General features: G+C 41.3%; 55 protein-coding genes and 2 tRNA genes (2 of these 57 running past the window's edge). 16 read left to right on the top strand and 41 right to left on the bottom strand.

The window, feature by feature from the left end:
• The 15 genes from fadD to ccmA all read right to left on the bottom strand — a co-directional run.
• On the bottom strand, positions 1-48 hold the beginning of the coding sequence (fadD, locus tag BKK52_RS03750; protein ID WP_077419866.1) for a long-chain-fatty-acid--CoA ligase FadD. It extends 1,641 nt beyond the left edge of the window; the window shows 48 of its 1,689 coding nt (coding positions 1-48); its start codon is at positions 46-48; the stop codon falls past the left edge of the window.
• Between the two features lie 47 nt (positions 49-95).
• A complete protein-coding gene (locus BKK52_RS03745) occupies positions 96-635 on the bottom strand; it encodes a Slp family lipoprotein (protein WP_077477952.1) in 540 nt (179 codons plus the stop codon).
• Entirely contained in the window at positions 635-1,345 is a 711-nt protein-coding gene (tsaB, locus tag BKK52_RS03740; protein ID WP_077419864.1) for a tRNA (adenosine(37)-N6)-threonylcarbamoyltransferase complex dimerization subunit type 1 TsaB, read from the bottom strand. The genes BKK52_RS03745 and tsaB overlap by 1 nt, the downstream gene beginning before the upstream one ends.
• Positions 1,346-1,355: 10 nt before the next feature.
• Positions 1,356-3,266, bottom strand: a complete 1,911-nt coding sequence (yoaA, locus tag BKK52_RS03735; protein WP_077477950.1) for a DNA repair helicase YoaA — start codon at positions 3,264-3,266, stop codon at positions 1,356-1,358.
• A 158-nt stretch (positions 3,267-3,424) separates the two neighbouring features.
• The gene (locus tag BKK52_RS03730; RefSeq protein WP_077473618.1) at positions 3,425-3,730 is read right to left on the bottom strand and encodes a hypothetical protein; all 306 of its coding nucleotides are present in this window, start codon (positions 3,728-3,730) and stop codon (positions 3,425-3,427) included.
• Positions 3,727-4,299 carry a DUF8095 domain-containing protein gene (locus BKK52_RS03725; RefSeq protein WP_077419861.1) on the bottom strand — a complete coding sequence of 191 codons (573 nt, stop codon included), beginning with the start codon at positions 4,297-4,299 and terminating at the stop codon, positions 3,727-3,729. Before BKK52_RS03725 ends, BKK52_RS03730 begins: the two co-directional genes overlap by 4 nt.
• Positions 4,300-4,486: 187 nt before the next feature.
• Positions 4,487-5,404 carry a c-type cytochrome biogenesis protein CcmI gene (gene ccmI, locus BKK52_RS03720; protein WP_077419860.1) on the bottom strand — a complete coding sequence of 306 codons (918 nt, stop codon included), beginning with the start codon at positions 5,402-5,404 and terminating at the stop codon, positions 4,487-4,489.
• On the bottom strand, positions 5,405-5,905 hold the full coding sequence (locus tag BKK52_RS03715; protein ID WP_122983409.1) for a cytochrome c-type biogenesis protein: 501 nt from the start codon (positions 5,903-5,905) through the stop codon (positions 5,405-5,407). It lies immediately after the preceding gene.
• Between the two features lie 41 nt (positions 5,906-5,946).
• Positions 5,947-6,492, bottom strand: coding sequence for a DsbE family thiol:disulfide interchange protein (locus BKK52_RS03710; RefSeq protein WP_077477948.1), 546 nt, complete (start codon positions 6,490-6,492; stop codon positions 5,947-5,949).
• Positions 6,493-6,538: 46 nt separating this feature from the next.
• The gene (locus BKK52_RS03705; RefSeq protein WP_077477946.1) at positions 6,539-8,485 is read right to left on the bottom strand and encodes a heme lyase CcmF/NrfE family subunit; all 1,947 of its coding nucleotides are present in this window, start codon (positions 8,483-8,485) and stop codon (positions 6,539-6,541) included.
• Complete coding sequence (gene ccmE / locus BKK52_RS03700; RefSeq protein ID WP_077419856.1) at positions 8,482-9,006, bottom strand: cytochrome c maturation protein CcmE; 525 nt, start codon at positions 9,004-9,006, stop codon at positions 8,482-8,484. Before ccmE ends, BKK52_RS03705 begins: the two co-directional genes overlap by 4 nt.
• A complete protein-coding gene (gene ccmD / locus BKK52_RS03695) occupies positions 9,003-9,206 on the bottom strand; it encodes a heme exporter protein CcmD (RefSeq protein WP_077419855.1) in 204 nt (67 codons plus the stop codon). The genes ccmE and ccmD overlap by 4 nt, the downstream gene beginning before the upstream one ends.
• 66 nt (positions 9,207-9,272) lie before the next feature.
• A complete protein-coding gene (locus tag BKK52_RS03690) occupies positions 9,273-10,010 on the bottom strand; it encodes a heme ABC transporter permease (RefSeq protein WP_077477944.1) in 738 nt (245 codons plus the stop codon).
• A 46-nt stretch (positions 10,011-10,056) separates the two neighbouring features.
• Positions 10,057-10,722 carry a heme exporter protein CcmB gene (gene ccmB / locus BKK52_RS03685; protein WP_077419853.1) on the bottom strand — a complete coding sequence of 222 codons (666 nt, stop codon included), beginning with the start codon at positions 10,720-10,722 and terminating at the stop codon, positions 10,057-10,059.
• Positions 10,723-10,726: 4 nt separating this feature from the next.
• Positions 10,727-11,365 (bottom strand): cytochrome c biogenesis heme-transporting ATPase CcmA, encoded by a 639-nt coding sequence (gene ccmA, locus BKK52_RS03680; protein ID WP_077419852.1) that lies wholly within the window; start codon positions 11,363-11,365, stop codon positions 10,727-10,729.
• A 275-nt stretch (positions 11,366-11,640) separates the two neighbouring features.
• Here ccmA and sodA point away from each other — a divergent pair, with 275 nt between their 5' ends.
• Positions 11,641-12,285: a superoxide dismutase [Mn] gene (sodA, locus tag BKK52_RS03675; RefSeq protein WP_077419851.1), complete on the top strand. Its 645-nt coding sequence runs from the start codon at positions 11,641-11,643 to the stop codon at positions 12,283-12,285.
• A 42-nt stretch (positions 12,286-12,327) separates the two neighbouring features.
• Here sodA and BKK52_RS03670 read toward each other — a convergent pair whose 3' ends face one another.
• The 7 genes from BKK52_RS03670 to rlmN all read right to left on the bottom strand — a co-directional run bounded on the left by BKK52_RS03670 (position 12,328) and on the right by rlmN (position 18,613).
• The gene (locus BKK52_RS03670) at positions 12,328-12,714 is read right to left on the bottom strand and encodes a methyltransferase family protein (RefSeq protein WP_077414831.1); all 387 of its coding nucleotides are present in this window, start codon (positions 12,712-12,714) and stop codon (positions 12,328-12,330) included.
• Positions 12,715-12,803: 89 nt separating this feature from the next.
• The gene (locus BKK52_RS03665) at positions 12,804-13,418 is read right to left on the bottom strand and encodes a YfgM family protein (RefSeq protein WP_077477943.1); all 615 of its coding nucleotides are present in this window, start codon (positions 13,416-13,418) and stop codon (positions 12,804-12,806) included.
• An 18-nt stretch (positions 13,419-13,436) separates the two neighbouring features.
• Complete coding sequence (gene hisS, locus BKK52_RS03660) at positions 13,437-14,708, bottom strand: histidine--tRNA ligase (RefSeq protein WP_077477941.1); 1,272 nt, start codon at positions 14,706-14,708, stop codon at positions 13,437-13,439.
• Positions 14,709-14,717: 9 nt separating this feature from the next.
• Entirely contained in the window at positions 14,718-15,824 is a 1,107-nt protein-coding gene (ispG, locus tag BKK52_RS03655; protein ID WP_077414837.1) for a flavodoxin-dependent (E)-4-hydroxy-3-methylbut-2-enyl-diphosphate synthase, read from the bottom strand.
• A gap of 2 nt (positions 15,825-15,826) precedes the next feature.
• On the bottom strand, positions 15,827-16,828 hold the full coding sequence (locus BKK52_RS03650) for a RodZ domain-containing protein (protein ID WP_077477939.1): 1,002 nt from the start codon (positions 16,826-16,828) through the stop codon (positions 15,827-15,829).
• Between the two features lie 69 nt (positions 16,829-16,897).
• On the bottom strand, positions 16,898-17,443 hold the full coding sequence (gene pilW, locus BKK52_RS03645) for a type IV pilus biogenesis/stability protein PilW (RefSeq protein WP_077477937.1): 546 nt from the start codon (positions 17,441-17,443) through the stop codon (positions 16,898-16,900).
• Positions 17,444-17,464: 21 nt separating this feature from the next.
• Positions 17,465-18,613, bottom strand: coding sequence for a dual-specificity RNA methyltransferase RlmN (gene rlmN, locus BKK52_RS03640; RefSeq protein ID WP_077477935.1), 1,149 nt, complete (start codon positions 18,611-18,613; stop codon positions 17,465-17,467).
• A gap of 212 nt (positions 18,614-18,825) precedes the next feature.
• Here rlmN and BKK52_RS03635 point away from each other — a divergent pair, with 212 nt between their 5' ends.
• Positions 18,826-19,701, top strand: a complete 876-nt coding sequence (locus tag BKK52_RS03635) for a D-alanyl-D-alanine carboxypeptidase family protein (protein ID WP_077477933.1) — start codon at positions 18,826-18,828, stop codon at positions 19,699-19,701.
• A gap of 150 nt (positions 19,702-19,851) precedes the next feature.
• Here the strand turns inward: BKK52_RS03635 and BKK52_RS03630 are convergent, their stop codons facing one another.
• The 8 genes from BKK52_RS03630 to BKK52_RS03605 all read right to left on the bottom strand — a co-directional run bounded on the left by BKK52_RS03630 (position 19,852) and on the right by BKK52_RS03605 (position 26,086).
• On the bottom strand, positions 19,852-20,253 hold the full coding sequence (locus BKK52_RS03630; protein ID WP_244160213.1) for an SRA domain-containing endonuclease: 402 nt from the start codon (positions 20,251-20,253) through the stop codon (positions 19,852-19,854).
• 459 nt (positions 20,254-20,712) lie between these two features.
• Positions 20,713-23,577 (bottom strand): valine--tRNA ligase, encoded by a 2,865-nt coding sequence (locus BKK52_RS03625; RefSeq protein ID WP_077477931.1) that lies wholly within the window; start codon positions 23,575-23,577, stop codon positions 20,713-20,715.
• A gap of 21 nt (positions 23,578-23,598) precedes the next feature.
• Positions 23,599-23,892, bottom strand: coding sequence for a hypothetical protein (locus BKK52_RS03620; protein WP_077419842.1), 294 nt, complete (start codon positions 23,890-23,892; stop codon positions 23,599-23,601).
• A gap of 220 nt (positions 23,893-24,112) precedes the next feature.
• Entirely contained in the window at positions 24,113-24,262 is a 150-nt protein-coding gene (locus BKK52_RS13500) for a hypothetical protein (RefSeq protein WP_158076036.1), read from the bottom strand.
• Positions 24,263-24,326: 64 nt separating this feature from the next.
• Entirely contained in the window at positions 24,327-24,926 is a 600-nt protein-coding gene (locus BKK52_RS03615; protein WP_077419841.1) for an ATPase, read from the bottom strand.
• Positions 24,913-25,083 (bottom strand): hypothetical protein, encoded by a 171-nt coding sequence (locus tag BKK52_RS13635; RefSeq protein ID WP_165688446.1) that lies wholly within the window; start codon positions 25,081-25,083, stop codon positions 24,913-24,915. The genes BKK52_RS03615 and BKK52_RS13635 overlap by 14 nt, the downstream gene beginning before the upstream one ends.
• Before the next feature lie 12 nt (positions 25,084-25,095).
• Positions 25,096-25,626, bottom strand: a complete 531-nt coding sequence (locus tag BKK52_RS03610; protein ID WP_077419840.1) for a hypothetical protein — start codon at positions 25,624-25,626, stop codon at positions 25,096-25,098.
• A gap of 28 nt (positions 25,627-25,654) precedes the next feature.
• A complete protein-coding gene (locus BKK52_RS03605) occupies positions 25,655-26,086 on the bottom strand; it encodes a DNA polymerase III subunit chi (protein WP_077419876.1) in 432 nt (143 codons plus the stop codon).
• 239 nt (positions 26,087-26,325) lie between these two features.
• On the opposite strand from BKK52_RS03605, the gene fumC reads away from it, so the two are divergent.
• Together fumC and BKK52_RS03595 are read left to right on the top strand one after the other, a co-directional pair.
• Entirely contained in the window at positions 26,326-27,720 is a 1,395-nt protein-coding gene (gene fumC / locus BKK52_RS03600; RefSeq protein ID WP_077477929.1) for a class II fumarate hydratase, read from the top strand.
• A 108-nt stretch (positions 27,721-27,828) separates the two neighbouring features.
• Positions 27,829-28,431: a chalcone isomerase family protein gene (locus BKK52_RS03595; protein ID WP_077473606.1), complete on the top strand. Its 603-nt coding sequence runs from the start codon at positions 27,829-27,831 to the stop codon at positions 28,429-28,431.
• A 19-nt stretch (positions 28,432-28,450) separates the two neighbouring features.
• Here BKK52_RS03595 and BKK52_RS03590 read toward each other — a convergent pair whose 3' ends face one another.
• Complete coding sequence (locus BKK52_RS03590) at positions 28,451-29,353, bottom strand: RimK family alpha-L-glutamate ligase (protein WP_077419837.1); 903 nt, start codon at positions 29,351-29,353, stop codon at positions 28,451-28,453.
• Between the two features lie 123 nt (positions 29,354-29,476).
• On the opposite strand from BKK52_RS03590, the gene BKK52_RS03585 reads away from it, so the two are divergent.
• The 4 genes from BKK52_RS03585 to BKK52_RS03570 all read left to right on the top strand — a co-directional run bounded on the left by BKK52_RS03585 (position 29,477) and on the right by BKK52_RS03570 (position 35,361).
• A complete protein-coding gene (locus tag BKK52_RS03585) occupies positions 29,477-29,740 on the top strand; it encodes a GrxA family glutaredoxin (protein ID WP_077419836.1) in 264 nt (87 codons plus the stop codon).
• Between the two features lie 374 nt (positions 29,741-30,114).
• Complete coding sequence (icd, locus tag BKK52_RS03580) at positions 30,115-31,362, top strand: NADP-dependent isocitrate dehydrogenase (RefSeq protein ID WP_077419835.1); 1,248 nt, start codon at positions 30,115-30,117, stop codon at positions 31,360-31,362.
• 93 nt (positions 31,363-31,455) lie between these two features.
• Positions 31,456-34,059, top strand: coding sequence for a bifunctional aconitate hydratase 2/2-methylisocitrate dehydratase (gene acnB / locus BKK52_RS03575; RefSeq protein WP_077477927.1), 2,604 nt, complete (start codon positions 31,456-31,458; stop codon positions 34,057-34,059).
• Positions 34,060-34,086: 27 nt separating this feature from the next.
• Positions 34,087-35,361, top strand: coding sequence for a citrate synthase (locus BKK52_RS03570; RefSeq protein ID WP_077477925.1), 1,275 nt, complete (start codon positions 34,087-34,089; stop codon positions 35,359-35,361).
• Positions 35,362-35,424: 63 nt separating this feature from the next.
• Here BKK52_RS03570 and BKK52_RS03565 read toward each other — a convergent pair whose 3' ends face one another.
• From BKK52_RS03565 to rsgA, 9 genes are all read right to left on the bottom strand, one after another.
• Entirely contained in the window at positions 35,425-38,472 is a 3,048-nt protein-coding gene (locus tag BKK52_RS03565) for a glycoside hydrolase family 2 TIM barrel-domain containing protein (RefSeq protein ID WP_077477923.1), read from the bottom strand.
• A gap of 121 nt (positions 38,473-38,593) precedes the next feature.
• On the bottom strand, positions 38,594-39,793 hold the full coding sequence (manA, locus tag BKK52_RS03560) for a mannose-6-phosphate isomerase, class I (RefSeq protein ID WP_077419775.1): 1,200 nt from the start codon (positions 39,791-39,793) through the stop codon (positions 38,594-38,596).
• Positions 39,794-39,850: 57 nt separating this feature from the next.
• Positions 39,851-40,351, bottom strand: a complete 501-nt coding sequence (gene crr, locus BKK52_RS03555; RefSeq protein ID WP_077414176.1) for a PTS glucose transporter subunit IIA — start codon at positions 40,349-40,351, stop codon at positions 39,851-39,853.
• Between the two features lie 59 nt (positions 40,352-40,410).
• Complete coding sequence (ptsI, locus tag BKK52_RS03550) at positions 40,411-42,138, bottom strand: phosphoenolpyruvate-protein phosphotransferase PtsI (protein ID WP_077477921.1); 1,728 nt, start codon at positions 42,136-42,138, stop codon at positions 40,411-40,413.
• A 102-nt stretch (positions 42,139-42,240) separates the two neighbouring features.
• Positions 42,241-42,498 carry a phosphocarrier protein Hpr gene (gene ptsH, locus BKK52_RS03545; RefSeq protein ID WP_077414172.1) on the bottom strand — a complete coding sequence of 86 codons (258 nt, stop codon included), beginning with the start codon at positions 42,496-42,498 and terminating at the stop codon, positions 42,241-42,243.
• 212 nt (positions 42,499-42,710) lie between these two features.
• Entirely contained in the window at positions 42,711-43,133 is a 423-nt protein-coding gene (locus tag BKK52_RS03540; RefSeq protein ID WP_077419778.1) for a universal stress protein, read from the bottom strand.
• A gap of 42 nt (positions 43,134-43,175) precedes the next feature.
• Positions 43,176-45,809: a TRAP transporter permease gene (locus BKK52_RS03535; RefSeq protein ID WP_077419779.1), complete on the bottom strand. Its 2,634-nt coding sequence runs from the start codon at positions 45,807-45,809 to the stop codon at positions 43,176-43,178.
• A gap of 100 nt (positions 45,810-45,909) precedes the next feature.
• Positions 45,910-46,872: a TAXI family TRAP transporter solute-binding subunit gene (locus tag BKK52_RS03530; protein WP_077419780.1), complete on the bottom strand. Its 963-nt coding sequence runs from the start codon at positions 46,870-46,872 to the stop codon at positions 45,910-45,912.
• A 279-nt stretch (positions 46,873-47,151) separates the two neighbouring features.
• Complete coding sequence (gene rsgA, locus BKK52_RS03525; RefSeq protein ID WP_077477919.1) at positions 47,152-48,192, bottom strand: small ribosomal subunit biogenesis GTPase RsgA; 1,041 nt, start codon at positions 48,190-48,192, stop codon at positions 47,152-47,154.
• A gap of 70 nt (positions 48,193-48,262) precedes the next feature.
• Here rsgA and orn point away from each other — a divergent pair, with 70 nt between their 5' ends.
• The 8 genes from orn to glnE all read left to right on the top strand — a co-directional run bounded on the left by orn (position 48,263) and on the right by glnE (position 57,038).
• Positions 48,263-48,811 carry an oligoribonuclease gene (gene orn, locus BKK52_RS03520; RefSeq protein ID WP_077414162.1) on the top strand — a complete coding sequence of 183 codons (549 nt, stop codon included), beginning with the start codon at positions 48,263-48,265 and terminating at the stop codon, positions 48,809-48,811.
• A 93-nt stretch (positions 48,812-48,904) separates the two neighbouring features.
• Positions 48,905-48,980 (top strand) — tRNA-Gly (locus tag BKK52_RS03515).
• Positions 48,981-48,994: 14 nt separating this feature from the next.
• A tRNA-Gly gene (locus BKK52_RS03510) sits at positions 48,995-49,070 on the top strand.
• 158 nt (positions 49,071-49,228) lie between these two features.
• Positions 49,229-49,699: a tRNA (adenosine(37)-N6)-threonylcarbamoyltransferase complex ATPase subunit type 1 TsaE gene (gene tsaE, locus BKK52_RS03505; protein ID WP_077477917.1), complete on the top strand. Its 471-nt coding sequence runs from the start codon at positions 49,229-49,231 to the stop codon at positions 49,697-49,699.
• An 18-nt stretch (positions 49,700-49,717) separates the two neighbouring features.
• The gene (locus BKK52_RS03500; RefSeq protein ID WP_077477915.1) at positions 49,718-51,250 is read left to right on the top strand and encodes an N-acetylmuramoyl-L-alanine amidase; all 1,533 of its coding nucleotides are present in this window, start codon (positions 49,718-49,720) and stop codon (positions 51,248-51,250) included.
• Positions 51,250-53,154, top strand: coding sequence for a DNA mismatch repair endonuclease MutL (mutL, locus tag BKK52_RS03495; protein WP_077477913.1), 1,905 nt, complete (start codon positions 51,250-51,252; stop codon positions 53,152-53,154). The genes BKK52_RS03500 and mutL overlap by 1 nt, the downstream gene beginning before the upstream one ends.
• Positions 53,155-54,090 carry a tRNA (adenosine(37)-N6)-dimethylallyltransferase MiaA gene (gene miaA / locus BKK52_RS03490; RefSeq protein ID WP_077477911.1) on the top strand — a complete coding sequence of 312 codons (936 nt, stop codon included), beginning with the start codon at positions 53,155-53,157 and terminating at the stop codon, positions 54,088-54,090.
• A 5-nt stretch (positions 54,091-54,095) separates the two neighbouring features.
• Positions 54,096-57,038, top strand: a complete 2,943-nt coding sequence (gene glnE / locus BKK52_RS03485) for a bifunctional [glutamate--ammonia ligase]-adenylyl-L-tyrosine phosphorylase/[glutamate--ammonia-ligase] adenylyltransferase (RefSeq protein WP_077477910.1) — start codon at positions 54,096-54,098, stop codon at positions 57,036-57,038.
• Between the two features lie 9 nt (positions 57,039-57,047).
• Here the strand turns inward: glnE and BKK52_RS03480 are convergent, their stop codons facing one another.
• On the bottom strand, positions 57,048-57,671 hold the 3' portion of the coding sequence (locus BKK52_RS03480) for a sigma 54-interacting transcriptional regulator (protein ID WP_077477908.1). The gene runs 330 nt beyond the window's last position; only the last 624 of its 954 coding nucleotides appear in the window; its start codon lies off the right edge, out of view; it ends in the stop codon at positions 57,048-57,050.

Here is a 57,671-nt window from a genome sequence, read left to right as displayed (position 1 = left end):
TTCCGTAGGTACACCCTCCGGATAATTTTGAAACCAAATTTTTTCCATTTTTTATCCTTTATTTATCATAGGAAAAGCGGGGGAAATTTTATCATCTAATATAAATAATAGCGAATTTGCGGGGGATAGCGCCCATCGTCATAATACCAATAGCGCCCTCGATAAAAGCGCCAATCATCATAATCAGGGTAATAGTCCGCCCCAATTTTCCATAAGCGATAATGTTTAACGGCGATCACCGGATAAACATAATCTGCCTGATCAATCTTGCCTGTCTGTTGTTTTTTTAATATCCCGCCCACCGTAATATATTGGTTTTTTAAGATTTCAGGGTCGATAAATCCTTCAAGATAGGCGATAAATCGCCCATTGCTTTGGGCTTCCATAAGAGGCTTTGCATTCCATGAGACAACCGGAAAACTTAAAACTTCAAGTTCCATTCGGTTCTCTAACGCTTTGGCGTGAATGATTTTGCCCCCTAAACGAACAGGATGACAAGCACAGGCATAATCCTTAGGTTGAATTTGGGTGAGATCCGTTCGGGTAAAATTTTCCGCCTCAAGCCCTTTTGGGGCGCTAACACAAGCCGTTAATCCGAAAACGACAGCGAAAAACAATATCATTTGCTTAACCATTATTCTCTCCCGGGTAATTTTTTCCACGCCACGGTATTTCGTAAATAAACAGGTTCAATCTCCAATGCAGAGATAGCTTTGCCTTGTTGCCAATCATTAAGTGCAAGGGCTAACATTGACAAGGCGTCGGGTAATTCAATGTCTGACCCTTTTTTCCCTTGTTGTTGAAATACCTCATAGGCCTGCCAACCGGTGCCTACTAAAAAATCTTGCTCACTGCCCATTTGTTCTAAGGCTTTTAATGGTGAGCAAACTTGCTCCGGGACAATCATCTGCCAGTCAAAAAACTCACCGAAATTTGACCGCACTTTTTGCCGTTGAAGGCGACAAAAATACACTTCATTCATTCTCGCATCAATGGCTGCTGCAACCTGTTCTACTTGATATTGCTCAAATGCCGCCTGTGCCATTGCCGTTAAATTAGAAATGGGTAACACAGGCAAATCTGCCCCTAAGGCTAAACCCTGTGCCACACTGCAACCCACACGAACACCGGTGAAACTCCCCGGTCCCCGCCCAAATGCCAACGCATCAAGTTGAGTAAGACGAATGCCCGATTGCGCCAAAATTTCATCAACCATAGGTAAAATACGTTGGGTATGGGTACGTTGTGCCAATTCATTAATGGCGGTTTTTTCCCCTTTATAATAGAGGGCAACAGAACAGGCTTCTGTTGAGGTATCCAATGCAAGTAACGTTAACTGATTCATTCTCTTTCCACTAAATTGTTTTTAAAAATTCGATAACTTTTGCCAAATCCCTTGTCCGCTTTGCGCGGGGCAGACTTTGTAAAAAAATTTGTCCATAAGGGCGCATGACTAAGCGATTATCACAAATCATCACCACACCCCGATCGCTGACATCCCGAATCAATCGCCCTACCCCTTGTTTTAAGGTTATCACGGCTTCCGGAATTTGAATATCATTGAAAGGCTCTCCACCTTGCAAGCGGCAATCTTCAATGCGGGCTTTTAATAAGGGTTCATCCGGTGAGGTAAAAGGCAATTTATCAATAATCACAAGGGATAAGGCATCACCTCGCACATCAATTCCTTCCCAAAAGCTGGAGGTTGCCACCAACACGCTATGTGGTTCATTAATAAATTGTGATAGAAGCGCACTTTTCGAGGTTTCCCCCTGCAATAAAACAGATAATTGGCTATGCTCACGGAAATACTCTGCAAGATGGCGCATCATCGCATAAGAGGTGCAAAGGACAAAGCAGCGCCCTTTATTGGCTTCAATCACCGGCAATAACATCTTACCCAGTTCTGCTTGGGTGTTTGCACGATTGGTATGAGGTAAATAACGAGGCACGCAAAGTAACGCTTGCTCGGTGTAATTAAAGGGGCTTTGTAAAATGAGTTGCCGGGCGTTTTCGATCCCCAAGCGCTGACAAAAATAATCGAATTTGCCGCCCACTTCTAAGGTGGCGGAGGTAAAAATCCATGCAGCTTGCTTGGTTTTCAATTGCTCACCGAATTTATCTGCTACAGTCAAAGGTGTAATATGTAAAGCAAACTGACGGGCAAAGGTTTCATACCAATAACAATAGCCCGTGCGCGCGGTTTCAAGTAAGCGTTGTAAATGGATTTTCAGGTTTTCCGCCCGTTCAAAAAGGTGATCTAAATTTTGTGAGCGACCTAATGCGAGTTTCATCACCTCTGCTAAAAAAAACAATTTTTCAACGAGGATTTTATAGGCTTTTTCAACCGCCGCTTGCCTGAAGCATTCACGCCAATTCCCCCGTTGGTTTCCCTCCCCCAATAACAGGCGAAAATCCTGCACGGTTTTTTGTAAAGTATCGGCAGCACTACCAAGCTGTTTTAGATCTTTTAATTCCGTGCGGTAAACAATTTGTACATCTTTACAAAGATCAAAAAATTGGCGGGAGGTCACTGATTGTCCGAAATATTGGCTTGCGATATCAGGCAGCTGATGGGCTTCGTCAAAAATAATATTTTCCGCCTGTGGAATAAGCTCACCAAAACCCGTTTCTTTTACCGCCATATCCGCAAAAAATAAATGATGGTTCACCACAACCACATCCGCTTGCAATGCCTTTTTACGGGCAAGCGCCACATAGCAATCCCCATAATTCGGGCAATCTGTTCTCAAACAACTTTCTGCTGTACTGGTTAATTGAGATAAAATTGGGCTATCTTCTGCAAGATCAGGACATTCCGACAAATCGCCGGTTTGTGTTGAGGTGTTCCACTGGCGCACTTTAAATAAATCAGCCAGTACCGTTTTATCCCCCAATACCCCTTGAGCGATAAGTTGTTCTAAGCGTTCTAAACATAAATAATTTGCCCGACCTTTCAGTAATGCGGTTTTACCGGTGTAATTCAACGCTTTTTTAATGGTGGGAAGATCACGTTTGAAAAGTTGATCCTGTAAATTTTTAGAACCGGTCGAAATAATGGTTTTCTTAGCGGAAAGCAGAGCGGGTGCAAGATAAGCAAAGGTTTTTCCTGTACCGGTGCCGGCCTCCACCACCAATGAGGTTTTATTGGCTAACGCCTCTTCTACCGCCTGTGCCATTTCCAACTGTGCTGCGCGAGGTCGAAAGCCTTTAATTTGCTGCGTTAATGCACCGTTCTCAGCAAAAACATCAATTACCTTAACCATAATATGAAATATTCCCTCTAATATTGCCGTAGTGTAACAAAATTAGGGGGGATTGAATCAAAGCCCAATAAAATGAAATAAAAATTGACCGCACTTAAATATGCGCTCTCTACCAATATAAAAAACGCTCATCAAAAGATGAGCATTTTTTCATCACATTACCAATAATAATGATGATGGCGGTATCCCCGATAATAACCGATGCCGATACTTGGTACGATAGCAACCGGAGCCCGTTGATATTTCACTTTCGATCCGCTATCGCTGGCATTCATTTTTATCGGATCATCAATTTCATTTGCCGCTTTTGCTTTTTGTGCCGCAGTAACGGTTCTTCCTGAGGCAACCTGTGCCTGATATTCCTGAACGGTTTTCATATCATAAATTCCTGTATCTCGCTGTGGCGGTTGTGAGCTACAAGCTATAAGAAATAGCCCAGGAAGTGCGATGAATAATTTTTTCATTTTTTACTCGGTTTACAAATTATTTTATCTAAAAGTTGTTCACTTGAGAAAATCTTATCTTTCACAATATCTTTTGTTTTCTTCATTTCTCTTTCGCGAATTTCTTTTTCTAAATAGGGATTTTTAATCGCATAAATGGGGACATATTGCATATTATTAGGATCACGTTCCCGATAAAGCGAGGCACCTGTAATACCACCGTAATATTGGCTGTCATCACCATTCTTTATGTAGTGGTTTGTAAAGTTTGTAAACTCAACGCCATAAGAACTGTTAAACCCTTTACATATTCCCGCAGGAGATAAAAAAACGCTTCGGGAGGCGGAGTTCTCATCTACCTTATAAACTTCAAACTCAATACTATTTCCTAAATCCTTGGCATCTTGTGTTGAGATATCCGGTGTTAAAGTACGCTGATCTTTCGTTCCCACATAACGTACGAGACTTGTTTTGATACGCCCATCAGTTTCATCAACCGCCCCTTCTGTATTCGCATAAGTGGATTGAGAAAAAAATAATAATGCGGAAAAGCACAGAAAGTAAATGTTGAATCTTTTACGATGATGCATAGTTAATTCCTTTTATCATCCGTAGATAAAGTTATACAGGTAAATTATCTAGATAATTGCCAAAGTTTACTTCATTTTCTTTACGCCATCAACTCCCTAAAATTTACGGGAAATTAATGGGTTATCTCACGTTTTTTACCTTTTATGACAAAATTTCGGATGTCACGATATGGTAAAGACAATATCGTTAATTTTTATCAGGCGTAATACGTTTTGATTTCTCTTGCTGCTGAGTTTCTAAAGCATCCCGTGCGGCTCGAATACTTTTTTCAATTAATGGGATACGTTCATCATCTTTGGGCATTAAACGCAGCATCATCGCCCAAGTGACCGCCGCCATTTTGTAATCCTCCGTTTCAAAATAACGAAATGCGAGCAAACTTAGGGCTTCAATATTGCTGTGATCCTGACGAATGACCTCACGCAATAAATCCCCTCCTTTAAGCTTATCCGTGGCATCCTCGGAAAACATTAACACCCGAGCATAACCTAATTTATATTGTACATTTTCCGGATCAAGCTGATTGGCTTTCTGATAGCTATCAAAGGCTAAACGGGCATTGCCCAAATTCATTCCGATTTGTCCCAACAACCACCATTTTTTCGCATCAGTTGGATTTTTTTGTAAATCAATACGAAGCGCGGTAGAAAATTGTTGCATTTCTTCATCAGAAAGGGGATGGGTATTTTCTTCTTTTATACGATCATAAAAATAAGGTAATTTTTCATAGGTTTGCGTGAGCATAGATTCCGCTTGCCAAGCGCCCACCATAAAATAACTTGTCCCGGCAATAATTCCGATTGTTAAAAGACCGCATGCAAACCAAACTTTGCCGTAAGCCTTCTCCTCTTGTTGGCTTTTTTCTTCTTGCTGAGGCACATCATCCAATAAATTTTTTTGTAATTCTTGTTTGAGTACCCCCACATTTTCCACCAATCCCTGTGCATTATCTTGCTCAATTTCTTGCAAACGTGAAAAATATAACGCTTTGTTCAACTCATCACGATTTTGTTCGTCTTTCCCTTTAAATTGGCGTAACAAGGGATAAAAACAAATCAATGCTACAACCAATGTCAGTAGGATGAAACTGAATAATAAATTCATCTAGTTATCCTTTTGTTTTAATAATTCGGCCAAACGGGTATGCTCTTCTTCCGTTAACTCATGGTTAGCTCCTTGTACAGATTGAGGTTTCGCTTTGCGTTTTAGCAAGAAAAAAAGACCAAACAACAGGGAAAGCAAAGGTGCAATCCATAAAATCAAGGTGCTTTTTGTAATGGGCGGATCATAGGTGACAAAATGCCCATAACGCGCCACCATATAATCCACAATTTCTTCTTTTGATTTTCCCTCTTTGAGTAAATCAAATACTTTTGTCCGCATATCCACCGCAATAGCGGCATTGGAGTCGGCAATGTTATTATTCTGACATTGAGGGCAACGTAGCGATTGGGTAAGTTGATGGTAATCGCTTTCTTGTGCCGTTGAATTAAAACTTAAGGTATCAATCGCTGAAAATGCGACGGTCGTGGAGAAAAGTGCGGTCAAAAATAACAATGTTTTTTGAACCTTGCCTCTGACAACGGCGGTGAAGCGATAAACCATCATTTCACTTATTCTGCTAAAAAAAAGCCCCCATTTTTTCATTATTTTTGCTCCGAGAGTTTGTCATAAATTGGCTTTAAGGTTTCCCTCCACACTTTTTCATTCACATCGCCGGCTAAGCGGTAATGAATCACACCTTTTCCGTCAATAATAAAGGTTTCCGGTGCGCCATATACCCCCAAATCTAAGCCAAAAGATCCTTTTTCATCTTTCAATACCACCTGATAAGGGTTACCTAGCTCTTTTAGCCATTTTATCGCTTTAAGGGAATCATCTTTATAATTCAAACCGATAATCGTCACGCCTTGTTGGGCGAGTTGATTTAAAAATTGATGCTCGGCATAACAAGTCGGACACCAAGTCGCCCATACATTTAACAACAAGGGTTTTCCCTGTTGGAACAATGCGTTATCGTAAGTTTTGTTGTCAAAAAGATCCGTAAGCGCCTTCTCCGGAACCGGTTTTCCAACTAAAGCCGATTCTAAGGCTTTAATATCCTCACCTTGTGCATTACGATTCAATTGCACTAAAAAAGCCACTGCCACAATCAAAAAGAGAACAAGAGGAATAAATAATTTCTTTTTCATTTTCTACCGCACTTTAAATACAGGGTATAGAGAGCCATACCGGATATTATTTTTTGAGTAATAAGCCAAGGCGATAACGGCGGTCAAACATACATAATAATCCGCCTAATGCCATAAATAACCCACCTATCCAAATCCAACGGATAAAAGGCTTATAATATAAACGCAGCGCCCAAGAACTATCATCTAATTTTTCACCTAACGCTACATAAAGATCCCTTGTTAAACCGCCATTAATGGCCGCCTCTGTCATAGACATTCGGCTTACCGTATAAAAGCGTTTTTCAGCAAACAAGGTGCCTTCCGGTTTACCGTCTTTTGTTATGTCAATTTGTGCTTTTCCCCCAATATAATTTGGGCCATTGGCATCACTTACCCCGACAAATTTGAAATCATAACGCCCAATTTGAGCACTATCCCCTACGGTCATACGCACATCACGTTCTATACTGAAATTTTGGCTAAAGGCAATGCCCCATACCGTCATCGCCACCCCTAAATGCGCGAATACCATTCCCCAATGAGAACGGGAAAGTTTACGAATACCAACAAAAAAATGTTCTCGATAGGTTGCACGTTGTTGCAATTCATAGAGGGCAAGTAATAGGATAATGACCGTCATCATCGTCCCCAATACCGCACTGACGGTTATCTTATCTTGTAGCAAATAAGGCAAAGCAAAGCCTGCTATCATCATCACAATCAGGCTAATAAAAACAGGGGTGCGAATGGCTGAAAATTGATCTCGACGCCATTTCACTAAAGGCCCAATACCAAGCAAAAGGGCAAATGGTGTCATTATCACCAAAAACATTTGATCAAAAAACGGTGCCCCAATGGAAATTGTCCCTAAGCCGAGTTGCTTATGCACAAGGGGTAATAATGTTCCTAAAAAGACGACGCAAAGTGCGGTCATTAAAAGGATATTATTTAATAACAACATGGTTTCACGAGAATATCGTTCGGCATTATCACGAGAGCGAATTTGATTACCTTTATACGCATAAAGGGTAAGGGACCCCCCTATCACTACCACCAAATAAGCTAAAATATAAAGCCCACGGGTCGGGTCCGAGGCAAAAGCGTGAACGGAGACCAAAATTCCCGAACGCACTAAAAATGTACCAAGCAAACAAAGGGAAAAAGCCAAAATCGCAAGTAATACCGTCCAAGCTTTAAAGGCCCCTCGTTTTTCAGTCACCGCAAGAGAGTGAATTAATGCCGTGCCGGCAAGCCAAGGCATAAAGGAAGAATTTTCAACGGGGTCCCAAAACCACCAGCCCCCCCAGCCAAGCTCGTAATACGCCCACCAAGAACCCAATACAATCCCAAGGGTTAAAAATACCCAAGCAGCCATTGTCCAAGGCCGTGACCAGCGTGCCCAAGCAGAATCAAGTTTACCCGTCATCAGTGAAGCAATTGCAAAAGCAAAGGCAACCGAAAAGCCCACATAGCCCATATAAAGCAAAGGAGGGTGAAAAATTAACCCAATATCCTGTAACATTGGATTTAATTCTTTTCCATCCACCGGAAAATCAGGAAAGGTGCGGGTAAAAGGATTGGAGGTGAATAAGACAAACAACACAAAGCCTACGCTGATGATCCCCATAATTCCTAATACTCGGGCTAGGGCTTCTTGTGGCAAATGTTTGCTTAATAATGCAACCGCTGTTGACCAAAGGGTAAGCAGCCAAATCCAAAGTAATAATGAGCCTTCGTGCGAACCCCAAACGGCAGAAAGTCGATAATAAATAGGTAACGTACTATTAGAATTATTCACCACATATTGCACCGTAAAATCATTGACGGCAAATAAGTAAAATAATGCGACAAAAGCAATTGTGAGCGTGGCAAATAACCCGTAAGTCATTGGGCGAGCCAATGCCATTAACCGTACATTGCCAACTTCCGCCCCCCACAAAGGGAAAATTGCCAACATTAACGACACCCCAAGGCTTAGAGCAAGGGCATAATTTCCGATTTCAGCAATCATTTCCCGCCTTCTTGTTTTTCTTGATGATCACGAGCACTTTCGCCTTTTAGATCAGAGGCATTAACCCCCATTGGCTGATGCACTTTTTGCATTTTTTCACCCAATTCAGGGGGCACATAGTTTTCATCATGTTTGGCTAACACTTCCGTTGCAGTTAATACGGTAGGTTCAGTCAATACGCCTTGTGCCACAATACCTTGCCCTTCACGAAATAAATCCGGCAAAATACCTTCATATTCCACCGTAATCGCCGGGCCAATATCATTTAAATCAAAGCGGACTTTTAGGCTTTTCGGATCACGTTCCACCGTTCCTTCCACGACCATCCCGCCCACTCGGATACGTTGCCCGACCTCCGGCTTTTGATTTGGATTATTTTCTTTGCCTTGCAGCACTTCGGAAGGGGTATAAAACAAATCAATATTTTGGCGTAATGCATACAACATTAAACCACTGGCAATGGCGATGCCAACTACCACAAAAGTAATGATTTTAAGTCGAGATTTACGTCTTGGGTTCATAATAGCTTTCCTTTATTGACTTGTTTTAAACGTGCCTCACGCAGTGCTTCACGTTGAACATTTCGTAATACGCTTTTTCGTTGTTTTATACTTTGTATGATTAACGCCACAATAGCGATAAAACTGATTCCATAAGAGAGCCACACATAAAAACCGTAGCCGCCCATATTGAAAAAATCACTCCAAGTTTGAAAAAACATTGCTATTCCTGCCTCTTTTTATCATCGCTTTTCAATTCCACATGTACAACGCCATAAGCCTGCACATCATATTTTTTCCGCTAACGCTTTGACCCAAGGACGTTTTGCCTCTTCTTTGAGTAATTCCACCCGATAACGAACCAGAGTTAGCCAAATGTATAAGGTTAAAAAGCCAAAGATACACAAAATCAGCGGAATTAACATCGGGGTCGCAATAGAAGGTTTTTCAAATTTCGTTATACTTGCCCCTTGATGAAGCGTATTCCACCATTCCACCGAAAAATGGATAATCGGCAAAATCACCACGGTAGTGATACACAAAATCCCCGAAGCCTTTGCCCCAATCGCCCGATCGGAAAAAGCGGAATAAAGGGCAAGAATACCAAGATAGAGGAAAAATAAAATCAGCTCGGCGGTTAAACGGGCATCCCATACCCACCAAGTTCCCCACATAGGTTTCCCCCAAATTGCCCCGGTTACAAGGGCAAGGAAAGTAAACAATGCGCCAATCGGTGCCATTGCAATCATCGCTAAATGTGCTTGTTTGATTTGCCACACCAAGGCCACAACCGCCGCCAGTGCCATAGAACCATAAACGCCCATAGACCAAATGGCAGTAGGAACATGCACATACATAATACGAAAACTATTGCCTTGTTGATAATCTGCCGGTGCATAAGCCAGCCCCCAAACGAGACCAACCACCAACAAGAGAAAACTTAACACTGCAAATATCGGGCTCAATTTTCCGCAAAGGTGATATTGTGTTTCCGCTTTCGCATAGGGATGTAACCACTTCCACATAAAAAAATCCTTCAAAAAAAAAGAGAAAAAACGACCGCTCTTTGAGCTAATTATCTAAACTAATCCGTAATGCCGCAACCACAGCAAAAGGCGATAGGGTGATCGCCCCTGTCATCATTGCACCCAAAATCGCCAATTGTCCGCCGTAAGGCACGTTTAATCCCGCCGCCTCTAACACCGAAGAGGCAAAAATAAGTACCGGAATAAATAAAGGCACAACAATTAAACTTAGCAATACCCCACCTTTACGCAACCCCACTGTCAGCGCCACACCAATCGCCCCAATACAACTCAGCACGGGCGTACCGAGAAGCAGTGTCAGCACCAATGCCCACCAAAGATGAACCTCAAGAGAAAGTAATAATGCGGCAATGGGGGAAAGCAAAATAAGAGGCAAACCGGTTAAAAGCCAATGGGATAACACTTTGGCTAGGGCGGTTAAGACCGGCGGTTGTGTTGTCAGCATTAATTGTTCAAGCGAACCGTCAATGAAATCATCACGAAATAGACGTTCGAAAGAAAGGAGTGCAGAAAGCAAGGCGGCAACCCAAGCAATGCCCGGTGCAATACGGGAAAGTAATACGGGATCCGGCCCTATCACAAGGGGAAATAAGGTAATCACAATTAAAAAAAACCAAAGCGGATTTAAAATCTCCGCTCGCTTACGCATGGCAATTTGTAATTCACGCTTTACGATTTCCCAAAAAATCATCCGTTTATTCCGCTTTATAGTTGGCTAAATTGAGTTTTTTCAAATGGTAGCTCGGCACATCTTGATGGCTGGTTAATAAGACAATACCACCTTGTTGGGTATGCTCATCAAAAAGTGCGGTCAAAATTTCCACACCTTTTTTATCAATCGCCGTGAACGGCTCATCCAAAATCCAGAGGGCAGTTCGGGAAAGCCATAAACGGGCTAAAGCAATACGTCGCTGTTGACCGGCAGAAAGTTGTGCCGCAGGTAAATCCTCACGACCAACTAATCCCACTTTTTCTAGCACCGCCCAAAGCGCTTCCTCACCGGTGGTTGCCTGACTAATACGTTGATAAAATTGTAAATTTTCCCAAGCGGTTAATTCAGGTTTTACGCCGGAAAGATGCCCTAAGTAGAGCAAATGCTGGTGATACATTTCCCGTTGTTTGGTGATGGGCTCACCATCCCAATACACCTCCCCCTCCAAGGGTTGCGCAAGCCCGGCTAAAATTCTTAATAAACTGGTTTTCCCAATGCCGTTATGCCCTTCCACTTGAACAAAATCACCGCTTTTAAACTCTTGCAATAACGCACGGAAAAGCATCCTCTCACCACGCCGGCAAGCGAGATTTTTTATGGATAAGCTATGGGCATCAAACATAAGAAAAAACCACCAAATAAAATTGCCGATATTCTATCATAAGGTAAACATTTGACGAGATTCCTAACAGACGAAAACGCTAACTCTTTAGACGTAGATCATAGGTTTTATTGATTTAAAACAAGATTTATCAAAAAGGACAATTTCACTAAAAGAAAACATTTAATGATCTAAATCAAATTTTCTGCTACTATTCGAGCAATTTTGGGTAAGGGTTTTATCACCCCAACCAAAATGATTAAAATCACCACTTTATTTTATAGAAGGAACGAATTATGGCTTACACCTTACCTGAATTAGGCTACGCTTATAACGCATTAGAACCGCATTTCGATGCACAAACCATGGAAATCCACCACAGCAAACACCACCAAGCTTATGTCAATAATGCGAATGCTGCATTAGAAGGCTTAGGCGCTGAATTTGTTGAAATGTGCCCGGGTCAATTAATTGCTCGTCTTGATAAACTTCCGGCTGAAAAACGTGGCGTATTACGCAATAATGCCGGTGGTCACGCAAACCATAGCCTCTTTTGGAAATCCTTGAAAAAAGGCACGACCTTACAGGGTGCATTAAAAGAGGCAATCATTCGTGATTTTGGCTCTGTTGAAGCTTTCCAAGCGGAATTTGAAAAAGCAGCGGCGACCCGTTTTGGTTCAGGCTGGGCATGGTTGGTGTTAACCGCTGAGGGTAAATTAGCCGTTGTTTCAACAGCAAACCAAGACAACCCATTAATGGGTAAAGAGGTGGCAGGTTGTGAAGGCTTCCCACTATTAGGTTTAGATGTTTGGGAACACGCCTATTACCTAAAATTCCAAAACCGCCGTCCGGATTACATTAAAGAATTTTGGAATGTCGTGAACTGGGATTATGTGGCAGAACGTTTTGAAAAAAAGACGGATTGCCAGTGTGCAAAATAACAAGATAGCAGAACAAAAGTGCGGTCAAATTTGACCGCATTTTTACAGCCAACGCCTCACCTTCGCTTGATATTGACGATAAGCCTCACCAAACTTTCTTTCCAAATAAATTTCTTCCCGAGCAATTTGAAAACGATTCATTAACAAAATAAAAGCCACCACGCCACTCCAAGCCAAGAAATGCCCTAAATACAATGCCCAAGCCATTAAGAGCAGTAACAAACTCAAATACATTGGGTTACGGCTTACCCTAAAAATACCGGAGGTCACCAAATGGGTGCTTTTATCCAATCGCTGAGGATCAATGGTGGTTTTATGCTGATGAAATTGCCAAAGGCTGAGCATCCCAATACAAGCAGACAATAAAATGAAGCCACTAATAAGATAAGGAAATGTGGGATATTGTCCCATTGAGGGTAACAAATACATTACTACACCAACAAAAAAGCAAAGCAGTGGTGGAGGAAGTGGAAAGAGGGATCGCATATAAAATAAAACGCTCTTACGAGCGTTTCCGATTAAAGATTATTCAGCTTCATTTGTGCAGCCTGTTGTTCCAATGGGCTACCCAATTGAAGTGCTTGTTCAAAACTGATTTTAGCGACCTGACTATCCCCTTTTGCAAGCTGAATATCGCCGGTTAAAAGCGCTTTTCGTGCAGCAAAACTGCTACTTTTTACTTGATTAAGATTGGATAATGCCGAGTCTAACTGCCCTAATTGAAATTGCACCGCACTTAAACGCAATGCGGCAAGTGATGTGAGAATATCGTCTTGAGATTGTGCTAAGGCCTGTTTTAATGCGACTTCGGCAGAGGCGAAATCTTGTTTCTCAACGGCATTTTTTGCTTCATCAAATAAAGTAAAGACGGCATAGCTGGTTTTACTGTTCGCTTGAACAAAATCCGTTAATTTTGCTTTTTGCGTAGCAGGATCTTGTTCAACAGCGTAAACCAACGCCTCATAGCCTGCTGAAGCCTCAACAATTTGATTAGCTTGATGAGATTGCCAATAACGCCAGCCCAACACGCCACCTACACCTAAAATAAAAGCCACAATAATGCTTTTACCATTTTCTTTCCACCATTCCTTTAACTGGTTAATCTCTTGTTCTTCTTCAATGGAATACGCCATATTCTTTTCCTTTATCAACTAAAATTGAGATTGAATATAATCAATGACTTTTTCGATATCAAGGGTTTGCTGTTCAACACCACCCTGTAAATGTTTCACGACCACTTGGTTATTAAGCATTTCGCTTTCACCAATCACCAAGGCTAAGGTTGCACCGGATTTATCCGCACGTCGGAATTGTTTTTTAAAGTTTCCGCCTGAGCAGTGCAACATTGTGCCTAACTGTGGTAATGCCGAACGAATTTTTTCAGCAAGTTGGAACGCGCTCAAAGCCGTACCTTCCCCTTGATAAACAAGGTAAATATCCACCGCATTTTTCACTGGAATGGAGGCATTGACTTCTTGGACAAGCAAGACCAAACGTTCTAACCCCATTGCAAACCCAACACCCGGGGCGGCATGTCCGCCAAGTTGTTCGACCAAACCGTCATAGCGACCGCCTCCGCACACCGTACCTTGTGCACCTAATGCAGAGGTTACCCATTCAAATACGGTTTTATTATAGTAATCTAACCCACGCACCAGTTTCGGGTTAATCTCATACGCAATACCGACAGAATCCAGCAAAGCACACAATTGAGCAAAATGCTCACGGCTCTCGTCATCTAAATAATCAAGCAATTTCGGCGCATCATCTAATACTTGTTGTAATGCTTGATTTTTCGTATCCAAAATACGAAGCGGATTTTTGATTAAGCGTTCCTTTTCTTCTTCACTCATTAATGCTTGGTGTTGTTCCAAGAAAGCGACCAAGGCAGAACGATAATTAGCTCTCGCTTCTAATGAACCAATGGAGTTAAGTTGAAGAGAAACATGTTGATCGATGCCTAATTTCTTCCAAAGACGGGCGGTTAGAATAATTAATTCCGCATCAATTTCCGGATTGGCAATGCCAAAAACTTCCACGCCAGCTTGATGAAATTGACGATAACGCCCTTTTTGCGGACGCTCATGGCGGAACATCGGCCCCATATACCATAAACGTTGTTCATTATTATAGATCCAGCCGTGCTCAATCGCTGCACGCACACAGCCTGCTGTGCCTTCCGGGCGTAAAGTAAGTTGCTCATCATTATCCCAAAACGTGTACATTTCTTTTGAGACCACATCGGTTACTTCACCAATAGCACGAGCAAATAATGGGGTGCTTTCTACAATCGGCATACGCACTTCCGAATAGCCATAGCTATTTAATACTTCACGCACCTGCGTTTCTACCCATTGCCATAATGGCGATTCTGTTGGAGAACAATCGTTCATTCCACGAATTGCTTGAATTGTTTTTGCCACGAGTTTTCCTTAAATAATACGATTTTTCGGGTCCTGTAATGCGACTTTCGCTCGGATTTTTGCTTCTAATTGATTAATAATATCTTCGTTATCAAAGCGCTCTTTTTGGCGCTCGCCATCCACATAGTAACCACTTTTTTTGTTACCACCGGTCACCCCAAGATCAGACACTAATGCCTCACCCGGCCCATTGACCACACAACCGATAATGGACACGTCCATTGGGGTGATAATATCCTCAAGGCGTTGTTCCAAGGCATTGACCGTACCAATCACATCAAATTCTTGGCGGGAACAGGTTGGGCAAGCAATGAAATTAATGCCACGGGAACGAATTCGTAAGGATTTGAGAATATCAAACCCCACTTTAATTTCTTCTACGGGATCTGCCGCAAGGGACACTCTCAGCGTATCGCCAATGCCCTCAGCCAGTAGCATACCTAAACCAATCGCTGATTTCACCGCACCGGCTCTCACCCCACCGGCCTCGGTAATCCCTAAATGCAGAGGCTGTTTAATGGCCTTTGCCAGTAAACGATAGGCCTCTACAGCTAAAAAAACATCGGAGGCTTTCACGCTCACTTTAAATTGATTAAAGTTAAGACGATCTAAAATTTCAACATGACGTAATGCCGATTCCAACAAGGCTTCTGGTGTAGGTTCACCGTATTTCTCTTGCAGATCTCTTTCTAAAGAACCGGCATTCACACCGATACGGATAGGAATATTTTTATCACGGGCACAATCAACAACGGCACGAATACGATCCTCACGCCCAATATTACCGGGATTAATCCGTAAGCAATCTACCCCATATTCCGCCACTTTTAAGGCAATACGATAATCAAAATGAATATCTGCCACCAGAGGCACATCCACTTGTTGTTTAATCATCTTAAAGGCTTCTGCGGCCTCCATTGTTGGCACAGAAACCCGTACAATATCTGCCCCCACACGCTCGAGGGACTTAATTTGCGCCACCGTTGCCTCCACATCAGTGGTGCGTGTATTGGTCATAGACTGCACAGCAATAGGCGCATCACCACCAATTGGGACATTGCCTACATAAATTTTGGTCGATTCACGACGCTTAATTGTCGGTTGAAAAGCAGACATGATTATTCCTTAGGTTGTGAAAGTTTGAATTTTGCCACACGTCCATCTACTTTTAATGGATAATTTTCACCTTTGTAGGTAATGCGTACATTGGCAGGAGCCCCCACAATTAAAGAAAATTCATTACCGTCAAAGGTGAGCACTTCACCTTCTTTATATTCTTTTTGGACAAGGACTTTACGATTTTGATCTTTCACACTCAACCAGCTACTATTTTTTAGCACTTCCACAATCAAATCACCTTGTACGCTAGGAGATGCCGGAGAAATAGTTGGATTTTCAACCGCACTTTGTGTATCAGGAATCGCCACTTCATTCTCGGCAGAAGTCATGGATTTAGGTAAAGGAGGATCATTTTGCTGAGCCGGAAACAACAATGCCGTGTTGGTTGAGCCCATATTAGTTGCTTCTGAAGGGATACCACTATTAGAAATAATCTCAACCGAACTTGCTGATGGTATCTCGGGTAGATTAGATTGAGTTGTTGAAATTTCCACAGGTTGAGCCACATTGGTTGTCGATTCAGTAGCTTCAGTATTTGAAACATAATTTTGCACCAGCGTATCACGTTCTTCATTCGATTGCTGATAACTCTGCCACCACCATAATCCCGTCATACTTAATGCGATGAGAAGCACTAATGCGGTTAAATAACCCACCCAACGGCTATGAGAAGCATACTGATTCACAGAGCGGGTAGCCCGTGCATTTTTATCTAAATCATTTTTTTCATCTTCACCAAAAGAAAGATCAGACCAAAGGCTTTCAGGTAAACGCAAAAATTTTCCATAACTACGCACATACCCTCTCATAAAAGTCGCTGGAACATTCTTTTGAATAAATTCATTATTTTCAATTTGCATCAATATTGCCGGACGCAAAGTAATTTCCTTGGAAACATCTTCAAGAGAAAGGTTTAACGCTTCACGGGCTTGGCGAAATCGCGCCCCCAAAGAAACGAATTGTTCAGCTTGCATTTCCGTTTTTTCAGCTTGTGTATTCATAAATTTATTCGTTTTTGAAACATAATCAAAAGCTGAATTTTAAAGTCGAAAGCGCAATTTGGCAATGTTTTATTTGATCAGATCCAGTTTTTCCGCCCGCACCGTATCCAGCTGTCGCAACCTATCCAACGCTTGTTGGTAAATAGACATTTGATTGGAAGCCTTTGCACAAAGTGCCATATTTTCATAGGTATCGGCTTGGCGATAATAATGGGGTGAATGCAAGGCACGTTCAAATTCTTCATAAGCTTGTTGAAATTCGCCTTGAGCACATAAAAACGTACCAAAATTATTATGGGTATCCCCTTGTTTATCATCTAATTTTATCGCTTGAAGATAAGCTTTTCGAGCAGCCTCCACTTCCCCTTGTAATTGGTAAAAATGTGCCATGGCAGAATACACCAAGTAATAATTGGGATCATGGGTTAAGGCTTTATCCAGGTTTTGTTTAGCGAGAGGAAAATTATTCTGCTGTAAATAACCTAGTGCCAACTCAACACGGGCTTTTGCGGCCTGTTGCTGATTAAAATTGGAAGAAAGCGGATGAGAAACACAAGCCGAAAAAACAAGAGGAAAAATGACCGCACTTAGGATCGGTATAGACAAAAATTTCATTTTTCCTCCAATAATAAAGCGTTAATGAACTTGAGTTATGCCGATATTTTGCCCAAATTGGCGTTTCATTGCCGTACGTTTTGTTCGGTCAATCACTTCACCGGCAAGTTGTCCGCAAGCCGCATCAATATCATCGCCACGGGTTTTGCGTACAATCACTGTAAAACCATATTCCATCAGTGTTTTTTGAAAACGATCAATACGACTATTGGAACTTTTCGCATAAGGTGCTTGCGGGAACGGATTCCACGGAATTAAATTTAATTTACAAGGGGTGTTTTTCAATACTTCCGCAAGCTGATGAGCATGTTCCACCCCATCATTAACATGATCCAGCATGACATATTCAATCGTCACTTTGCCGTGATTGGCATTGGATACGCTCAGGTAACGATTGACCGAATCAATCAGCATTTTAATGTTGTATTTTTTATTAATGGGGACAATTTCATCACGCAATTCATCATTTGGGGCATGTAAAGAAATAGCTAATGCCACATCAATCATTTTACTTAAATTATCCAATGCCGGCACGACCCCTGAGGTAGAAAGGGTCACCCGACGTTTAGATAAACCATAAGCAAAATCATCTAACATAATTTCCATTGCCGGCACCACATTGGCAACATTTAATAGCGGCTCCCCCATGCCCATCATCACTACATTAGTAATAGGGCGAACCCCCGTCATCCCAAAATTACCAAGAATTTTTGAAGCCCGCCATACTTGCCCGATAATTTCAGACACCGTCAAATTACGGTTAAACCCTTGTTGCGCCGTAGAACAAAAGGTACAGGCCAAGGCACAGCCCACCTGAGAAGACACACAAAGGGTGGCTCGATCTGCTTCCGGAATATACACGGTTTCCACCTGTTGCTCCCCCACTTGCATCGCCCATTTAATCGTTCCATCGGCAGAGCGTTGCTCTACTGCTACGTCCGGCGCTTTAATTTCAGCCACGGATTTTAGCTTTTCTCGCAATTTCTTATTAATATTCGTCATATTGTCGAAGTTATCTTCGCCAAAATGATAGATCCATTTCACCAATTGATCTGCTCGGAAAGGTTTTTCGCCCAGTTCCTGAAAAAATTCACGCATCTGTTTGCGTGTTAAATCCATTAAATTAATTTTTTTCGTTTGTTCTAACATGAAAGCCTCGTTGTTACACATTATGGCAATAAAAATTGCGGTAACTCACCACAACAAAAGCCTAGTATAAAATAGGCGGCGATTTTACCGATTTGCTAAGGGATAAGCTAGCAAATTTCAAAAAATAAAGCGATTTTTAACCGCACCTTTTACGATCCGAATCACAAAAATAAACAATACTTTGCAGAAAAGTGCGCTAGAATATTCGCCTGTTTTATTTTTCGGGATCTGCAATGTTAAAAAAACTTTTTTCTGTTTTCTGTTTTATTCCTACCTTTGCCGTGGCACAATCTTATGTGGTCTATGATTTTACACGCAATAAGGTGCTGGAAAGCCGCAGCCCCAACCATGTTCAACCCATTGCCTCCGTAACAAAATTAATGACCGCAAATGTGTTTTTAGAACATAATAAAAATCCTCGTTGCACCACCTCAATTACCAATGATGACGATGATTACATTAAAGGCACACACACGAAATTACCGAAATACACACCGATTTCATGCAATGAATTACTTAAGGCAATGCTCGTTCATTCGGATAACCAAGCGGCGCATGCCCTTGCACGTTCTGCCGGAATGAGCCGACTTCAATTTATTCAGAAAATGAATGAAAAGGCAAAACAGTTAGGAATGCGTTCTACCCGTTTCGCTGACAGCTCCGGCTTATCGAATAGCAATATTTCAAGTGCCATGGACTTGGTGAAATTGGCGAAATATTCAATGAATAAACCCCAAATTAAAGCGTTCTCAAATATGTCAAGTGCTTATATTCAAGCGGGTGGGCGCAGTGTCTTTGTGAAAAATACCAATAAACTAGTGCGGGAAAACGTGTTTGACGCAAGCATTAATAAAACCGGCTATATCCGTGAATCAGGCTATAACTTGGTTTTTATTAATAAGCATCCTTGTCGAAATTCTACCATTGGTGTGATTAGTTTAAATAACAGTAGCTCGCAATTTAGAACCAATTTCACCAAAGCCAAACTCGAAGCATACGGTTGTACAGCAGGTCATCGCTTGCATAACTTTACCAAAGAAGAGGCCCAATATGAGGAAGGTTACGATGAGGAAGGGCTTTCTAATCTTATTGAACAACTTTCCAAATAACCTTGAATGATCTACTTCAAAAAAATTAGCTCTTCTATGGGCTAACTAGTTATTCTGATAAGGCTATAGTATGACATACTAAATAAAAAATATGTTTATGTTTCTAATATTAACTACTCTTTTATACTATAGTCTGACAAACATTAAAAACTATTTTTTCTTCAATGGAAAAACCCAAACATTTCTGTCAAGCTTATCTTCGCCTTTTTGTTTTGCTTGATAAGGTTCACCCACTAAATAGACCTGTCCCATATAAGTGTATTCTTTGTGCTTAAATACTTCAAAAAGATGGACTTCAACACCATTTGTTCTTGATGCAGCTAATGTTTTATTTTGCTGAAAATCAAGACTTTGATCTCCATTTTTCCCCATTCCTGTGTAATGTAGTATTCCATCTTTCCAGCAATCATCATAAAGATGTTTAGTGTGATCAAAAATAATCACTAAAGAATTGGTTCTATGTGAACGACGCATTCCACCACTATTCGCACATTTGAAAATGTCCATTAGTTCTTGATTTGTTAAAATTGTATTAATTTTTAATTTCATCATTTGTAAAATCCTCAATAATTTTCATTGTAATAGAATTTTTCTTCTGAAATAAGTTAATAACTAATTATAGTTTATCCGGCTCATATTTTTATATGGTATGATATGGTATGATATGGTATGATATGATATGATATGATATGATAAATTCAGTCTATCAGAAAAAATATAACAATAAAAGTTAGTTAATCGAATTGAGATTGTTTAGGTAAGAATGAATAACCTCTAAAAAGGTAAATTTATTTAGATAAAATATTGAGTTCTTTTTTTATTCACTTATAAAACCCACCATACTATTTTATTCTAATTTTCTAGTTGGAAATCCCCACCTGAAAAATAGGATTTTCTGAAATTTTTTCCGTAATTAAAATATCTTTTTTCATTTAAAAGCTACATCAACTATTTTCATAGATTTCTTAAAAATAAAGCAGGCAAAAATGCCTGCTTTTTATAATATGCGAATTACAACGTTTCTATGGCTTTATATTGCTCACGGATTTTTTCTAATCCTGACTGATATTCAGCCATTTTCTCACGTTCTTTGGCAATCACCGCTTCCGGAGCTTTGGCAACAAAGGCTTCGTTGCCGAGTTTGCTTTCAATGCGTTTAACTTCGTTTTGATATTTTTCGATCTCTTTGGTTAAACGGGCAAGCTCGGTTTCTTTGTTGATAAAACCTGCCATTGGCACAAGAAGTTCCGTATTACCTACAAGTTTTGCCACGGCTAGCGGCGCATTTTCCCCTTCAGCCAACACCCGTGAATCATCAAGTTTCGCCATGGCGCATAAAAGTGCGGTTTGTTTTTCAAGAATTTTTTGTTCTGTCACATCAATATTACGGAACAATAAATCTAATCCTTTACTTGGTGCGATATTACATTCTGCCCGAATATTACGTACTGCCACAATCACTTCTTTTAACCAATCGATTTCACGCTCGGCTTCATCATCAAAGGCATTTTCATCCACCGTTGGGAATGGTTGCAACATAATGCTATCCGCTTCAATGCCGACAAAACCTTTCACTTTTTGCCAAATTTCTTCCGTGATAAACGGAATCAATGGGTGTGCTAAACGCAATAATTGCTCTAACACACGCACCAGGGTTTGGCTTGCCGCACGAATTTGTGCCGGCGTACCGTTTGCAAATACCGGTTTGGTTAATTCTAAATACCAGTCACAGAATTGGTTCCAGGTAAATTCGTAAATCGCATTGGCGGCTAAATCAAAACGATACTGGCTTAATGCTTCACGGAAATCACCCACGGTGCGGTTAAAACAAGATTCAATCCAACGATCCGCCACGGAAAACTCAATTTCCCCTTCGCTTAAATCCAATTTTTCATTGGTTAATACAAAACGGCTGGCATTCCACAGTTTATTACAGAAATTACGATAACCCTCAAGGCGTTTCATATCCCAGTTAATATCACGACCATTGCTGGCAAGCGCCGCAAGGGTGAAACGCAACGCATCCGTACCATGTGCCGCAATGCCTTCGGCAAATTCTTTACGGGTGGCTTTGGCAATTTTTTCCGCTAATTGCGGTTGCATCATATTGCCTGTGCGTTTTTCCAGTAAATCTTCAAGGCTGATACCGTCAATCATATCAATCGGGTCAAGTACATTACCTTTCGATTTCGACATTTTCTGCCCTTGTTCATCACGGATCAAGCCCGTAACGTAAACGGTTTTGAACGGTACTTGCGGTTTGCCATTTTCATCTTTGATGAAGTGCATGGTGAACATAATCATGCGCGCCACCCAGAAGAAAATGATGTCAAATCCGGTGATTAATACATCCGTCGGGTGGAACATTTTCAATTCTTTAGTTTGTTCCGGCCAACCCAGTGTAGAGAATGTCCACAAACCGGAGGAAAACCACGTATCCAATACATCTTCATCTTGTTTTAAGGCTAAATCCGCAGGTAAGTTGTATTTTGTGCGAACCTCTTGCTCGTTGCGTGCAACGTAGATATTGCCCGCTGCGTCATACCATGCCGGAATACGATGACCCCACCAAAGTTGGCGTGAAATACACCAGTCTTGGATATCCCGCATCCAAGAGAAATACAGGTTTTCATACTGTTTCGGTACAAATTGGATTTCACCGTCTTCCACCGCTTTCGTTGCCACTTCAGCTAGCGGTTTAACACTCACATACCATTGATCTGTCAGCATTGGCTCAATCGGCACACCGCCACGGTCGCCATAAGGCACTTTGAGATCGTGCGGTTTAATTTCTTCCAACAGCCCCATTGCCTCAAAATCCGCAACGATTTTCTTACGGGCTACAAAACGCTCTAAACCACGGTAATCTTCAGGGATAAGTGCGGTGTAATTTTCCAAAGGTTTATTGTTATAGCCAATGACTTCCGCTTCATCACGAATATCCGCATTGAGCGTCAACACATTCACCAACGGTAAATTATGACGTTTCCCCACTTCATAGTCGTTAAAATCGTGGGCAGGGGTGATTTTTACCACACCGGTACCAAATTCACGATCCACATACTCATCTGCTACAATCGGAATTTCACGGTTAGCGAGTGGAAGCATCACGGTTTTACCAATTAATGATTGGTAACGTTCATCTTCCGGATGAACTGCCACCGCCGTATCGCCCAACATGGTTTCAGGACGGGTGGTCGCCACCACCAAATAATCTTTACCATCCGCTGTTTTTACACCATTGGTGAGTGGATAACGGAAATGCCAAAGTGATCCTTTGCTTTCTTTGTTTTCCACTTCAAGATCAGAAATCGCTGTGTGCAATTTAGGATCCCAATTTACCAAGCGTTTACCACGATAAATCAAGCCTTCTTCGTGTAATCGAACAAACACTTCTTTTACGGCATTGGACAAACCCTCGTCCATGGTGAAACGCTCACGATCCCAGTCGATTGAGTTCCCCAAACGGCGCATTTGTTGGCTAATCGTACCGCCTGAATAGGCTTTCCAATCCCAAATTTTGTTGATAAAGGCTTCACGCCCGTAATCATGGCGGGTTTTGCCCTCTTCCGCCGCAATTTTACGCTCGACCACCATCTGCGTTGCAATGCCTGCGTGGTCTGTGCCCGCTTGCCATAGGGTGTTATGTCCTTCCATACGATGAAAACGAATCAGCGTATCCATCAAGGTTTGCTGGAAGGCATGCCCCATATGCAAACTCCCCGTCACATTCGGCGGCGGAATGGCAATACAATAACTCGGCACATTCGGATTTTCACTCGGTTTAAAATACCCTTTCTCTTCCCAGTGTTGATAAAGGGTTTGTTCTACCGCAGACGGATTAAAACGGTCTGCCATTTGGAGGTTTTGTGTCATTGTTTTCTCTTTTTATTGGACTTAATATGGTAGTTTTTGTCTAAGCTTTGATAATTCGTCTTGAACGTATTTTAAATCATGTTTACACTGTTCAACTAGCTCCTTTGGTTTGGGCAATATCCAAGAGTGGCATTCTCTATATTTTTCTTCTTTAACTTCTAGTTTTTTAATTTCTTTATTTATATTAGCAAGCTTGTTAAGTTCAGATGATAAATAACGATTTCTATTTACTAGATCATTATTCTTCTTGATGATTTCTTCATTTTCTTTTCTAATCTGACTTAAATTTGCCAGTTCTCTTTCTTTAATCTTCAAATCATTTTCTAATTTTGTTATTTTCTCACTTGATTTCTTAGATCGCTCTAAGAGAATATTTATTCTATTATCAATATCATCATATTGCGTTAATTTACTTTTTAAGCTATCGTTTTCTTGAGTTTTTAAATCAAATTCTTTCTTAAGAGAGTTTAAATTATGGGTTAATTCGTCTTCTTTCTTTTCATATAAATTTATTTTTTGCTCTAAAGCATCATTCTTACTTATCAGAAATTATAACTTTCGTAAAAGCAAAGGTTGCAGAACCAACTATAATAGCCGTTGTAACACAAAATCCTAATATATAAAGAATTACATTTTCTTCAACTTTTTGTTTTAAAGTTTTATTTTTATTATTTGGTGTTTTCATATCAAATATATTCCTTTATTGGCTTTCTAATAATAATCGTAAATTGCCTTACTGCTCTATATTTTCAATTACTAATTTTAGCCCCTAACAATAAAAGCTCATCTAACAACATTCTACACCACCCCACCAACTCATCAGCAATTTGAGTAATCTGCTGATTTTGAATATGAAAAATAACTTCGGGAGCTTCAGCAGAGTTATCATAAATGAACGCCTCATCACAAAATGAAAGTGCGGTAATTAAGTTTTTTCGACTAATTTCAAAACGATGGCGGATTGTTTGTTCATCAATAAAATGACCGCCTTCTTGTACTCTTGCTTTTACACGTTTTACGTTAATATCAGGATCATTGACTCCAATATAATTTAACCGAACATAAAAGCCTTTTCCTTTAGCTTGTTTCATTCGATTTAAAATGGATTTTCCCGAAAGTGTCGATTCCATTGAAAAAGAAATTTGATTTTTTATGGCAAATCTAAATAATTCAACCGCTTTCCTACCGGCTTCAATATCCGCTAAACGAGGATTTTCAGGATTAATTTCCATTGCAATATGATCAGAGTCAATCACAATTTGCACAGAATCTTTATTAAACCCTCGCAATGTTGTTTTTCCCGAACCATTTGTACCGCAGTAAAAAATAGCCAAATTATTTTGTCGCATATTTGATTATTTTTTCCGTACCGTCTGGATAATGTTCAACAATATTGCCATTTGGTCGCATAAATGTTAGCACTTCACGCTTTTTCTTATCTTCCATCCAGGCTTTGAAAACAATATGCAACTGGCGCTGCTTTTCTAAAATTTCTTCCTTTGTCATTCCACCACTCCTTTATTGATTCAACCGAATCTCACCTTTCACACGTTTAATTTCGGATAACAAACGGCGTTCTTCTTGGCGGCAGAAACTATTTTCGCCTAATGTTGCGGCTTCGGCGGTGCAACGAATTTGTTGGTATTGGGATTCAAGCACTTTCAATAAGGCTTTTTGCTCTTTTAAATAACGATTTTCTGTTTTTTTGCGCATTTTTGCCGAAGGACGTTCGGATTTTCCCGCTGTGACATTTTCCTTAAGATTTGGAGAAATATTTGATTTTTCAACCGCACTTTCTATGTTCTCTTTACTGTTGTTCTCTGTCTTTTCAATGGCAGTTTTCACATCCTCGTTTTGAGAGGCGGCGGAAACCGTTTCATCCTTTGTCGGCTCAGGAAGTATCACTTTTTCCGGCATTGGCTCAGCCTTATTTTCGGAAAGTGCGGTCATTTTTTCAGGTGTTTTTGCCTCTTGGTTATCACAAGCCGTTAAGGTTAAAACACTGCAGCCCATTAAAAGCGATAAAGCAAATTTCATTGTCGATTTCATATTGACTCCATAAGGTTTTATTTTAAAGTTATGCATTTTCGGTGGATAATTGCCAGCCTTGCATACGCAGTTGTTTATAACGTTCCCGCGCTTGTGCTTTTGGCGTTTCTTCCACCGGTACAAAATCAATCAATTGAGTGAAACTATGGCTAAATTCCGGCACGGTTTGTTGCAAATTAATGAGCAGATCCCGTTGCTGTGCATTGCGTTTTCCTTTCCAGGAAATTTCAATCGGCGTGGGATATTGGGTGGCTTCCCCCGATAAATTATGGGGGACAAATTCTTCGACTTCCCGTTGCCAAAGTGCCTCATCAATATCTAAGGCTTGCTGCTCCGTTTCACAAGCAATCAGAACCCGTTTACCTAATCGCCAAGCGGAAGCCGCCAAATTGCACGCAAGCTGTTCAACACTCAACGGGGTTTGCTCTGTTAAAATGTAAAACTGCGCATTTTTTACCATTTTCATCTCAATTTTACTCAGCTGTAAACTGGGAAATTCTACCGAAAAATAGGGAAAAAATAAATGGTTAAATCATGCCTTAAGCCAATGAAAAAACAGCAATTAAAACCGACCGCACTTTTTTATGATCTAAATCACAAAAGTGATTTTTCGTCTTTTTGTTACATTCCATTCATACCTCTGAAGTGTTAAAATTGAGCCGTTTTTTTAGTTTCATCTTATTGAATAGGAGTATCATAATGGCATTTCGCATTGAAAAAGACACCATGGGTGAAGTTCAGGTTCCTGCCGATAAATATTGGGCTGCACAGACTGAACGCTCACGCAATAACTTTAAAATTGGGCCTGAAGCCTCAATGCCGGCTGAAATTATCGAAGCCTTTGGTTATTTGAAAAAAGCCGCTGCCTTTGCCAACCATGATCTCGGTGTATTGACCGCAGAAAAAAGAGATTTGATCGCCCAAGCCTGCGATGAAATTTTGGCAAACAAGCTAGATGATCAATTTCCGCTTGTCATTTGGCAAACCGGCTCAGGCACACAATCGAATATGAATGTAAATGAAGTCATCGCCAATCGTGCCCATGTGTTAAATGGCGGAAAATTAGGGGAAAAATCCGTCATTCACCCAAACGATGATGTGAATAAATCCCAATCTTCTAATGATACTTTCCCAACGGCAATGCACATTGCCGCCTATAAAAAAGTGGTGGAACACACCATCCCTTGTGTTGAACGTTTACAAAAAACTTTCGCAGCAAAATCTGAGGCGTTCAAAGATGTGGTGAAAATTGGTCGCACCCATTTAATGGATGCCACTCCCTTAACTTTAGGGCAAGAGTTTTCTGCCTATGCCACACAATTAGATTTCGGCTTGCGTGCATTAAAAAATACCCTGCCTCATTTAAGCCAATTAGCCCTTGGCGGCACGGCGGTGGGAACCGGATTAAACACGCCGAAAGGCTATGATGTCAAAGTAGCAGACTACATTGCCAAATTTACCGGTCTACCATTTGTCACCGCAGACAATAAATTTGAGGCGCTCGCCGCACACGATGCAATTCTGGAAACTCACGGTGCATTACGCCAACTTGCCATGAGTTTATTCAAAATTGCCAATGACATTCGTTTATTGGCCTCCGGCCCACGTTCCGGTATCGGTGAAATTTTAATCCCCGAAAATGAACCGGGCTCTTCCATTATGCCGGGTAAAGTGAACCCAACCCAATGTGAAGCCATGACAATGGTTTGTGCACAAGTCTTTGGTAACGACACCACCATTGCCTTTGTGGGCTCACAAGGTCATTTCCAATTAAACGTGTTTAACCCGGTAATGATTGCCAACTTCTTGCAATCGGCACAATTATTAGGTGATGCTTGCGTCTCCTTTGATGAACATTGTGCTGTCGGCATTGAACCGAATTATCCACGCATTAAACAGCAGCTTGAAAATTCATTGATGTTGGTCACCGCACTAAATACCCATATCGGTTATGAAAATGCGGCGAAAATTGCGAAAACCGCCCATAAAAACGGCACCACTTTACGCGAAGAAGCCATTAATCTTGGCTTGGTTTCCCCAGAAGATTTCGATAAATGGGTACGCCCTGAAGATATGGTCGGCAGTTTAAAATAAACTTCCCCATAAAATAACGGTCAAAGGCGGGTAATTCACTCGCCTTTTATTTTTAGTTTCAGGCGTTTTTGCTATAATCCGCACCTAATCGAACCGTGAAAGAAGACTATGAAAATGAAATCGCTTTTCGTCACAATTTTAGCTTTATTTTCAACCGCACTTTCTGCCCATTGGCAGCCTGTCGGTCATGCTGAATATACTTGGGGGCCTTTCCATGTATATAGTGTTGGGCTTTTTTCTGAAACCGGTTCATACCAAGCAAACCAATACCCATTGATGTTTTCTATCAAATATGAAAAACCCATTGAAGGCAAAAACTTCGCCATCACCCTCATCAAAGAAATGGAAGCCCAGCAACTCAGCACAGATGATACAACCGCTTGGTTGAAAAAAATGCAGGAAATTTTCCCTGATTTTTCACCCAATGATCTTTTAAATTTCGTGGCATTAGAAAATAAAGGTTATTTTATTGCTAACGATACGGTTTTAAATCATGAATTTGATGCCAAATTCACTCGGGCATTTATTGATATTTGGCTTTCGCCAAAAAGTAGCTTTGTGAAATTGCAGCCGAAATTATTAGGAAAGGAAAAAGACACGCAAGATCATCAAGAGTTTCGATATCAGCCTGCAAGCGACCCCTTTGATGAAGAAAATGCGATGCCTGAATTACCACCAAACTACGATCCGCAAAATAATTTAAACGGATAAAAAGGCGGCGTTCGCCTTTTTATTGTTGCAGTTGCACCATTTTCTCTAAATATAAAATCATCTGTAATGCAATATCCACACCACTGGTTTTTTCAATCATTTCCAGCCCCGGGCTGGCATTGACTTCTAATACCAATAAACCGCTTTTAGCACGGATAAGATCCACCCCAGAAACGGCAAGCCCCAACGCTTTTGTTGCCTTCACCGCTAACTGTTTTTCTTCCTCGGTTAAAAAAATGGGTTGTGCACGGCCTCCACGATGAAAATTCGCCCGAAACTCCCCTTCTTGCCCAATACGCTGCATACTTGCCACCACGTTATTGCCAATCACAAAACAGCGAATATCTACACCTGCAGCTTCCTTAACAAAATCCTGCAACATCACCGGCACATTGGCTTGAGTCAAGGTTTCCAAAATACTCACTGCACTTTGTGGTTTTTCCGCCAACATCACGCCAATGCCTTGAGAACCCTTTAGGGTTTTGATAATCAAGGGGAAATCCATTTTTTGAAGTGCTGTTTTAGGGGCGACTTCCACCCCAAATAACTGACTATTCGGCACGCTAATCCCCTCTTTTCGCAAAATTTGTAAACTTTGCCATTTATCACGCGCCATTAAAAATGCCTCTCCTTGATTCAAACAATAAACTCCTTTTGCTTGAAAATGGCGTAATACCGCACACCCCATTTTGGTACTTAACGTACCAAAACGCGGTAACACCGCATCATAATCAGGTAAAAGATAAGCCTCTCCGTCCTTTGGCTGATAATAAAGTTCAAAGTGCGGTGCATTTTCCGTGAGTTTTAAAAGACAACGATTCGGATCCAAAATATCCATTTCATGCTCACATTGTGTTGCGGCCTCTTTTAAACGTTGGCAACTATATAAACGGGGTTCACGACAAAGCATTAATAATTTCATAGAAAAATTCCAAACTAAAAAAGCGCAATGCATTATACCAATCGGCACGATCCTGAAAAACGGTTTATGAACAAACAAAAAAAGAGTAGAATCACACAGCGTTAACATTATCAGGAGAAATTTATGTTTGTTGAAATATTTGGCCGTGCCGGTTGCCCTTTTTGTGTCCGCGCTAAAAACCTTGCTGAAGAATTAAAAAGCGAGATAGCCGATTTTGATTACCGTTATGTGGATATCAACGAGGAAGGCATGACAAAAGAGGATTTATCCCAATTAGTCGGAAAACCCGTTCAAACCGTTCCACAAATCTTCATTGATAAAAAGCCTGTTGGCGGTTGTACTGATTTTGAAGCATTAATGAAAGAACAATTTGCTGGAGTGGCGTAATTAACTAATCATATTTAAATATTCGTAAAAGTGCGGTCAATTTTTGAAGTGTTTAAAACCTAAAATTGATCTACACTTCAAAAAAAGTTTGACTTCACTTCATTTGAAGGCTAAGTTCTGTACTATACAGGACTTAGCCTTTCTATTTTCACTTGAAAGAACAGGCAATATCATAAAGTTTCCCTTTGATTTAGAAACGCATCAGCATTAAATCTATCTTTCATATTCTAAATATATAAAACTAAAAGTTATTTAGAATGAGTTATATTTTTGTAAAGATATTGTTATTTAATATGTATAAGGATTATACTTAGCCTTAGTTGAGGAAAATTTATCCTCAATAAATCTCTAACTCAAATCTATGAGGTGACATTATGCAATACAACGTAGCTACCGTTAATGGTCAAGCCATTACACTCAATCAAGACGGCTCCCTCAATGTATCCAATCATCCAATTATTCCATTTATTGAAGGCGATGGCATCGGTGTAGATGTGACACCTGCAATGCGTTTAGTCATTGATGCTGCGGTATCAAAAGCTTATGGTAAAACGCGTAAAATTGACTGGTTAGAAATTTATGCCGGAGAAAAAGCCAATCAAATTTATGGTGAGAATACTTGGTTGCCAAAGGAAACATTAAATGCCATTAAGCAATATCACGTTGCGATTAAAGGTCCGTTGATGACACCGGTGGGCGGAGGCATTCGTTCATTAAATGTCGCTATGCGACAAGAATTAGATTTGTATAGCTGTTTGCGTCCAGTTCGTTATTATGATGGTACACCAAGCCCAGTGAAGCACCCGGAATTCGTTGATATGGTTATTTTCCGTGAAAATTCGGAAGATATTTATGCCGGTGTGGAATGGCAAGCAGGCTCGGCAGAAGCGAATAAAGTCATTGCATTTTTACATAATGAAATGGGAGTGAAAAAAATTCGTTTCACAGAACAATGCGGCATTGGCATTAAACCGGTATCGAAAGAGGGTACGCAACGCTTAGTTCGTTCGGCATTACAATATGTGATTGATAATGATCGTCGTTCACTCACTTTGGTGCATAAAGGCAATATTATGAAATTTACCGAGGGAGCATTTAAAGAATGGGGGTATCAAGTCGCACAAGAATTTGGTGCTGAAATAATTGATAACGGTCCTTGGCACAAACTGAAAAACCCGAAAACCGGACGGGAAATTATCATAAAAGATTGTATTGCTGATGCATTTTTACAGGAGGTGCTGTTACACCCTAAAGATTACGATGTGATTGCAACCTTAAATCTGAACGGAGACTATATCTCTGATGCACTGGCTGCTCAAGTTGGCGGTATCGGTATTTCACCTGGTGCCAATATTGGCGTAGAAGCAGCGATTTTCGAAGCCACTCATGGTACAGCACCCAAAATTGCAGGGCAAAATAAGGCTAACCCAAGCTCAATTATTTTAAGTGGCGAAATGATGTTGCGTCATCTAGGTTGGACGGAAGCAGCAGATTTAGTCGTCAAAGCCGTAGCGAAAACCATTGCGAATAAAACCGTAACCTTGGATTTAGCCGAAACTTTAGAGAATGCGAAATTGCGTTCTACCGCAGAGTTTGCCCAAGACATTGTGAGTAATATGTAAAAATAATCAATTTTTTATTATTTTTTCCATAATAAATTTGCTGAATCTTTACTCACCACTTTCTATTATTTTTCATTCAGACGGAGATCGCCTATGTCGTTTTTAACTGAATACCAAACCCACGTTAACCAACGGGCAGCTCAAGGTATTGCGCCCCTTCCGCTCAATGCTCAACAAACAGCCGAATTAATCGAGCTACTAAAAAAACCACCTCAGGAAAATCAAGATCTATTAGTTGAATTATTTGAAAGCCGCATTCCCACAGGCGTTGATGAAGCCGCCTATGTAAAAGCGGCTTTTTTAGCAGATTTAGTTAAGGGAAAAACCCAATCACCGTTGATTTCACCTCAAAAAGCGGTGCAATTATTAGGTACTATGCAGGGAGGCTATAATATTGAGCCATTACTCACTGCACTCGAAATTAACGAACTCGCACCATTAGCAGCAAAGGCTTTATCTCACACCTTATTAATGTTTGATAACTTCTACGATGTTGCTCAAAAAGTCAAACAGGACAATCCTTATGCCAAGCAGGTTTTACAATCTTGGGCAGATGCCGAATGGTTTCTATCCAGACCTCAACCGGCTAAAAAATTAACTTATACCGTATTTAAAGTCTCCGGTGAAACAAATACAGATGATCTTTCACCGGCACAAGATGCATGGTCACGCCCCGATATACCATTACACGCATTAACAATGTTAAAAAACCCAAGAGAAGGAATTGAACCTGATGAAGCCGGTGTTATTGGTCCAATGAAACAAATTGAAAATCTAAAACAAAAAGGTTTCCCATTGGTCTACGTAGGTGATGTTGTCGGCACGGGTTCCTCACGAAAATCCGCTACTAATTCGGTATTATGGTTAATGGGCGAGAATATGCCTTATATACCCAATAAACGTACTGGTGGTGTCGTTCTTGGCGGAAAAATTGCCCCAATTTTCTTTAATACTATGGAAGATGCCGGTGCGTTGCCCATTGAGCTTGATGTAAGTGAACTTAATATGGGAGATGTGATCGATATTTACCCTTATGAAGGTAAAGTATGCAAGCATAATACCGATGAAATTTTATCCACATTTCAGCTTAAAACAAATATATTGCTTGATGAAGTACGAGCAGGTGGGCGTATTCCATTGATTATCGGACGGGGCTTAACTCACAAGGCCCGAGTAGAGCTAGGTCTACCGGAAAGTGATGTTTTTGCAAAACCACAAGTCTCTAACGAAAATAATAAAGGTTTTACACTGGCTCAAAAAATTGTGGGGCGAGCTTGTGGTGTAGAAGGCATTCGAGCCGGACAATATTGCGAACCAAGAATGACAAGTGTAGGGTCACAAGACACAACAGGACCAATGACCCGTGACGAATTAAAAGATTTAGCTTGTTTGGGTTTCTCTGCGGATCTCGTGATGCAATCCTTCTGTCATACTGCCGCCTATCCCAAACCGGTTGATGTAATCACGCATCATTCCTTACCAGATTTTATTATGAATCGTGGTGGCGTTTCATTACGCCCCGGAGATGGCGTGATCCATTCTTGGTTAAATCGAATGTTATTGCCGGATACAGTCGGTACTGGAGGTGATTCCCATACCCGTTTTCCAATTGGTATTTCCTTTCCGGCAGGCTCTGGTTTGGTAGCATTTGCAGCTGCGACAGGTGTTATGCCATTAGATATGCCAGAATCTGTCCTCGTTCGTTTCACAGGAACAATGCAACCGGGTATTACACTGCGGGATTTAGTCCACGCTATCCCTTATTACGCTATCCAACAAGGCCTCCTCACAGTGGAAAAAGCCGGTAAGAAAAATATTTTCTCTGGGAAAATCCTCGAAATTGAAGGGTTAGAATATCTAAAAGTAGAACAAGCCTTTGAAATTTCTGATGCCTCTGCAGAGCGTTCTGCGGCTGCTTGTAGTATCAAGCTCAATAAAGAACCTATCATCGAATACCTCAATTCTAATATTGTGCTACTGAAATGGATGATCGCCGAAGGTTATGGCGATAAAACTACGCTTGAACGCAGAATTAAAGCAATGCAAGATTGGCTTGCGAATCCACAATTATTGGAAGCGGATAAAGATGCGGAATATGCTGCCATACTTGAAATTAACCTCAACGATATTAAAGAACCGATTGTGTGTGCACCAAATGATCCCGATGATGCCCGCTTACTATCAGAGGTACAGGGCGATAAAGTCGATGAAGTCTTTATTGGATCTTGTATGACAAATATCGGACATTTCCGTGCCGTCGGTAAATTACTCAATCAACACCAAGGAATGATCCCAACCCGCCTATGGATTGCCCCCCCTACTAAAATGGATGCACATCTATTAAGTGATGAAGGTTATTACAGTATTTATGGTAAAAGCGGAGCCCGCATTGAAGTTCCGGGCTGTTCACTGTGTATGGGCAACCAAGCTCGAGTGGCAGATGGTGCAACCGTAGTTTCCACATCCACTCGTAACTTCCCGAATCGCATGGGCAAAGGGGCATTCGTCTATCTCGCCTCAGCAGAGCTTTCAGCAATCTGTGCTTTACTGGGTCGCATTCCGACACCGGAAGAATATTTGCAATATGTGCAAAGTCTTGAAACGGATAAAGACGATACCTATCGCTATATGAATTTTGATCAAATCAACGGCTATTTCAACAAAGCTGAAGGTTTGATTTTTCAAGCCGCAGTATAGCGCAAACACAAACAAAGGAGACTTAATATGCCAAACCTACATCCAACCTTAACCGCAGAACTTCATTTAAGTGATGGTCGTAAAATTGCATTACCAGTTTACCAAGGCACTTTAGGCTATGATGCAATCGGTGTAGAAACCTTGCAAAAACAAGGTTTATTTACCTACGATCAGGGATTAACCTCTACTGCACTTTGTGAATCCAGCATTACCTACATTGACGGCACTCAAGGTATTTTATTACACCGTGGCTATCCAATAGATGAATTAGCCTTCAATAAAACCTACCTTGATACCGCATATCTATTATTAGAAGGTGAAGTGCCAACAGAAGAACAACTCACCGAGTTCAAAAAAGAAATCTGCGCACATTATATGGTAAACGATCAATTTACCCGCTTATTCCAAGGTTTCCGTCGCGATTCCCATCCAATGGCGGTCATGTGTGCGGCAAGTAGTGCATTAGCCGCATTCTACAATGATGATTTCCAATCAGACAAAGATACTGATCGCACAGCCATTCGCTTATTGGCAAAAATGCCAACCTTAGCGGCAATGTGCTACAAATATAGTATTGGTCGCCCATTTATGTACCCACAGTATCACCTCTCCTATGCGGGTAACTTCTTATATATGATGTTCGCCACCCCCTGTGAACCTTATGTCGTTAACCCAGTGTTAGAACGAGCTATGGATAGGATTTTTACTTTACACGCTGATCACGAACAAAATGCCTCCACCTCGTCAGTACGTAGTGTCGCCTCCTCAGGCTCAAATCCCTTTGCCTGTATCGCAGCAGGAATTGCCTCTTTATGGGGAGCCTCCCATGGCGGTGCGAACGAGGCCTGTGTAAGAATGTTAGAAGAAATCGGCACAGTAGATCGCATTCCGGAATTTATCGCCAAAGCGAAAGATAAAAATGATCCGTTCCGCTTAATGGGGTTTGGGCACCGAGTGTATAAAAACTACGATCCTCGTGCCAAAGTGATGCGTGAAACCTGCCACGAAGTTTTACAAGAACTCGGCATTAACACGCCATTATTAGAAGTCGCTATGGAGCTTGAACGCATTGCGCTAAGCGATCCTTATTTTATTGAACGCAAACTCTATCCAAATGTGGATTTCTATTCCGGCATTATTTTAAAAGCCATTGGTATTCCAGTGTCAATGTTTACCGTCATCTTTGCCCTAGGCAGAACAGTCGGTTGGATTGCTAACTGGAAAGAAATGAACGAAGAACACCTAAAAATTGTCCGTCCAAGACAAATTTATACCGGTCATCAAGAACGTCATTTAAAATAGGCGAGAAGCGTTTACTTCTTCAAAGTGCGGTTAATTTTAACCGCACTTTTTTCATTTTAATCGTCACTCAAAAGGCGAAAAGCGCATTTCCCAATCCCACTGCGTTTCATTTAAACGATACTTTTCATTTAAACTTGGGCCACAGGAATTAGAGCCGATTCCGCTCATTTTGTAATCCACACACAATATCGTGCTGCCGCTTTCTTCCAGTTCATCATTATGTTTTTTCGTGCTTAATTCTTCTTGCGTATAAGGTGAAAGATTAAAACTGAACGTTTTATCACAATGGATAGAAAACCCCTCTCTCTCCCCTTTAATAGCAAAGTATTGACAACCTACATGGCTTCCATTCTCTTGCGGTTTTAAATAGGGAACATGATTAGCTTTTGGTGTCGTTTGATACCAACCCAATTGCGTTGCATGATGTTTATCAAGATAACTTTCCGTTTCGCCATAGCCGATATATTCGGCTTGTTGGAAGTGCTCTTTTAAGAAAAACCGAACGCCAAAGCGGGGCAAAAACGGTAAGTGCGGTTGTTTTTGGGCGTGAATATTAATGGCAAGATCACCCTGTGTGTCAATGCGATAAATCACATCAAGAGTTAAAATGCGTTCTCGTGACACCGCATTCATCCCACATTTCGTTCTAATTTCCACCACACTTTCTTGCTGAACAATCACAAAATCATAGGCTCGAGTGATTGCCTGATGATAACCGGCCGCCAACCAATGGACTTTAATCAGGCTATCATTATCCAACGGTGCCCGCCAAATATTAAAATCCAAAGGGGCGTTAAGCCAAGGTCGCCCCTTACAGGAAATTTGTGTGATAATGCCTCGGTGTTTATCCAATTCATAACCCATTGTCCCCACTGAAATCAAAACCTGATGAGCATTTTCCTCAATAGAAATCCTCTCTTCTGCTTTCTTCATTTGAGGAACAGGCAACATTTTTTGGGAAGAAAAACAAAGCTGATCGAAACCTAGACAATGATTTTTTGTCACTAAGCCACGATCAATTTTTTGATAATAAGTGAGTGTGATATGCCCAAGAGCTTTATCCACTTTGGGTAAATCAAGGGGAAAAAGTGCGGTCGATTTCGGCGCAATTTTGATGTTCTCAACATAGCCTTCACGAACAGGATGTAAATTTTCAGTGATTTGGTAATGAATGGCGATAAGCTCTTGTGCATCGGTGAAATCCAAATTATTTTTTAGCCACACTTTACCTTTATCTAAAAAAGCTCGAAGCGGACGTTGTACATTTTTGAGCTCCAGCAAATTGCTTTGCACTTGGCGATCGGCCGTGACTAAACCGTCTGCACAAAAATTGCCGTCATTGGGGGTATCATTAAAATCCCCACCATAGCCCATCCGCTTGGAATGCAGCAAATAAGGGGAATGATTACACCATTCCCACACAAAACCGCCTGCCGCCCCCGGATAACCAGCCATTGCTTGGAAATAATCTTCCGCATCACCACAGGAATTGCCCATGGCATGAAGATATTCGCAGAATAAATAAGGCTTCGTATGAGACGTATTGGCAAAATAAGCGGCTAAATCTTCTGTCCCGGTGTACATTTCACTGTGAAAATCAAGGTGGGTTAAATCATTTTGATGCTCAGAATGTTGAAAAATGGCATTTTCATAATGCACTAATCGGCTAGGATCACGGTGCTTCACCCAAGCAGCAGCTTGCTCAAAATTCTCACCATAGCCACTTTCATTACCCAGCGACCACACAACCACCGAAGTGCGGTTTTTATCCCGTTCAATATTGGCATAAGTGCGGTCTAAAATGGCGGCATTAAATTCGGGGCTGCGCGCTATATAACAATAATTATCAATGGTTTGTTGACGAATTGCCTCATGATTGATTTCGGTTTTCACGCCTAACAAAATACTCTTTTCAGGCGATTTCACATAGACTGCGTTCGTGCCGTGAGATTCTATATCGCTTTCCGACATCACATAAAAGCCATATTCATCACAAAGCTCGGTGAACCAAGGCGCATTGGGATAATGAGCAGTACGAATAGCATTGAAATTGTGTTCTTTCATTAACCGTAAATCTTGTAAGGCTTGCTCACGGCTGACGACATAACCGGTTTTCGGGTCACTATCATGACGGTTCACCCCTTTAAATTTAATTGCCTCTCCGTTAAACCGCATTACCCCATTTTTGACTTCAATCTTACGCAAACCAATTTTTTGGCAAATTACCTCGCTTCCATAACGAAAGAGCAATGTGTAAAGTTGAGGATTTTCCGCATTCCATAAAGTAATTTCATTTAAAGTGATATGAAGCCCCTTTTCTGTCACCGCAGAAAGCAAAATTTCACCTTGCGGATCAGTCAGTTGCCACGCAATTTCACGACACTTTGCCGGTTTCCCCTTTTCTACAAAAGAAACCTCCACAGAAATGACCGCACTTTTGAAATCATCGGCAAGTTCCGTGCGAATAAAAAAATCCTGCAAATAATGGCTTTCCCGTTCCAGCAAATACAGATCACGAAAAATCCCCGACATACGGAATTTATCCTGATCTTCCAAATAGCTGCCATCACACCATTTTAATACCACAATATGAAGATGATTTTCGCCATGCGTTAGGAAATCGGTCACGTCAAATTCACTGGTGCAATGACTAATTTGACTGTACCCCACAAACTGACGATTCACATACACAAATAAGCAGCTGTCCACCCCTTCAAAATTCAGCAAATAACGTTTTTGGGCATTTGGAAATAACGTAAAAATACGATGATATAACCCACAGGGATTATCAATGGGAACATAGGGCGGATCAAAAGGGAAAGGATAATTCACATTCGTATAATGGTGATGATCATAACCGTGATTTTGCCAGTTAGCGGGAACCGGGATTTTTTCTGAAAAAGAAAAATAAAGAAAATCTTTCGGCAAATCCACATAACGATCAAAATATGCAAAATCCCATTCGCCATTTAGCAACGTGAAAAAGGCAGAAAATTCTCGTTGATTTTTGACCGCACTTTCCACGGAATCAAAAGGAACGAAATAAGCATGATGGGGTGTGGTATTAATATGAAGAATTTGGGGATCTTGGAAATAATTCGGTAATGGCATAACAACTCCGAAAAAGAAAAGATGCCTTTACTATAACTGAATTTGAATTTCCATTCAGAAAGGATATTGGATTTTGTGAGGGTGATCACAATATCCAATACTCCTTTATGCTATTCGCTCATTAAGGCAGTTTGGCGGTGACAGTATAGCCTTCCGATAATCCTTCTACTTCATAAGAAGAGCCAGAGGTGATAAAGGCCGATTCGCCTTGTTTAAGGGAAAGTACGGTCGTTTCCGAACGTAAATTAATTTGCCCTTTCATTACCATTAAAATACCTGCACTTTGGATTTTAAGGCGATGGGTTTCACCACATTCATATTGAATATTTTGCAAAGCGAAATCTTTTGCCGGGGTGGAATAAGTGAAGACACGCATATCATGAGGGGAAACAGGGATAATCTGCGGTTCAACCTCACGACAATCCACCACTTTCAGTAATTCCGGAATATCCACATATTTGGGCGTTAAACCACCACGGATAACGTTATCGGAACAGGCCATCAATTCAATATTTTGCCCACGCAAATAAGCGTGTGGAATGCCTGCTTCTTGATAAATGCCTTCTCCTTTTTTCAGATGAACAATGTTGAAAAGATAAAAACAGACTAACCCTGCATCTAATTTTTCCGGTGAAATATCCATCGCTTCCATCGTATAAAGCACCCAATAATCGGGATTATCCGGTGTAAGTTCATTTGCATAATAGGCTTCACGATTTTGCTCAATAATCGGGACAAGCCATTGAGATAATTGGGCTTGATCCGCTTTCATCACTTTCGCATAAAAGGAGTGGAGGTCTTGTGTGCGTAATTTTTCAACCAATGATACAAGTGAGGGACGCGCAGCCAATGTTGAGAGGATTTTTTCTTTCTTTTTAAAACCGTGTAATAACCAGAAATCAGACAAAGCAATCATCATTTCAGGTTTATGATTATTATCTTTATAAGTGCGTTTCGGATCTTTTAAATCAATACCTTGCTCATTTTCTGCAGCATACCCGATTTCCGCTTGTTGTTTGCTGGGGTGTAATTGGATAGAAAGCGGCTTTGCCACATCAAGAATCTTCAATAAATAGGGCAATGTCTCACCAAAAATTTCCCGACTTTCCTCACCCAGCACCGTTGGATTTTGCTGTAAAAATGCTGTCAGCGCTAAATTTTTCCCCTCAACTTCAATGATCGCAGGCGCAGAAGGATGGGCCCCCAGCCACCATTCGGCATAATGTTGATTCTCTTCTGTAGAAAAATTTAACAATTGCGGAATATAATGCGCTCCACCCCAAACATAATGTTGTAGAGCACCGATTAATTTATAAATCATTTTTTTCCCTCTAAACAAAAAATCCGCACTGTGGCGGATTTTTCATTCTATACAAAATTATTTTTTAAGACTTAATACCATGGATTCGCCGGCAACCACTTCGCCTGTTTTTTTCTCAATGCTTGAGATTTCATCCATATTAGAAATCACCACCGGTGTTAATACGGATTTTGCTTTCGCTTCAAGCAATTCAAGATCGAATTCAATGACGGTATCACCACGTTTTACAGATTGCCCTTCTTGTGCAACACGGGTAAAACCCTCGCCTTTTAATTCAACGGTATCAATACCAAAGTGAACGAATAATTCCACCCCTTCTTTTGATTCCATTGAAAAAGCGTGATTAGTTTCAAAAATCTTGCCAATAACACCGTCAATCGGTGCTACAATTTTATTGCCTGTTGGACGAATAGCGACACCATCGCCAACAATTTTTTCGGAAAATACAACATCCGGTACATCTTCAATATTTACAATCTCACCGGAAAGTGGTGCGTAAACCTCAATTTCGACCGATTTGTTCTCTTTAGAACCGAATAACTTGTCAAATAAACCCATTTTCATCTCCTGTCCATTAAATATGGTTGATATTCTAGCTTAAAACACTAATTTTGTATCTAGTTTAGTGTTTTTTCTGACAAAAATTCTTCAATTAATTGCTCAATTTCTGATGCGGTTGGTTTCTGCAATGCGTTATCTGCAAGCCCTTTAACATCTTGGAAATTCACACTACGAATGAGCTTTTTAATACGAGGAACAGAAATTGCACTCATACTAAATTCATCTAATCCCATCCCTAATAAGAGCAAGGTTGCACGCTCATCACCGGCTAATTCACCACACATACCCGTCCATTTCCCTTCTGCATGGGAAGCATCAATAACCTGTTTAATTAAACCAAGTACCGAAGGTTGCATTGGATTGTAAAGATGAGAAATTAATTCATTACCACGATCCACCGCTAGGGTATATTGTGTCAAATCATTCGTACCGATACTGAAGAAATCCACTTCTTTCGCTAAGAATTTCGCATTGACCGCAGCAGACGGGGTTTCCACCATCACACCAATTTGAATATTTTCATCAAATGCTTTACCTTCTGCACGCAATTCTGCTTTCAAGGTTTCAATCACAGATTTTAATTCACGAATTTCTTCCACCGAAATAATCATCGGGAACATTACAGCTAATTTACCAAAGGCAGAGGCTCGCAACACCGCTCGTAATTGGGCGTGAAGAATTTCACGACGATCCAATGCAATACGAATTGCACGCCATCCAAGGAACGGGTTCATTTCTTTTGGAAGATCTAAATACGGTAAATCTTTATCACCGCCAATATCCATCGTACGAAGCACAACCAATCGCCCAGCCATTGCTTCGACTACTTCTTTATACGCAATAAATTGTTCTTCTTCAGTTGGAAGTTGATCACGATCCATAAAGAGGAACTCTGTGCGATATAAGCCCACACCTTCTGCACCATTACGATTGGCACCCTCGCAATCACGAATCGTACCAATGTTGGCGACCACCTCAACCTTATGATTGTCTAAGGTCACAGCCGGAAGATCTTTCAATTTTGCCAATTCGGCTTTTTCTTCCGCCAATTTTGCTTCTAAAGCCTTTAATTCATCAATTTGGACTTGGGTTGGATTAACATAAACCGCATTATTGACCGCATCAAGAATCAGGAAATCACCGGTATTGACTTGTTCTGTCACATTGTTGGTACCAACAATTGCCGGTAATTCCAAAGAACGAGCCATAATAGAAGTATGGGAGGTGCGTCCGCCAATATCGGTAATAAAACCAAGGACTTTATCAAGATTTAATTGCGCTGTTTCCGATGGAGTTAAATCATAAGCAACCAGGATGGATTCTTCATTAATATCGCCTAAATCAATAATATTCATCCCTAAAATATTTTTGATTAAACGATTACCGATATCACGAATATCACCGGCACGTTCTTTCAAATATTCATCATCAATTTCAGACAGCATAGCCACTTGTTGATCAATGATTTTACTTGCAGCCACACCGGCATTCACCTTATGCGAACGCAAATAGTCAATAATTTCTTCTTCAAGTTCTTCATCTTCAAGAATCATTAAGTGACCTTCAAAAATTGCTGCTTTTTCTTCTCCTAACGAAGCAAACGCACGATCTTTGATGGAATTTAATTGCTCAACTGCTGCATTGCGACCTTCATAAAAACGCGCTACTTCAGTATCAATTTGGTCATCGGTAATTTTTGTCGTATCAAGAACGATTTTTTCTTCTTTAAGAACTAATGCCTTACCAAAAACAATACCGGGGGATGCGGGGATACCTGAAATCATGTTTACCTTCCGAAATTTTACAAGGAATTAAACAAAAAACAGCCATAAAATACCGCACTTACCAAAGTAAACTTAGAACGGATTTTATGGCTATACTCAAAATTATTCTAAAGTAGGAATTAAGGCTACTAAATGCTCAACAGCTTGTTGCTCGTCTTCACCTTCTGCAGAGATAGTGATAACTGTTCCTTGTGTTAAACCTAAAGTTTGTAATTTAAACAAGCTCTTTGCACTCGCACTTTTCCCAGCTGATGTCACAGTAATATCAGAAGCGAAAGCTTTTGCTTCTTTTACAAACTGCGCTGCTGGGCGAGTATGTAAACCATTAGGGGCTGTAATTTCTACGTCTTTTGAAAACATAATGTTACCTCTATTTTAATAATTGTTTAATTTAAAACCTATTAGATTCAATCTTTTTAAATTGCCGATAGTATCCTTGTTAAAGGAGAAATAATCAAGGAAAAAGGCAAAAAAAGTTGAGTTAAATCATAAAAAAGCGATACCGCCTCCGTTGTATTGCTTTGCACTTAATTAAGTAGCAATCCGGCAAAACCCGATTCCATCCATTGAGACTATTTCAAGATCAACATCGGCTTTTTACCATATTTGGCAACCCGACGGGTATTATTGCTAAATTGAACAGAGGGTTTGCTGCTTGCAAGCATGACAATTAAATCCACTGCTTTTTCTTCAGCAATCCGTATAATTTCCTCATAAATGGTGCCGTGTGCGACGATATGTTGCACTTTTGCACTTGGAGGGAAATGCGCTTCGGTAAAATGGTGTAGGGCATTTTTAACTTCTTCTATCAAAGATTTATCGAAGTTTTTCGGTAAAAAAGCAGAAATAAAACTATCATCAACAGGTTCGACAATCGTAACGACCCGATACACTGCCTTAGGATTATTAGCCGTCAATTGCAGAGCGTTATCCACTACGGTTTTTGCCGTTGTCGGATTATTTAAATCAATCACTAATAATAAATTATTGTACATATAACCTCTCTGGTTAAACTGCCCCATTGCCGGGGCAATGCGTTATTTCATCCGGCGACGTTGCTGCCAAACCACAAAAAATACCATTAAGAAAGCAGGAATAAACATTAACTCTTTTGGTAATGCATTTTTCGGCACCGAAACCTCAAGAATGGTTTGATCCCAATTTAATCCAACCTTAGCGGCAGGCGAGTCTAGCTCAACATTATCAATTAAGATTTTCGCCGTTGGTGTGCCATCAATCTCAATCGTTTCCCCCGTATCAAGCAAGGTTAAACCAAGAGCTTTAATACGTTCCTCACCCGTTTCCCCAGCCGGTACGCTCAGTTGTGAGTAAAATTCAATGGCTTTTCCGTAAGGGTTTAAGCCTGACACTTTAATTTTCAACGGATTTCCCACATCAACATTCGCGATTTCTTGGGTGATTTTTACAGGCTCAATATACCTTGATGTAGGTGAGATGCGTTCCATAAAAATTCCGGGGCGGAACAGCATCAATGCCGCCAATATAAGAATGGCACTTTCCCATAATTTATTTTTTGTTTGGAAATAGCCCATTGTTGCCGCCGTGAAAATCAAAATCCCGGCCGTCGCACTGATAAAGACTAAAATTCCTTTTTGCCAACCAATATCAATGAGTAAAAGATCGGTATTAAAAATAAACAGGAAGGGTAAAATTACCGTTCTCATACTGTAATAAAATGCTTGTACCCCTGTTTTAATCGGACTACCGCCTGAGATCGCTGCTGCTGCAAAAGAAGCTAACCCGACAGGGGGGGTAACATCAGCCATAATTCCAAAATAAAATACGAACAAATGCACGGCAATCAGTGGCACAATTAAACCGTTTTGTCTGCCCACTTCAACGATAACGATCGCCATCAACGAAGAGACCACAATATAGTTTGCCGTAGTCGGCAAGCCCATTCCCAAAATTAAACTAAAGATAGCCACAAGAATTAACATCAGCAAGATGTTACCCATGGAAAGCATTTCAATGATGCCTGAAAGTTGCACCCCAAAACCGGTTAGTGAGACAACCCCCACGATGATCCCCGCCGTTGCAGTGGCAATACCAATGCCGATCATATTACGCGCACCGGATTCCAAACCATCAAGGAGTTCTTGTACACCTTGTTTAAACAAGGCAATAGGATCGCCCTGATCCTGACGGAAAAAGCCCAACAGCGGGCGTTGTGTAATTAAAATGACCGCAAGAGCTAAGGTTCCCCAAAATGCCGACAATCCCGGTGAAAATTGTTCCACCATTAAACACCACATTAGCACTACCACCGGTAGTAAGAAATGTAAGCCTGCATTGACTGTTGGTTTACGGCGAGGAAGTGTTGCCACGGGTGAATTCGGATCATCTAATTCTAAGTCAGGAAACTGTGCAACACGGCGAATCAATCCTAAATAAACGATGCCCAGTAAGACACAGACAATCAAAAATGCAAAATCCGGGATCACATTTTTAATCCAACCCAATCCATAATAGACAGCAATAGCCAACCCCGTAACCACAAGCACATAGCTCACAATTTTTAACAGTGTAACGAGAATTGGGCTGACAGGTTCTACACGGGCTAACCCACGTAAACCCATTTTTTGTGCTTCAAGATGTACAATATACACTAATGCAATATAGGAAATGAAAGCAGGTAAAAAGGCGTGTGTAATCAACTGGCTATAGGGCATATTGACATATTCAATCATTAAAAATGCCGCAGCCCCCATTACAGGAGGCATAATTTGCCCATTAACGGAAGAAGCAACCTCTATAGCACCGGCTTTCTCAGCACTCAACCCGACACGTTTCATCATCGGGATTGTAAACGTTCCTGTGGTCACTACGTTAGCAATGGAAGAGCCCGAAACCAGCCCCGTTAATGCAGAAGACACCACTGCGGCTTTGCCCGGTCCACCGCTTAAATGGCCAAGATAGGCAAAGGCGGTTTTAATAAAGTAGTTTCCTGCCCCGGCTTTATCGAGCAATGCCCCAAACAACACAAACAAAAAGACATATTTGGTTGAAACACCTAACGCAACACCAAATACCCCTTCGGTGGTAATCCATTGCTGATTAATCATTTGCGAAAGCGAGCCTGAACGGTGGCTAATAATCCAGCCGGACGGCAAAAACTGCCCAAGGTAATTATAAAGTAAAAAGACGATGGCAATAATTACCAAAGGTAAACCCAAACTACGGCGACATGCCTCAAGCAACAGCACCAATCCCAAGCAACCTGCGATAATATCTTGCGTATTCGGTGCGCCAAATCGGGTAACAAGCCCCTCATAGAAAAAAATGTAATACGCGGCTAAAAATCCCCCAACTGTGGCAAAAAGCCAATCTTGCCAAGGAATACGGTATTTTGGCGAAGTAGCAAAGGCAGGGAAAGAGAGATAGGCTAAAAATATGGCAAATGCGAGGTGAACCGAACGTGCTTTGGTATCATCCACCACCACGTTTAAGTCTATCCCTGCGTTACGTACCATTTCCTGTAACCAAAAAGGAAAAGGTGAAGTGTAATAAATTTGGAATAACGACCACAAAAGAGCGGTCAAAATAATCAATTTTTTTGCAAAACCACTGGGATTTCGCCCACCGGAATCATTCGATGCCACCATATCTTGCAGTTCATCATAATCAACTGCCTTGACTTTTTCGGACATAAATCCCCCGAAGAAATAAAAAAATCAAAATGGAAAATTGCAAATCTTACTTCACCGCAAACTTACAATTTTCCATTTAATCAACTCACAGATTCATCAATTATTGAATCCAACCACGCTCTTTATAATAACGCACCGCCCCTTCGTGTAATGGTGCGGAAAGGGCATTTTTTATCATATCTTCCGCTTTAAGATGCTCAAAGGCAGGGTGTAACCGCTTAAAGCGATCAAAATTATCAAACACCGCTTTCACCACCGCATAGACTTTATCCGCATCTACATCCGATGAGGTCACAAGTGTGGCATAAACCCCAAAGGTTTCCACCGGATCGTCAGATCCCTTGTATAACCCGCCCGGAATCACCGCTTTAGCGTAGTAACTATGATCCGCAATCAATTTATCAATTGCCTCTCCGGTAACAGGAACCAATTTGGTATCACAAGAAGCAGCGGCTTCTTTCAATGCACCATTTGGGTGCCCTACGTTATAGGTAATGGCCTCTAAGTTGTTATCACACATTACCGATGCCATTTCAGCAGGCTTAAGTTCGGAAGCCACTTTAAAGACCTTATCCGTCCAACCTTTTGCCGCAAGAATAACATTCATTGTGGCGCGCGTGCCGGATCCCGGATCGCCCACATTTACACGTTTACCCTTCAAATCGTCAAAAGTTGCTATATTGGCATCCGCTCGTGCCATTACGGTGAATGGTTCAGGGTGAATAGAAAACACTGCGCGCAATTTGTCATTCTTCTTATTTTCAAAAGAACTCGATCCATTGTAAGCATGGTATTGCCAATCCGATTGGGCAATTCCCATATCCATTTCGTGAGCCGCAATAGCATTGAGATTCGCCACCGAAGCCCCTGTCGAAGGCGCATTACATTTTATTTGTGTTTTTGCCGTATCACGGTTTACCAATTGGCAAATGGATTGCCCCACCACATAATAAACCCCAGTTTGACCACCGGTACCAATCGTAATAAATTTTTCTTCCGCTTGTACAGATACCGCACTCATCGCAAGCGTTGCCGCAAGCGAGAATTTTAATAATGTTTTCATATAAAAGCCCTCTTATTTATAATGTGGAAAGGAAGGAGTGGAAACGGATCTTGAATTTTCTCCGAAACACAATTTAAGTATATACGCCTATTTTTGTGTTACGCAAACGTTTTCTTCAGGAAATTTTCACAAATTTACATTTATTCGTATTTTAAGAGGAGTGAGATCACTTGATTTTTATCAATTTCGCTCTGTTTTTTGGTATAAGGAGATCAATTACAGCCCATCAATCAAAAATCCCGTGATGATGCGGATAAGCAAGCACTGTTTAAATCTTAATCAATCCACCGAAAAATGCCGCTGCGATTTTGCTTCAGATAAGCTTTCAATAAGTCTATGATAATTTTCATAACGTATCGGAGAAATCCGCCCCTTCTCCACAGCCTCACGCAATGCACAACCCGGGTCATGTAAATGTTGGCAGTCACGGAATTTACAGGTGCCTAAAACATATTGAAACTCTCGATATCCCTTTGTTATCTGATCTTTATCTAAATGCCACAAACCAAACTCCCGAATGCCCGGCGAATCAATTAAACTCCCCCCTTGCGGTAAATGATAAAGGCGGGATGATGTGGTGGTGTGTTGCCCCAGTCCCGAGGTTTCACTCAGCGCCCCGACTTGTGCATTCACCGCCGGGAAAATATGATTAATCAAGCTTGATTTCCCCACACCGGATTGCCCCACCAAAATTGATGTTCCCTCACTAAAAAGTGCGGTCAATTTTTCCATATTTTTTCCATTTTGAGCAGAAATAATCAGCGTTTGATAACCAATATCGCGATAAATGCTTAACTGCTCTTCCACCTCTTTTTCTTGTGTGGAAGTCAAAAGATCTGCTTTATTTACCACAATAATGGGTTCAATTCCTGCGTTTTCACACACCACAAGATAACGATCAATAATATTAAGAGAAAGGCTGGGTAACACCGCAGAGACGATAATAATACGATCAATATTTGCCGCAATAGGTTTTAAACCGTCATAATAATCCGGTCGGGTAATTTCATTTTTTCTTGGCTGAACCGCCTCTATAACCCCACTTACCCCTTGTAATTGCTCGTTGCCTTTTCGCCAAATCACGAGATCGCCCACCACCAAACTTGAAAGGGTACGGCGTAAATTACAACGGCAAATTTCTCCTTGTGTATTCTCCACATCCGCATGCACGGAATAACGGGTCACCACAATCCCTTCTTGCGACTCCCCTAACATATCATCTTGCCATTCAATGTCTTTTTTATGATGACGATGCAAAGTGCGGGCATGGTTGGATTCAATTCGGCGGGCTTGGTTTCGGGTCAGTTTTCGTTTAGCCATAAAAGTGCGGTCGTTTTTTATTGTGATTTTGATAGAATGGAAAAAATTTTTACATAGGATACCTTATATTATGCCATTAGATAAACAAAATCTGATTTGGATTGATCTGGAAATGACGGGGCTTAATCCGGAAAAAGAACGGATTATTGAAATCGCCACCATTGTCACCGATAAAAACTTAAATATTTTGGCAGAAGGGCCTGTGCTTGCCATTCACCAAAGCGATGAATTATTAGGAAAAATGTCAGAATGGTGTGTTAAAACCCACACAGAAAACGGTTTAGTGGATCGGGTAAAAGCCAGCAAACTCACCGAACGGGCTGCCGAATTACAAACTTTGGATTTTTTAAAACGCTGGGTGCCCAAAGGGGCATCGCCGATTTGTGGCAACAGTATCGCTCAGGACAAACGCTTTCTTTATCAATATATGCCGGAATTAGCTGATTATTTCCATTACCGTCATTTAGATGTCAGCACCTTAAAAGAACTGGCAGCACGCTGGAAACCTGAAATTTTAGAAGGTTTTAAAAAAGCGAATACCCATTTAGCACTAGATGATATTCGTGAATCCATCAAAGAACTCGCCTATTATCGAGATCATTTCATTCAATTAGATTGATGAAAACTTAATCAGGCAAGTGATTTTGAGCAATTTGCCCTTGCAAGGGATCAAAATATTCGTATAATGCCACTCCATTCACTTAAGTGAACTGCGGGAATAGCTCAGTTGGTAGAGCACGACCTTGCCAAGGTCGGGGTCGCGAGTTCGAGCCTCGTTTCCCGCTCCAATCCTACATTCTCTGCGGGAATAGCTCAGTTGGTAGAGCACAACCTTGCCAAGGTTGGGGTCGCGAGTTCGAGCCTCGTTTCCCGCTCCAAATTCTAATCCATTGCCGAAAGGCGATGGATTTTTTGTTGATAAAATGCTGAACATTTTTTATCAAATAAGCACTAATAGCAGGAAAATCCCCTTAGCGAAAAACGCAAAAGTGCGGTAGAATTTCAGCCTGTTTTTGACTTCAATAATCATCAATCCATGAATGCGTTAACCCAGTATATTCCTGATGAAGCCACGATGTTGCGTTTTGGCAAAAAATTGGCCGAAACCATTTTAGGCTGTCATGCTAAACGTGCCGTTATATTATATTTAAACGGTGATTTAGGTGCGGGCAAAACCACACTCACACGAGGTATGGTGCAAGGTTTAGGTTTCCAAGGCAAGGTAAAAAGCCCCACTTACACCCTTGTGGAAGAATACAATATTGCCGGGAAAATGATTTATCATTTTGATTTGTATCGTCTTGCCGACTCGGAAGAATTGGAATTTATGGGCATTCGGGATTATTTTGCCAAAGAGGCGATTTGCCTGATTGAGTGGGCTGAAAAAGGGGCGGGTATTCTTCCGCCGGCTGATTTATTAGTCAATATTGATTATTATGATGATGCAAGAAACATCACATTAATCGCCCAAAATGATTTAGGTGAACAAATTCTTCAACAACGTTAATTTTTTATCTGTTTTAGCATGAAAACAAAATTTTTATTTTTTTTAGGAATAATACTCTCTGTTTTTTCATCTCCCCTTTTGGCGGCACCATGGACCATCGCTATTGATCCCGGTCATGGCGGGAAAGACCCCGGTGCTATCGGGCGTAATCTTGGTATTTACGAAAAAAATGTCACCCTTTCTATTGCCCGTGAACTCAAAGCCTTATTAGATAAAGATCCTAATTTCCGTGGCGTTCTCACCCGCAACGGGGATTATTATATTTCCGTACCGGAACGTTCGGAAATCGCCCGTAAATTTAAAGCCAATTATTTGGTTTCCATTCATGCCGACTCATCGCTAAACCCAAGCCAACGGGGGGCATCGGTTTGGGTGCTTTCAAACCGCCGGGCCAATGATGAAATGGGGCAATGGTTGGAAGATGATGAAAAACGCTCTGAATTATTAGGCGGGGCGGGAAAGGTTCTCTCTCACAATAACGACAAATATTTAGATCAAACGGTGCTTGATCTGCAATTTGGCCATAGCCAGCGTACCGGTTATGAAATAGGCAGAAACATTTTACGCCGCTTTTCAAAAATTACGACATTAAGTCGCAACACGCCACAACATGCCAGCCTCGGTGTGTTGCGTTCACCGGATATTCCTTCTGTTTTAGTGGAAACGGGTTTTCTTTCTAATGCCGAAGAAGAACAAAAACTCAATTCCCCGGCCTATCGCCGCCGTATCGCTTATATGATTTATGAGGGGCTTGTGGCTTATCGTAACGGTAATTTGAAATCCATTGTGGCTTTTGAAGAGAACGATAAAGAAAACAGCAACAAAACCAACCGCACTTTATCCTCAAAAGGGGAAATTAAGGACAGCTTAATTCGCCATAAAGTAAAAAATGGCGAAAGTTTAGGTAGCCTTGCCAATAAATATGACGTGAAAGTCGCCGATATTGTGGCACTTAATAATTTGAAACGAAAAGAACTCTGGGTGGGTGAAACCATTAAAATTCCGGATAATGGGAAACAGAAAAAATCAGAAGAAACCGCCTCTACCGATAAAAAAGCACAGGAAAAAAACACGGAAAAAACCGGCCGCACTTTATCCTCAAAGGGGGAAATTAAAGACAGCGGTATTCGTCATAAAGTGAAAAATGGCGAAAGTATTGGCAGCCTTGCCAATAAATATGAGGTCAAAGTGGCGGATATTATTGCCCTTAACAAATTAAAACGTAAAGAACTCTGGATTGGGGAAACGATTAAAGTTCCGGATAACGGTAAAAATCAAAAAATAGCTAAAACCCCAAAAACGGAAAAAACAACAAAATCAGCAGATAAAAAAGACAATAAAAAAACCGATAAAAAAGAGGAGAAGAAAAATAGTAAAACTGATGGAAAAAAAGCGGATATTCCTCGCTATCACACCATCAAAAAAGATCAGACAATTTATGCGGTTTCACGGGAGTATAATATTCCGGTAAACCAAATTTTAAAACTCAACCCGACATTAAAAAACGGTAAAGTCGTGACCGGTCAAAAAATTAAATTAAGGGAAAAATAATGGCGATTAAAATTCTTTCCCCCCAACTTGCCAACCAAATTGCCGCCGGTGAAGTGGTGGAACGTCCTGCTTCGGTAGTGAAAGAATTGGTTGAAAATAGTTTGGATGCCGGTGCCAATAAAATCCAAGTGGATATTGAAAATGGTGGCGCAACGCTTATCCGTATCCGTGACAATGGCAGCGGTATCCCGAAAGCGGAATTAAGCCTCGCTCTTGCCCGTCACGCCACCAGTAAAATTGCCGATTTAGAAGATCTCGAAACGATTTTAAGTTTAGGCTTTCGTGGCGAAGCCTTGGCGAGTATCAGCGCCGTTTCCCGTTTAACCCTCACCTCACGCACGGCTGAACAAAACGAAGCATGGCAAGTGTACGCCCAAGGGCGTGATATGGAAACGACCATCACGCCGGCCTCTCACCCGGTTGGCACCACAGTAGAAGTGGCGAATTTGTTTTTCAACACCCCTGCCCGCCGTAAATTTTTGCGAACCGATAAAACCGAATTTGCCCATATTGATGAAGTCATTCGCCGCATTGCACTGGCAAAATTTAATATCGCTTTCACTCTCACCCACAATGGCAAAGTGGTTCGTCAATATCGTCCGGCTGTCGACCTTCCCCAACAACTCAAACGGGTAGCCGCCATTTGCGGGGAAGAATTTGTCAAACATGCACTGCGTATTGATTGGAAACACAATGATCTCCACCTTTCCGGCTGGATTGCTACCCCCAACTTTAGCCGCACACAAAATGATCTGAGTTATTGCTATATCAATGGACGAATGGTGCGTGATAAAGTCATTACACATGCCATTCGCCAAGCCTATGCAGCGCATTTACCTAACGAAAGCTACCCGGCTTTTGTGCTGTTTATTGATCTCAATCCTCATGAGGTGGATGTGAACGTACACCCCACCAAACACGAGGTGCGTTTTCATCAACAACGCCTTATTCACGATTTCATTTATGAAGGGGTAAGTCACGCATTAGAGAGCCAACAGGCGATTCCACTTCTCTACCCAAAAGAAAGTGCGGTTGAAAATCGCTCAGAAAATGTGGTGCGTGAGCCTGCTGCGACTTATCACAAGGATTACGCTCCTAAGCCCAATCGTGCAGCAGCCGGGCAAAATATGTTCGCAGCGAATTTTTCCATGGAAAAAAGTGAGACAAAATCAGCGCAAAATCTACCGCACTTTTCTGCCCACAATATCCCTTCATCACATCAAGGATATCGTGATTATCGGGAAAATTATCGTGCCGAACAGCCAAGCAAAACCGAGCAGAAACTCTATGGCGAACTATTGGGTGCGACACAACATGATGAAAAAACGACAAAACCTACACCGCCATCAATCATTGTGCCAACAGAGATAAGCGACAATCCATCACATTTGCGTGCCTTATCGCTCATAGAAAACCGAGCGTTATTACTCCAACAAAACCAAGATTATTTTTTGCTTTCTTTGGAAAAATTACAACATTTGCAATGGAAACTGGCTTTACAGCAATCCCAAATTGAGCAACAACCTTTATTGATCCCTATCGTATTTCGTCTAACGGAAAAGCAATTTAACGAATGGGAAAAAAAAGCGGAAGATTTTGCACAAGTTGGTTTTGAATTTATCGGAAACAAAGCCCAACTACGCCTAACCCTCAATCGAGTACCGCTGATATTACGCACACAAAACTTACAAAAATGCGTGATGGGATTACTCAACGAAACTGAAAATTCCCCCCCATTTTTGACCGCACTTTGCACAAAGTTAGAAAGCAAAGTGTTCAACGTATTTGCCGATGCGGTTAAATTATTAAGCGAGGTGGAACGCTTGCTCAATAACGACAATCGGGATGAATTTAACCAATTACTCAAGCCGATAAATTGGCAACCTTTATTAGACGAACTCTAAATGAAACCAACTGCAATTTTTTTAATGGGGCCTACCGCCTCCGGTAAAACGGATTTAGCCATTCAACTGCGTCAACAGTTGCCGGTGGAAATCATTAGCGTGGATTCCGCCTTAATTTATAAAGGAATGGACATTGGCACGGCAAAACCCTCCAAAGAAGAATTGGCTTTAGCTCCCCACCGCCTCATTGATATTTTAGATCCGGCGGAAAGCTATTCCGCCATGAATTTTCGTGAAGATGCCTTACAGGAAATGGCAGACATTACCTCACAGGGCAAAATCCCTCTGCTTGTGGGTGGCACTATGCTCTACTACAAAGCCTTACTTGAAGGGTTATCCCCTTTACCCTCAGCAGATGAAGCAATCCGTGCCGAGATTGAACAAAAAGCCGCACAGCAAGGTTGGGCGATGCTGCACCATGAACTGGCAAAAATTGATCCGATTTCTGCACAACGCATCAATCCTAATGATAGTCAGCGCATCAATCGAGCCTTAGAAGTTTTCTATATTACGGGAAAATCCCTCACTGAGTTGACTGAACAAAAGGGCGAAACCCTACCCTATGAGATCATGCAATTTGCCATTGCCCCTGAAGATCGCCATATTTTGCATAATCGAATAGAACAACGTTTTCATAAAATGATTGAATTGGGTTTTCAACAAGAAGTGGAAAAACTCTATGCACGAGGCGATCTCACAGCGGATTTACCTTCTATCCGCTGCGTGGGCTATCGCCAAATGTGGGACTATTTGCAAGGCAAATATGAGCACGATGAAATGGTATTTCGTGGTATTTGCGCCACCCGCCAACTCGCCAAACGCCAAATCACTTGGTTACGGGGCTGGAAAACACCGGTTCAATGGTTAGATAGTCTCAATCCTACCCAAGCCAAAGAAACGGTGTTACGCCAAATCGAAGCACAGATAAAGAGTTAGCAAAAATGACCGCACTTTCCTCGCTTATAGAACAAAAACTTACCGCACTTGGTTCGATTTTGTGCCAATCTTTTCCTGAAACGGATATCCATGTCATCACCCAACACATTCAGCAATATCAACAAGAAAAAAGCCACCCAATCGGGCGATTAGGCTATGCGGTGGCGATGTCGGAGTTTGTGGAAAAAGTCTTGCAAAAACAACCGCACTTATTGGCACAATGGTGGGAAAAAAGCCCAACTTTTGCAGCGTGCGAACAATATTCGGCACGTTTGAACAATCAACTGGCAAATATTTCCGATGAAGCGGCGTTTTATAAGACCTTACGCATTTTCCGCAATATAGAAATGGCAAAACTCAGTTTTTGCCAAAGCCTCAACCTTGCCACGGTTGAAGAGATTTTTATCCGTCTTTCACAGTTGGCTGAAAGCCTTATTATTGCTGCTCGGGATTGGCTTTATCGCCAAGCCTGTGAGGAAATGGGCACACCATTGGACGAACAAGGCAAAGCCCAACCACTTTATATTTTGGGCATGGGAAAACTCGGTGGATTTGAGCTTAATTTTTCTTCCGATATTGATTTGATCTTTACTTATCCCACTCAGGGAGAAACGAATATCGAAGGAAGCCGGGCAAGAAAACCGGTAGATGACGCCAAATTTTTCACACGCCTAGGGCAACGCTTAATCAGTGCCTTAGATGATTTCACCGTAGATGGGTTTGTTTATCGTGTGGATATGCGCCTACGCCCTTTTGGTGAAAACGGGGCGTTAGCCCTAAGTTTTGCCGCCATGGAGCAATATTATCAAGACCAAGGACGGGATTGGGAACGCTATGCCATGATTAAAGGGCGTATTTTGGGCGCACAAAGTGATGATCCGAATATCACCTATTTGGAAAAAATGCTCCGGCCTTTTGTTTACCGCCGCTACATTGATTTCAGCGTGATTCAATCATTGCGGGAGATGAAAGGAAAAATTGAACGAGAAGTTCGCCGCCGTGGGCTGAAAGAAAATATCAAACTGGGGGCAGGTGGGATCCGTGAAGTGGAATTTATCGCCCAAGTTTTTCAATTAATTCGTGGGGGACGGGAAATTGCCTTACAACAGCAGAGTTTGCTTCATATTCTGCCTAAAATAACCCAATTGGGGCTTATTACCCCAACGCAATATCAGCATTTGCGGGAAAGTTATCTTTTCTTACGCCGGGTCGAAAATATTCTACAAGCCATCAATGATCAACAAACCCAAACCTTGCCCACCCATGACATAGACCAATGGCGATTAATTGAGGCCTGTCGGCATTTCACTTGTTTAGATGAGCAAAATCAGCAGATTGAACGCCACTATATAATAGAAAACTGGCAAGATTTTCACCGCACTTTACAACAGATGCAGGAAAAAGTGCGCGCGGTGTTCAATCAACTTATTGGTGAAGAAACAGAGGAAAACAGGGAAAAAGAAAACCAATGGCTGGACTTTTTAGAGGCAGATTTTGATGACATAGCGCAAATGCTACAAGAAACCGACATCCTGCCTGAAGATATTGATGAGATATTAAACAAGCTTGGGCAATTTAAGGAAAATTTACATCGCCGAGTGATTGGAAGCCGTGGGCGGGAAGTGCTGGCACAATTAATGCCAACGGTGTTTTCACTGATTTTTAAACAAGAAAACTACCGCACTTTATTACCACGAATTTTGCATCTCATTGAGAAAATTTCCAGTCGTACCACCTATTTAGAGCTGTTACTTGAAAATCCTCAGGCCTTACGTCAAGTGATCAAACTGAGTGCCCAATCTCAGCTGATTGCTGATCAACTTGCCCAGCATCCGATTTTGCTTGATGAGCTTCTTAACACGGAAAGTTTGCGTCATCCTCTCCCCTTCACCCAATATGCTGATGAACTTCAACAATATTTATTGCGCTTACCCCAAGATGATGAAGAGCAATTTATCAATGCCTTACGCCAATTTAAACAAGCCACGTTGTTGAGGGTGGCTGCTGCGGATATTTTAGGCGCATTGCCGGTGATGAAAGTCAGCGATCATCTCACCTATTTGGCAGAAGCCATCATTCAATCCGTGGTGAATTTGGCATGGAAACAGGTTTCTGACCGCTTTGGTGTGCCTCAACATTTACAACATGGTGAAAAAAACTTCTTGGTGGTGGGCTATGGAAAGCTCGGGGGGATCGAATTGGGTTACAAATCCGATCTCGATTTGGTTTTTCTTTATGAAGCAGTGGAAGGTCAAACGGTAGGTGGGAAAAAAATCATCGATAACAATCAGTTTTACCTCAAACTTGCCCAAAAAATCGTGAGCATTTTTAGCTTAAATACCAGTGCGGGGGTACTTTATGACATTGATATGCGATTACGCCCCTCCGGTGAAGCCGGTTTACTGGGGTGTTCCCTCTCCGCCTTTGAAAATTATCAATTGAATGAAGCTTGGACTTGGGAAAAACAAGCCTTGGTACGGGCTCGCCCGGTTTTTGGTGAAGCCTCATTGCGGGAAAAATTTGAAGCCATTCGTCAGCGGGTTCTTTCCACCCCAAGGGACGGTGCAACGCTAAGACAAGAAGTGTCAGCCATGCGTGAGAAAATGTTTACCCATTTATCCCATTCTCAAGACAATGAATTTAACATTAAAACCGATCGTGGCGGCATTACGGATATTGAATTTATTGCCCAATATTTAATGTTGGCTTATGCCCCACAAAACCCCGCATTAACCAGATGGTCGGACAATGTGAGAATTTTTGAATCTATGGCGAAAGCGGGCATTATTCATCAATCGGATGCCACCCAACTCAAACAATGCTATGTGGATTTACGCAATAACATTCATCACCTCAATTTGCTCGGTAAAAATGCCGTCGTGTCCAATGATGAATTAATAACGGAAAGGACGTTTATCAAGCAATTTTGGGATAAACTGTTTCACTAACGCTTACTGTTATTTACCAATCCCATACTGCTTTAATTTATTGGCAATGGCGGTATGGGAAATGCCCAAACGTTGTGCCAGTTTTCTTGTGCTGGGGAACTCTTTATAAAAGGCACGCAGCACTTTTTCTTCGTATTGCCCGATAATCTCTTCGAGGGTTTGATGTTCAAATTCATTGATAGAAATGACCGCACTTTGTGGCATTGTCAAATCTAAACTGGCAATCGTTAAATAATTTTTTTCTGATAATGAACAGGCTCGATAGAGCGTATTATAAAGCTCTCGGACATTGCCCTGCCAATCATATTGGGCTAAATAAGTGAGAAAATCAGGCTCAAAGGTTGGCAGTGGAATATTGAGTTGATCGCTAATTTCTTGCAAAAAACCTTGTACAAGAGAAGGAATATCCTCAAGCCGTTCACGCAATGGCGGCACATTAATCGTCAATACATTGAGGCGATGAAATAAATCTGCTCTCACCTTGCCCTGCTCAACCAACCGATTAAGCGGCACTTGTGAGGTACAGATCACCCGTACATTGGCATAATGCTCTTTCTCTTCGCCCACTCGGCGGAATGAACCATCTGTCAGAAAACGCAGCAATTTTGCTTGAAGATTAAGTGATAATTCAGC

Origin of the sequence: Rodentibacter trehalosifermentans (assembly GCF_002000545.1) — a bacterium.
Lineage (GTDB): Bacteria > Pseudomonadota > Gammaproteobacteria > Enterobacterales > Pasteurellaceae > Rodentibacter > Rodentibacter trehalosifermentans.
Note: the sequence above shows the minus strand (reverse complement) of the source record. Positions and strands in the feature narration are given on the sequence as shown.

Coding starts and splice junctions, on each gene's coding strand:
- BKK52_RS03745 (WP_077477952.1), bottom strand. CDS start 635: ATGGTTAAGCAAATGATATTGTTTTTCGCTGTCGTTTTCGGATTAACG.
- tsaB (WP_077419864.1), bottom strand. CDS start 1,345: ATGAATCAGTTAACGTTACTTGCATTGGATACCTCAACAGAAGCCTGT.
- yoaA (WP_077477950.1), bottom strand. CDS start 3,266: ATGGTTAAGGTAATTGATGTTTTTGCTGAGAACGGTGCATTAACGCAG.
- BKK52_RS03730 (WP_077473618.1), bottom strand. CDS start 3,730: ATGAAAAAATTATTCATCGCACTTCCTGGGCTATTTCTTATAGCTTGT.
- BKK52_RS03725 (WP_077419861.1), bottom strand. CDS start 4,299: ATGCATCATCGTAAAAGATTCAACATTTACTTTCTGTGCTTTTCCGCA.
- ccmI (WP_077419860.1), bottom strand. CDS start 5,404: ATGAATTTATTATTCAGTTTCATCCTACTGACATTGGTTGTAGCATTG.
- BKK52_RS03715 (WP_122983409.1), bottom strand. CDS start 5,905: ATGGTTTATCGCTTCACCGCCGTTGTCAGAGGCAAGGTTCAAAAAACA.
- BKK52_RS03710 (WP_077477948.1), bottom strand. CDS start 6,492: ATGAAAAAGAAATTATTTATTCCTCTTGTTCTCTTTTTGATTGTGGCA.
- BKK52_RS03705 (WP_077477946.1), bottom strand. CDS start 8,485: ATGATTGCTGAAATCGGAAATTATGCCCTTGCTCTAAGCCTTGGGGTG.
- ccmE (WP_077419856.1), bottom strand. CDS start 9,006: ATGAACCCAAGACGTAAATCTCGACTTAAAATCATTACTTTTGTGGTA.
- ccmD (WP_077419855.1), bottom strand. CDS start 9,206: ATGTTTTTTCAAACTTGGAGTGATTTTTTCAATATGGGCGGCTACGGT.
- BKK52_RS03690 (WP_077477944.1), bottom strand. CDS start 10,010: ATGTGGAAGTGGTTACATCCCTATGCGAAAGCGGAAACACAATATCAC.
- ccmB (WP_077419853.1), bottom strand. CDS start 10,722: ATGATTTTTTGGGAAATCGTAAAGCGTGAATTACAAATTGCCATGCGT.
- ccmA (WP_077419852.1), bottom strand. CDS start 11,365: ATGTTTGATGCCCATAGCTTATCCATAAAAAATCTCGCTTGCCGGCGT.
- sodA (WP_077419851.1), top strand. CDS start 11,641: ATGGCTTACACCTTACCTGAATTAGGCTACGCTTATAACGCATTAGAA.
- BKK52_RS03670 (WP_077414831.1), bottom strand. CDS start 12,714: ATGTATTTGTTACCCTCAATGGGACAATATCCCACATTTCCTTATCTT.
- BKK52_RS03665 (WP_077477943.1), bottom strand. CDS start 13,418: ATGGCGTATTCCATTGAAGAAGAACAAGAGATTAACCAGTTAAAGGAA.
- ispG (WP_077414837.1), bottom strand. CDS start 15,824: ATGTCTGCTTTTCAACCGACAATTAAGCGTCGTGAATCGACCAAAATT.
- BKK52_RS03650 (WP_077477939.1), bottom strand. CDS start 16,828: ATGAATACACAAGCTGAAAAAACGGAAATGCAAGCTGAACAATTCGTT.
- pilW (WP_077477937.1), bottom strand. CDS start 17,443: ATGAAATTTTTGTCTATACCGATCCTAAGTGCGGTCATTTTTCCTCTT.
- rlmN (WP_077477935.1), bottom strand. CDS start 18,613: ATGTGTAACAACGAGGCTTTCATGTTAGAACAAACGAAAAAAATTAAT.
- BKK52_RS03635 (WP_077477933.1), top strand. CDS start 18,826: ATGTTAAAAAAACTTTTTTCTGTTTTCTGTTTTATTCCTACCTTTGCC.
- BKK52_RS03630 (WP_244160213.1), bottom strand. CDS start 20,253: ATGATGAAATTAAAAATTAATACAATTTTAACAAATCAAGAACTAATG.
- BKK52_RS03625 (WP_077477931.1), bottom strand. CDS start 23,577: ATGACACAAAACCTCCAAATGGCAGACCGTTTTAATCCGTCTGCGGTA.
- BKK52_RS13500 (WP_158076036.1), bottom strand. CDS start 24,262: ATGAAAACACCAAATAATAAAAATAAAACTTTAAAACAAAAAGTTGAA.
- BKK52_RS03615 (WP_077419841.1), bottom strand. CDS start 24,926: ATGCGACAAAATAATTTGGCTATTTTTTACTGCGGTACAAATGGTTCG.
- BKK52_RS13635 (WP_165688446.1), bottom strand. CDS start 25,083: ATGACAAAGGAAGAAATTTTAGAAAAGCAGCGCCAGTTGCATATTGTT.
- BKK52_RS03610 (WP_077419840.1), bottom strand. CDS start 25,626: ATGAAATCGACAATGAAATTTGCTTTATCGCTTTTAATGGGCTGCAGT.
- BKK52_RS03605 (WP_077419876.1), bottom strand. CDS start 26,086: ATGGTAAAAAATGCGCAGTTTTACATTTTAACAGAGCAAACCCCGTTG.
- fumC (WP_077477929.1), top strand. CDS start 26,326: ATGGCATTTCGCATTGAAAAAGACACCATGGGTGAAGTTCAGGTTCCT.
- BKK52_RS03595 (WP_077473606.1), top strand. CDS start 27,829: ATGAAAATGAAATCGCTTTTCGTCACAATTTTAGCTTTATTTTCAACC.
- BKK52_RS03590 (WP_077419837.1), bottom strand. CDS start 29,353: ATGAAATTATTAATGCTTTGTCGTGAACCCCGTTTATATAGTTGCCAA.
- BKK52_RS03585 (WP_077419836.1), top strand. CDS start 29,477: ATGTTTGTTGAAATATTTGGCCGTGCCGGTTGCCCTTTTTGTGTCCGC.
- icd (WP_077419835.1), top strand. CDS start 30,115: ATGCAATACAACGTAGCTACCGTTAATGGTCAAGCCATTACACTCAAT.
- acnB (WP_077477927.1), top strand. CDS start 31,456: ATGTCGTTTTTAACTGAATACCAAACCCACGTTAACCAACGGGCAGCT.
- BKK52_RS03570 (WP_077477925.1), top strand. CDS start 34,087: ATGCCAAACCTACATCCAACCTTAACCGCAGAACTTCATTTAAGTGAT.
- BKK52_RS03565 (WP_077477923.1), bottom strand. CDS start 38,472: ATGCCATTACCGAATTATTTCCAAGATCCCCAAATTCTTCATATTAAT.
- manA (WP_077419775.1), bottom strand. CDS start 39,793: ATGATTTATAAATTAATCGGTGCTCTACAACATTATGTTTGGGGTGGA.
- crr (WP_077414176.1), bottom strand. CDS start 40,351: ATGGGTTTATTTGACAAGTTATTCGGTTCTAAAGAGAACAAATCGGTC.
- ptsI (WP_077477921.1), bottom strand. CDS start 42,138: ATGATTTCAGGTATCCCCGCATCCCCCGGTATTGTTTTTGGTAAGGCA.
- ptsH (WP_077414172.1), bottom strand. CDS start 42,498: ATGTTTTCAAAAGACGTAGAAATTACAGCCCCTAATGGTTTACATACT.
- BKK52_RS03540 (WP_077419778.1), bottom strand. CDS start 43,133: ATGTACAATAATTTATTATTAGTGATTGATTTAAATAATCCGACAACG.
- BKK52_RS03535 (WP_077419779.1), bottom strand. CDS start 45,809: ATGTCCGAAAAAGTCAAGGCAGTTGATTATGATGAACTGCAAGATATG.
- BKK52_RS03530 (WP_077419780.1), bottom strand. CDS start 46,872: ATGAAAACATTATTAAAATTCTCGCTTGCGGCAACGCTTGCGATGAGT.
- rsgA (WP_077477919.1), bottom strand. CDS start 48,192: ATGGCTAAACGAAAACTGACCCGAAACCAAGCCCGCCGAATTGAATCC.
- orn (WP_077414162.1), top strand. CDS start 48,263: ATGCCATTAGATAAACAAAATCTGATTTGGATTGATCTGGAAATGACG.
- tsaE (WP_077477917.1), top strand. CDS start 49,229: ATGAATGCGTTAACCCAGTATATTCCTGATGAAGCCACGATGTTGCGT.
- BKK52_RS03500 (WP_077477915.1), top strand. CDS start 49,718: ATGAAAACAAAATTTTTATTTTTTTTAGGAATAATACTCTCTGTTTTT.
- mutL (WP_077477913.1), top strand. CDS start 51,250: ATGGCGATTAAAATTCTTTCCCCCCAACTTGCCAACCAAATTGCCGCC.
- miaA (WP_077477911.1), top strand. CDS start 53,155: ATGAAACCAACTGCAATTTTTTTAATGGGGCCTACCGCCTCCGGTAAA.
- glnE (WP_077477910.1), top strand. CDS start 54,096: ATGACCGCACTTTCCTCGCTTATAGAACAAAAACTTACCGCACTTGGT.